Below are 57,671 nucleotides of genomic sequence, written 5' to 3'. Positions count from 1 at the left end.
TCGGGGTGTTCGGCGGCGGCGGGCTGACCAACGAGAAGGCGTACCTGCTGGGCAAGTTCGCGCGGGTGGTGCTCGGCACCTCGGCGATCGACTACAACGGCCGGTTCTGCATGTCCTCCGCGGCGGCCGGCGGCATCCGGGCGTTCGGGCTGGACCGGGGGCTGCCGTTCCCGGTCGGGGACATCCCGCGGGCGGGCTGCGTGATCCTGGTCGGCGGCAACCCGGCGGAGACCATGCCGCCGTTCGTCCGCCACCTGCGCGAGCTGCAGGAGAACGGCGGCAAGCTGGTCGTCGTCGACCCGCGGCGCACCCGGACGGCCGAACTCGCCGACCTGCACCTCGCCCCGCGGCCCGGCACCGACCTGGCGCTGGCGCTCGGCATGCTGCACCTGGTGGTCGCCGAGGGCCGCACCGACGAGGCGTTCATCGCCGGGCGGACCACCGGCTGGGCGGAGACCCGCGCGGCCGCGATGGCGCACTGGCCGGAGCACGTCGAGTCGGTGACGGGGGTGCCGCTGCCGCACCTGCGCGAGGCGGTGCGGCTGTTCTGCGAGGCGGGGACGGGCATGGTGCTGACCGCCCGCGGCCCCGAGCAGCAGGCCAAGGGCACCGACACGGTGAGCGCCTGGATCAACCTCTGCCTGGCCACCGGCAACGCCGGCCGGCTCCACGCCGGGTACGGCTGCCTCACCGGCCAGGGCAACGGCCAGGGCGGCCGCGAGCACGGCCAGAAGGCCGACCAGCTGCCCGGCTACCGCAAGCTGGACGACCCGGCGGCACGCGCCCACGTCGCCGCGGTGTGGGGCGTCGACCCGGACGCGCTGCCGGCGCCGGGGCGCAGCGCCTACGAGCTGCTGGACTCGCTCGGCACGGACGTGCGGACGCTGCTGCTGGCGGGCTCCAACCCGGTGGTGTCGGCGCCGCGTTCGACGCACGTGACGGAGCGGCTGCGGTCGCTGGACTTCCTGGCCGTCAGCGACGTGGTGCTCTCCGAGACGGCGGCGCTCGCGGACGTGGTGCTGCCGGTCACCCAATGGGCGGAGGAGACCGGCACCATGACCAACCTGGAGGGCCGGGTGATCCTGCGCCGCAAGGCGGCCGAGGCCCCCGCGGGGGTGCGCAGCGACCTGGAGGTGCTGCACGCGCTGGCCGGGCGGCTCGGCCACGGCGAGGGCTTCCCGACCGAGCCGGAGAAGGCGTTCGACGAGCTGCGCCGGGCGTCGGCCGGCGGCGCCGCGGACTACGCGGGGATCAGCTACGAGCGGATCGAGGCCGAGGAGGGGGTGTTCTGGCCGTGCCCGTCGGCGGACCACCCGGGCACCCCGCGGTTGTTCCTCGACCGGTTCGCGACGCCGGACGGGCGGGCCAGGTTCACCGCGGTGCACCACCGTCCGGCGGGTGAGGAGCCGGACGAGGAGTACCCGGTGCGCCTGACCACCGGCCGGGTGCTGGCGCAGTACCAGTCCGGTGCGCAGACCCGCCGGGTGGCCGAGCTGAACGCGGCCGCGCCCGGTGCGTTCGTCGAACTGCACCCGAGGCTCGCCGAGCGGCTCGGGGTGCGCGACGGCGAGCAGGTGGCCGTGGTGAGCCGGCGCGGACGGACCGTCACCCCCGCGCGGCTCACCACGGCGATCCGGCCGGACACGGTGTTCATGCCGTTCCACTGGCCGGGCGCGGCCAACGCGAACGTGCACACCAACCCGGCGCTCGACCCGGTGTCCCGGATGCCGGAGTTCAAGGCGTGCGCGGTGCGGCTGGAGCGGTGCGAGGGCGGCGGCTGACCGCCGGCTGACCGGTTCCGGCCAGTCGCAGTGCGGCACCGGGCTGCCAGGATGGTGCCGCCCCCGCACCGAACCCCTCCCCCAGGAACCGTCCATGGCGCTGCCCCAGGGACCGCTCAGCCACCGCTACCGGGGCGAGCACCCCGTCCGCACCCTCCTCTACCTCTTCCGGCCCGACCGGGGGCGCGTCGCCCTGGCCGTCGCCGTGTTCCTCGCCAAGCACGCCCCGGTCTGGCTGCTGCCGCTGATCACCGCGAACATCGTGGACGTGGTGGTCCGGCACCGGCCGGTCTCCGTGCTGTGGTGGAACTCCGCGGTGCTGCTGGTGATCCTGCTGCTCAACCTGCCGCTGCACCTGCTGTACGTGCACTGGATGCACGGCTCGATCCGGCGGATGGGCACCCGGCTGCGCTCGGCGCTCTGCCACCGGATGCAGCAGCTGTCCATCGGCTACCACTCGCGGGTCAGCGCCGGCGTGCTGCAGGCCAAGGTGATCCGCGACGTCGAGGGCATCGAGAACGCCTCGCAGCAGACCGCCGACAACGGCCTCGCCGCGATCGCCACCCTCAGCGGCGGCCTGGTCGTCATCGGGGTGCAGACCCCGGCCTTCCTGCCGGTGTTCGTGGTGGTCGTGCCGGCCGCCGCACTGCTGGTCGTCCGGCTGCGGGAGCGGCTGCGCAGCCAGAACGAGTCCTTCCGGCAGGAGGTCGAGCAACTGTCGTCGCGGGTCGGCGAGATGACCACGCTGATCCCGATCACCCGGGCGCACGGCCTGGAGCGGACGGCGCTGCGCCGGATGGACCGCACCCTCGGCCGGGTGCTGGACGCGGGGCTGCGCCTCGACCTGCTCAACGGCCGGTTCGGCTCGCTCGCCTGGATCCTGCTCAACGCGATCGGGGTGGGCTGTCTGGCCGGCTCCGCGCTGGTCGCCTACTACGGCTGGCTGGACGTCACCCCGGGCGCGGTGGTGATGCTCAGCGCGTACTTCTCCAGCCTGACCGGCTCGGTCACCACCCTGCTGACGCTGACCCCGCAACTCGGCAAGGGGCTGGAGTCCGTCCGCTCGGTCGGCGAGGTGCTGCAGGCCCCGGACCTGGAGGAGAACTCCGGCAAGGCGGAGGTCGCGCAGGTCACCGGTCGGATCGAGTTCCGCGGCGTCGGGCACACCTACCCGGGCGGCGAGGAGCCCTCGGTGAGCGGCTTCGACCTGACCGTGCGGCCGGGCGAGACGATCGCGCTGGTCGGCGGCTCCGGCGCGGGCAAGTCGACGGTGCTCAACCTGCTGATCGGCTTCCTGCGGCCGGGCGAGGGCCGGATCCTGCTCGACGGCACCGACATGGAGCAGCTCGACCTGCGCAGCTACCGCAAGTTCCTGTCCGTGGTGCCGCAGGAGTCCATCCTGTTCGAGGGCAGCGTCCGGGAGAACGTCACCTACGGCCTGAAGGACGTGCCGGAGGAGACCGTGCGGGCCGCGCTGCGGGACGCCAACGCACTGGAGTTCATCGACCGGCTGCCGCAGGGCCTGGACACCGTCGTCGGCGACCGCGGCGCCCGGCTGTCCGGCGGGCAGAAGCAGCGCCTGGCGATCGCCCGGGCGCTGATCCGCGACCCTCGGGTGCTGATCCTCGACGAGGCGACCTCCGCCCTGGACTCCCGCTCCGAGGCGCTGGTGCAACAGGCGCTCGCCCGGCTGGTCGAGGGCCGGACGGTGTTCGTGGTCGCCCACCGGCTCTCCACGATCAGGAACGCCGACCGGATCGTGGTGATGGACCGCGGCCGGATCGCCGAGATCGGCTCGCACGCCGAACTCCTGCGCAGCGGCGGGGCGTACGCCGGACTGCAGGCCGCCCAGCTCGCCTGACCCGGGGCTCACAGCGCGCCCCGCGCGCCGCTGAGGTCGACTTTCCGCTCGCGAAACAGAGCGGCCCCGACCGGGAAACGTCCGCCAACCATGCTCAAGGGCATGACAGCGACGGACAGCACAGCGGAGCCGCGGATCGTGGTGATCGGCGGCGGCATGGCCGGCCACCGGCTCGCCCAGCAGCTCACCGCCCACGGCGCCGGCCGGGTGACGCTGCTCGCCGAGGAGGAGCACGCCCCCTACAACCGGGTCCTGCTCGCCGACGTGCTGGCCGGCCGCTACGCGCCGGACACCGCGGCCCTGGCGGCACTCCCCCCGCAGGTGGAGTGCCGCCGGGCCCGGGCCGTCCGGATCGACCGCGAGCACCGCCTGGTGCAGTGCGACGACGGCGCCGCCGTCGCGTACGACCACCTGGTCCTCGCCACCGGCTCCAACCCCGTCCTGCCGCCGCTGCGCGGCCTGTTCGACGACGCGCTGACCGGCCGCGAGCGATGGGGGCACCTCCCAGCCGCCAGGGCTGGGGGAGAGCTGCCCACCGGGGTGTTCGCCTTCCGCACCATGGCCGACTGCGAGCTGATCGACCGACACCTGCCGGGCGTCCGGCAGGCCGTGGTGGTCGGCGGGGGACTCCTCGGGGTGAGCGCCGCCCGGGCGCTCGCCGCCCGCGGCGTCCAGGTGGTGCTGGCCCACCAGGGCGAGCACCTGATGGAGCGCCACCTCGACGAGGAGGCCGCCGGGCTGCTCCGCGCCCACCTCGCCGAACTCGGCGTCGAGGTGCACACCGAGTGCCGGGTGCGCTCCGCGCTCACCGAGGACCGCCGGATCACCGGCGTCGAACTCGCCGACGGCTTCCGGCTGGACGCCGAACTCCTCGTCATCGCCGCCGGCGTCCGGCCGCGCACCGGCCTCGCCGCCGCGGCCGGACTGGAGGTGCGGCGCGGCATCGTCGTCGACGACCGGCTGCGCACCTCCGACCCGGCGGTCCACGCCGTCGGCGACTGCGCCGAACACCGCGGCACCGTCTACGGCCTGGCCGGACCCGCCCTCGCGCAGGCCGACCGGCTGGCCCGGCTGCTGTGCGGCCAGGACGCCCCGTACCGGGGCAGCCGGCTGCTCACCCGGCTCACCCTGGCCGGCCCCGACTCGGCTCCGCTGGACCTCGCCGCCTTCGGCGAGACCTCGCCCGCCGGCCCCGGCGACCAGGTCGTCCGGCTCGCCGACGCCAGCCGCGGCACCTACCGCAAGGTCATCGTCCGCCGCGACGACCTGGGCGGCGACCGCCTGGTCGGCGGCGTCCTGCTCGGCGACCTCGGCACCGTCGGCGACCTCGCCGGCACCTGGGAGGGCGACGAGGCCCTGTCAGCACACCCGCTGCACCTGCTCACCACCCAGAGCACGACCCCCGGAGGGCCCTCGCGATGACCACCAGCCCGATGACCACCAGCAAGCCGACCGTCGTCCTGGTCGGGTACGGCATGGTCGGCCACCGCTTCCTGGAAGCCCTGGTCGACACCGGCGCCGCCGACCGCCACCGGGTCGTCGTCCTCGCCGAGGAGCCCCGGCACGCCTACGACCGCGTCGCCCTCACCTCGTACTTCTCCGGCAAGACCGCCGACGACCTGCTGCTCGCCGAGGAGGGCTTCGCCGACCAGCACGGCTTCGAGGTGCACCTCTCCTCCCCCGTCGCCTCGATCGACCGGACGGCGAAGACCGTCACCACCGCGGCCGGGAACACCATCGGCTACGACACCCTGGTGCTGGCCACCGGCTCCTACCCGTTCGTCCCGCCGGTCGACGGCAAGGACGCCGAGGGCTGCTTCGTCTACCGGACCATCGAGGACCTGGAGGCCATCGAGGCGTACGCGGCGACCGCCAACGTGGGTGCGGTGGTCGGCGGCGGCCTGCTCGGCCTGGAGGCGGCCGGCGCGCTCAAGGGCCTCGGCCTGGAGACCCACGTGGTCGAGTTCGCGCCGCGGCTGATGCCCGTCCAGGTGGACGAGGGCGGCGGCGAGGCGCTGCGCCGCACCATCGAGGAGATGGGCGTCGTCGTGCACACCGGGGTCGGCACCAAGACCGTGGTGGTCGAGGACGGCAGGGCCCGCGGCATGACCTTCACCGACGGCTCCGACCTGGAGACCGACCTGGTGATCTTCTCGGCCGGCGTCCGCCCCCGCGACCAGCTGGCCCGCGACTGCGGCCTGGACGTCGGCGAGCGCGGCGGCATCGCCGTCGACGAGTACTGCCGGACCTCCGACGAGCACGTCTTCGCCATCGGCGAGTGCGCGCTCGCCGTCGACGGCCGGGTCTACGGCCTGGTCGCCCCCGGCTATGAGATGGCCCAGGCCGTCGCCCAGCAGCTCGCCGACGAGGCGTGCAAGCCGTTCACCGGCGCCGACCTCTCCACCAAGCTCAAGCTCCTCGGCGTCGACGTCGCCAGCTTCGGCGACGCCTTCGGCGCCACCGAGGGTTCCCTGGACGTCGTCTACTCCGACTCCCGCTCCGGCATCTACAAGAAGCTGGTCGTCACCGCCGACGGCGCGCTGCTCGGCGGCATCCTGGTCGGCGACGCCGAGGCGTACTCCTCGCTGCGGCCGCTGGCCGGGACGGGCAACCCGCTGCCGGTGCCCGCCGAGTCCCTCGTCCTCCCGGCCGGCTCCGGCGCCCCCGTCCCGCTCGGCAGCTCCGCACTGCCGGACGACGCGGTGGTCTGCAACTGCCACAACGTCACCAAGGGCCAGGTCCGCTCGGCCGTCACCGAGCACTCCTGCACCACCGTGCCCGAGGTCAAGAAGTGCACCAAGGCCGGCACCGGCTGCGGCTCCTGCATCAAGCTGCTCTCCACCATCGTCACCGACGAGCTGGAGGCCTCCGGCGTCGAGGTCGACAAGGGCCTGTGCCCCTGCTTCGCGCACACCCGCGCCGAGCTGTACGAGATCGTCCGGGTCAAGCGGATCGACACCCACCGGCAGCTGCTCGCCGAGCACGGCCGCGCCCCCGAGGGCGCCGAGGGCTGCGAGGTCTGCAAGCCGACCGTCGGCTCGATCATCGCCTCGCTCGCCCCCGAGCTGGAGGCCTCCGGGCACATCCTGGACGGCGAGCAGGCCGCCCTGCAGGACACCAACGACCACTTCCTGGCCAACCTGCAGAAGAACGGCTCCTACTCGGTCGTGCCGCGGATCCCCGGCGGCGAGATCACCCCGGACAAGCTCATCGTGATCGGCGAGGTCGCCCGCGACTTCGGCCTCTACACCAAGATCACCGGCGGTCAGCGGATCGACCTCTTCGGCGCCAGCGTCGACCAGCTCCCGCAGATCTGGTCCCGCCTGGTCGCGGCCGGCTTCGAGTCCGGCCACGCGTACGGCAAGTCGCTGCGCACCGTGAAGTCCTGCGTCGGCTCGACCTGGTGCCGCTACGGCGTCCAGGACTCGGTCGGCATGGCGATCCAGCTGGAGCTGCGCTACCGCGGCCTGCGCAGCCCGCACAAGCTCAAGTCGGCGGTCTCCGGCTGCGCCCGCGAGTGCGCCGAGGCCCGCGGCAAGGACTTCGGCATCATCGCCACCTCCAACGGCTGGAACCTCTACGTCGGCGGCAACGGCGGCGCGACCCCGCGCCACGCGGACCTGCTCGCCCAGGACCTCGACGACGAGCAGCTGATCCGGCTGATCGACCGGTTCCTGATGTTCTACATCCGCACCGCCGACCGGCTGGAGCGCACCTCCACCTGGCTGGAGCGCATCGAGGGCGGCCTCGACCACGTCCGCGACGTGGTGGTGGACGACTCGCTCGGCATCTGCGCCGACCTGGAGGTCATGATGGCCAACCACGTCGCCGACTACCAGGACGAGTGGGCCGCCACCCTGGCCGACCCGGACCGGATGCGCCGCTTCGTCTCCTTCGTCAACGCCCCGGGCGTGCCGGACCCGAGCATCCGGTTCACCCCCGAGCGCGACCAGATCAAGCCCGACCTGGTGCTCCTCGCCACCGAGGAGGAGCTGCTCGCCGCCCTCGACCCCGACAACGCGCTCCTGGAGACCCGATGACCACCGTCGCCACCACCACCCGCGTCGAGCTGCTGACCGGCCGGTCCTGGACCTCCGTCTGCGACTGGGAGCAGCTCACCCCCGGCCGCGGCGTCGCCGTCCTGCTGCCGGACGGCACCCAGGCCGCCGTCTTCCGCGACCACGCCGACCGCCTCTACGCGGTGGCCAACCGCGACCCGTTCACCGGGGCGTACGTGCTCTCCCGCGGACTGGTCGGCTCCAGCGCGGACGGCCGGGTGTACGTCGCCTCGCCGCTCCTCAAGCAGCGCTTCGACCTGGCGACCGGCGAGTGCCTGGACGACGAGACCGTCCGGATCCCGGTGCACGCCGCCCGGCTCGGCGAGGTCTGACGCCTTCGGCGGGCCCCGTCGGCCCTGCCGTCCGCCACCGCCCCTGATCGGCCCGGCCGTCCGCAGTCCCTGCCCTGACCCGCGGACGGCCGGTGCTCCTTCGGGGGCGTCCTGCGTTGCGGAACGGGCCTGCTGCGTGGCGGCCCGGGTGTCCTGCGCTGCGGAACCGGCGGAACGGCGGCCGGCTCAGCCGCGGACGGCCGCCAGGACGGCCTCGGCCATGCCGCGCTCGCCCCGGGCGTTCGGGTGCAGCGGCGCGCCGCCCGCGGCCGGCAGCGCCGGCTCGATCCAGCGCTCGCCCTCCCCCGCGCACATGTCGTGGCCCGCCGACGCGGCGGCGGTGTCCACGAAGACCGCCCCGGCCGCGGCGGCCCGCTCCCGCAGCATCCCGTTCAGCTGCTGCTGCTTCTCGGTGAGGAAGGCCAGGTCGGCGGCGGCGAAGCCGTCCCCGAGGGTCACCCGGCAGGCCGCCGGATCGGCCGGCAGCAGCGCCGGGTACCCGACCACGTACACCCGTGCCGAGGGCGCCCGGCGGTGGATCTCCGCGAGGACGGCACCGACCTTCCCGCCCGCCGCGGCGACCTTCTGCTGCACTTCGTCCGGCCCGCCGCCGGCCGCGGCGTAGACCGCCCGGCAGGCCGAGGCCGCGCCGCCGGTGCCACCGCCGGCCGCGGTGCCGGCGCCGCCCGCGGCCAGGGTGGAGCGCAGGCTCTCCTGCGCGCACCGGGTGACGACGTCCATGAAGCCGGCGTCGTTGCCGCCGATCCCGACCGTCACCAGCCGGGTGGCGCCGGCGAGGGCGTCCAGCTGGGGCGGGTTGGTGCCGTCCGCGGTCCGCTGCGGGGCCGTCAGGTCGCCGGTGCGGGCGCCGCTGCAGCTGACGTCCCGGAACCCGGTGCCGCTCAGCCCGAGGCCCGCGGCGACCAGCGCCGGGTAGTTCGCCCCGGAACGGGCGCACCCCGCCGGGGTTCCGGTCTGCGGCGGCACCTTCAGGCCGGAGGTGTAGGAGTCGCCGAGGGCGACGTACGGGCCGGCCGGCGACGGGGAGGCCTGCGCGGCCGACCGCCCCGGGGACTGCTGCTGCGCCCCGCCCGACGGCGGGGCGGGCGGCGCCGCCCGCGAACCCCCGTCCGCGCCGCAGCCGGCCGCGGCCAGCAGCACCGGCAGCAGGACCGCCGCCAGCGCCGTCCCCCCGCCGTCGCGCCGTCGTGCCATGAGTCCCCCCGGGTCCGTTCCTGGTCGTCCCAACGTACGGGACGCCCGCGGAAGCTCCCGGACCCCGGGGTGGCCGTGTCGCGCGGGCCGTCCGGTGCGCCGCGGTCGTACGGGCCCGGCACGGCCGGTCAGGGCCGCGGTGGCGGGGGCGCCGCGGCGCGCCCGGGCGTCACTCCGTGTCGCGCTCGTGCTCCGCGAGGAACTCCTCGAAGCGGCGGCCCAGCTCGTCCGCGGAGGGGAGGTCGGTCGCCTGGGCGAGCAGGCTCTCGCGGCCGTCCGCGCCGGCGACCGCGTCGTACTGGCCCTCCATGCCCCGGATGGCGGAGCGCAGCTCGCCGTCGCCCTGCTCCAACTGCTCCTCGATCTCGGCGTACACCTCGTCCACCCGCAGCTTCAGCTCCGTACCGGGCAGCACCAGGCCCGTCGCGGACTGCACCGCCTCCAGGATCTGCACCGCGGCGGCCGGGTAGGCGGAGCGCGCGATGTAGTGCGGGACGTGGACGGCGAACCCCAGCACGTCGTGGCCGGCCTCGGCGAGCCGGAACTCCAGCAGCGCCTGGGCACTGCCCGGCACCTGCGCCTGGTCGAACCAGCGCGGGTAGCCGGGCGCCAGGTCCATCCGGGTGCCGTGCGGCGTGAGACCGACCGGACGGGTGTGCGGGACGCCCATCGGGATGCCGTGGAAGTCCACCGCGAGGCGGACGTCGAACCGCTCGATCAGGCCGCGCACCGCGGCAGCGAACAGCTCCCACTCGGTGTCCGGCTCCGGGCCGGAGAGCACCAGGAAGGGCGCGCCGACCGAGTCGTGCACCAGCTGGAGGAGGATCTCCGGCGGGTCGTAGTCCGTCCAGCGCTCGCGGTCGAACACCATCGCGGGGCGCCGGGCCCGGTAGTCCACCAGGCGGTCGTGGTCGAAGCGGGCGACGACCTGCGGCGCACCGTGCTCCAGCAGGTGCGAGACGACCTGGGTGCCGGCCTCGCCGGCGTCCATGAACCCCTCGAAGTGGTACAGCAGCACCAGCCCGCCGTCGGCCTCGGCCGCGGCCTCCTGCGCCGCGGCGACCGCCCCGACACCGGCCGGCTCCAGCGCGTACAGCTCCTTGGGATCACGCACGGCGCACCCAACCCCGTTCCGTCTCGTCACGTCGATCGTTCGGGGCCGCCCGTTCGTCGGCACCGCCCCGGCAGGCGTCACGCGGACACCCGTCGATCACTCCAGCGTGCCCGGGGCCGCGGGAATTCCCGCAGCCGCCGCGTGTCTCCACCCCGCTTGCAGAATATTCTCACTTCGGGCCGAAACGGCTGGTCGAAGGCGTCCGGGCGGCTTTTCGGGGGCCGCCGAACCCCTTCCACGGCGTACCTCCGACACGCGCACGCCCCCGATCTCGCGCCGCGAAGTGACGCACCGCCTTCTTGCGGGTATCGTCCTCTCGCTGCCTCGCACCGTCGCGTCGTCGCCGCGCCGTCCGTGACGTCGCCGGCCACGCCCCGAACAGGTGTGTTGCCAGCCACCTTCTGCGCACCTTGCCTTCACTTGGCCGCCTGCTTCCCTTCGTGCTCTCGTCTCTCTCTCGGCCATCTCGCGGACGCACACTGTCCCCTCGCCCATCCCGCCGGTCCGGGTCGTCGATCCGTACCCGTTCCGGCACCGCGCTGCCCGTTTCCGGGCCGTCGCTCCCCGCCGCCCGACCGGCCCTGCCGGCGTGCGCCGACGGTGCGGCGGAGGCCCCGGAGCGGGGCGAAGACCAGACCCTCGACGCCGTGACCCCGGACCGAGGGACCCTCCGACCGCCGAAGGACCGAAGGATTCCGTGCCCGTTCCCGTCACCCTCATCGGCCGCACCGTGCGGCTGGAGCCTCTCGCAGAGCACCACGCGGAGGCACTGGCCGAGGCAGGTGCAGCGGACCGTACGACCTACGCCTTCACCCCCGTCCCGCACGGCCTCGAAGCGGCCAGGGAGTACATCGGGCGTGCCCTCGCCGACCAGGCCGCAGGCCGGTCGCTGCCGTTCGCGACCGTGAGCACCGCCGACAACCGGGTGGTCGGCTCCACCCGGTTCCTGGAGCTCGACTACTGGCAGGGCCCGCTGGTGTGGCCGCCGGTTCCGGGCGTGCCGTTCGGCGATCCCCGCGAGGCGGTGCCGGACGCCGCCGAGATCGGCAACACCTGGCTCGCCCCCTGGGCCCAGGGCACCGGCATCAACACCGAGGCGAAGCTGCTGATGCTGCGCCACGCCTTCGAGGCGTGGCGGGTGCAGCGGATCTCGCTCCGCGCCGACGCCCGCAACCTTCGCTCGCGCGCCGCCATCGAGCGGCTCGGCGCCACCTGCGAAGGGGTCCGCCGGGCCCACTCGCGCGGCCTGGACGGGGTGGTCCGCTCGACCGCCTTCTACTCGATCCTCGACGAGGAGTGGCCGGCCGTCCGCGACATCATCGAGCTGCGGATCGCCGCCGCCACCTCGCCGAGCGCCCCGGACCCTGCCATCAACCAGGAGTGCCTTAGACACGGCGGTCCGCTGATCCCCGCCTGACGGTCCGGTCGGCCGGACGACCCGTCCGAACGACCCCGTCCGACGGCCCGGTCCGGGCGCCGCGTGCGCCGGGGCCGGGCCGGCCGGATCCGACGGGTCGGGTCCGGTGGGTCCGGCGGTTCGGGTGTGTACGGCTGCGGCGTGGGTGCGGCTGCGGTGTGCGTACGACTGCGCGTGCGTACGGCTGCGGGGCGACGGGCTACGGCGCGTCCGGCCCCGGGGCGTAGGGCGGGCGGTCGGTGCGGCGGCGGGCCAGCTCCCGGACGTCCTCCGGCAGCTCGGCGACGTCCACCAGCAACGACAGCAGCGAGGCGTCGCCGGTGAGGGCGCGGAAGCAGTCCGCGACCGTGACGCCGTGCCCCGGCCGGTGCTCCACCGTGACCGGATCGCCGGCCCCGATCAGGCCCGGCTCGACCACCCGCAGGTAGGCGCCCGGCAACGCCGCCTCGGTGAACCGGCGCAACCAGCGGCGCTCGTCCAGCCAGTACGCGAAGGTCGTACAGGGGATCCGCGGCACGGCGACCTCCAGCAGCACCTGCGGACCGATCCGCCAGCGCTCCCCGATCAGCGCGCCGTCGACGTCCAGCCCGGCGGTGGTGAGGTTCTCGCCGAAACTGCCGTTCGGCAGCTCCTTGCCGAGCTCCGCCGCCCACCGGTCGAGGACCTCCCGGGCGTAGGCGTACACCGCCTGGTCGTCGCCGCCGTGGTTGCGGGTGTCGAAGATCCGGTCGCCGACCAGGCCGCTGTGCAGCCCGGTGTGCTTGGGCCCCGGGGCGCGCACCTCCACCGGGTGGTCGACCGGGCGCTTGTCGATCCCGGTGCCCCCGGTCCCCGGCTTGGCCGGGTTGGGACGCGGACGGGCCAGATTGACGGTGAGCAGTGTCGGCATGCCGGGCAGCGTAGGCGCGGCCGCCCGCACCCGCAGCCCGATTACCGGCCGTCTCCCTGCTGACGGGGCGACACGAGCCGCTGGATCGACCGCTCCTCACGGCCCGTCGGACCGGGCCCGGTGCGGGAGCCTCCCGGCCGGACCCCTTACCCTCGTGGGTCGGGTGGAACGGACGAGGGGGACCGGATGGGCTACCACCGCAACAACTGGCGCCAGGTGGCGGGGGCCGCCGCGCCGTTCGTCCCGGGCGGCCGGGCGATCCTGGGCACGGTCGACGCGGCCAACCGGCTGATCGACACGGCGGACCGGCGCACCATCCCGTACGTGCGCGGCGGCCGCCCGCTGGTGGAGCTGCCCTGGCAGCCGCCCGGACCGCCGCCGGACCCGCACCGCGCCGACGCCGTCGGCCGCCAGGTCTGGGACCTGCTCTTCTCCGGCGAACAGCACTACGGTGCCCGTGCCCTGCTCGACCACATCGGCAACCTGCTGATGCCGCTGCCGCCCGCCGAACTCGACCTGGTCGTGCGCCGCTTCGGCCAGCAGGGCCTGGACCGCTGGGACGCCCTCACCCACGTCAAGGACGCCGACGGCCGCTCCGCCTACGACTGGCGCCGCCAGCAGGAGCTGTTCGGCTGGCTGCTGCGCTCGGTCAGCCCGTACGCCGCGATGCTGATCGGCACCGCGATGCCGTGCAGCCAGCCCGACTACGAGCCCGACTGCACCTGCGGGGAGCACGGCTGGGTCCTGCCGCAGGGGCCGTTCGCGCAGGTGGACGGCGCGTACTTCACCGAGCGGTGGCAGCGGGTCTCCGGCTCGACCGAGGCGATGAGCTGGCAGGACGTGGACCAGGGCAGGTTCGGTACCTGCTGGCTGCTGACCAGCGTCCAGGCGGTGATCCAGGCCAACCCGCACCACGCCCCGCGCCACCTCCGCCAGGAGGCCAACGGCACCGTCACCTGCACCCTCTACGACCGGGGCCGGCCGGTCGACATCACCGTGGTGCCCGACCTGCCCTACGGGCACGGCGTGCTGTGGGGCGCCAAGGGCCACAGCGACGACTCCCGGTACGCCGAGACCTGGCCCGGCTACTACGAGAAGGCCGCCGCCCGGTTCTACGGCGGCTATTCGGGCATCGCCGACGGCGGACACCCCAGCGACGCGCTGAGCCTGCTCACCGGCCGCCCTTCCCGCGAGGGCGAGATCGACCTCGCCAACCCCTGGCTCTGCCACGAACTCGCCGACCGGCGGGCCCGCGGCCAGGCCCTCACCGCCAGCACCCACGGCCGCGGCGACGACCGCGAGCGGCTGCACGGCGGCCGGCTGGCCGCGAGCCACGCGTACTTCATCAAGGACGTGGACGTGGCCGGCGGCCGGATCTGCCTCGGCAATCCCTGGGGCGACGGCGCCGACCGCCGGATGTGGGAGTGCTGGCTGTCGCTCCAGGAGGTCCCGTCCTGCCTGCGGCGGATGAACGCCGTCGACACCTGGTAGCCGCGGTCGGCCGACGACCGGGACGCGGCCGGCGGTCGGCGATCGGCGGTCAGAGGAGTGCGAGTGCCGCCAGCAGGTCGGCCGGGTCGTGCGGCGAGCGGGCCGGGTGGGCCTCGGCCCGGGCCGACGCCGGGCGCCAGCCGGTCCGCGGCAGCGCCGCCACGTCGACGTCCAGCACCCCGTGGCCGGTACGGCCGTCCCGCAGGTGGAGCACGCCCTCGGCGGTGTGCATCAGCAGCGCACCCGTCCGGTCGTGGCGGGAGGTCCTGATGCGCTGCCAGTCCTGGTCCGTCCACCGCAGCTCGGGGAGCTCGACCGGTCGCGGCAGCACGATCCGGGTGCCGTCGGCCGGCCCCCGCCCGCCGTCCACCGCACTGCCGGCCGGGCCGCTCCTCGTGCCGTCGCCCACGCTGCCCGCCTCCGGGGTCGCCCATCCCGGCAACGCTTCCCTGGCCGCCAGCCAGGCCGCCGGGATGCCCGCCGTGCCGGTGTGCGCCGCGACCACCCCGCCGACCACGGCGGCCGTGGTGTCGACGTCGCCGCCGGCGGTGACGGTGTCCCAGATCGCGGCCGGATAGTCGTCCAGGTGCCGCGCGGCCGCCCAGAGCGCGAACGGCACGGTGTCCGCCGCACTGACCCGGCTGCCGTTGCCCAGCACCCGGGCGGCGGTGTGCGGGTCCGCGACCCCGGCCAGTCCGATCGCCTCGCCCAGCCCGTCACGGACCGCGCCCCGCGGGGTGAGCCGCCGGACCTCGGCCAGGAAGTCCTCCGCCGCCGGCCGCTCGGCCCGCAGCCGGGCCCGGACGGCCAGCGCCGCGGCCACCGCGACGGCGATCGCACCGTCCACCGCCTGGGGATGGGTGTGGGTGATCACGGCGGTGTCCGCCGCCGGGCGGACCACCCCGGCGGGATCGTCGGCGTGCGCGGCACCGAGCGGCGCGACCCGCATGGCCGCACCGTTCCCGTACGAGCCCTGCCCGTCGAAGAGCTCGGCGGCCAGTCGGCGGGCGTCGCCGCCCTCGCGGACCAGCCGGAGCATCCGGTTCGCGGCCGGCCCGTAGCCGCGGTCGAAGTCGTGCCGGCGGGCGAAGGCGTGGGTGAGGTCGAAACCGTCGATCCGGCCGCGCTCGGCGAACCCGGCATGCACCGAGCAGGCCATCTCGGTGTCGTCCGTCCACGGCCACCTACCCGGCGGGGCCTGCCGCCGGTCCAGGTACGGCCGGTTGGCGGGGACGAAGAACTGGGCACCGAGCGCGTCGCCGACGGAGAGGCCCTGCAACGCGTCGAGCGCTGCGGCGAGCCGGGGGTCGCCGGCCGGTCCGGAGGCCGGAGGGGCGGTGCGGCCCGGGGCCGGGGTGCGCTCCGTGGTCGGCTTGTGGTGGGTGGTCGGCTTGCGGTCGTCGGGCTCGCTCGGGCGGATGGGCTCGGTCATCACGGCCATGGTGGCAGACGGGTCGGACGGCCGACCAGGGCGTTTCCGGTCGTGCCGGTCCTTCGCCGCCGTCGGCTGCGGGCCGGGGCCGGGCGGGGGTCGGCAGTGGGCTCGGCGACGGGGCCGGGCAACGCGGCTGGGCAACAGGGCTGGGCAACGGGCCTCAGCAGCGGGGATCGATCTCGCGGAAGCTCGCGTAGTGGTCGGACGTCCAGTACTGCTCGCCGGCCGTCCCGGTGACGATGCGCCGGGTGCCGCGGTCGTCGGAGTTCGGGGTGACGACGGTGTACTCGTGGTAGTAGCCGTCGGTGTGCCGCGGCAGCAGGCCCTCCCGGTTCTCGAACACGACCCCGTCCGAGCGGTAGGGGTACGGGCCTCCCCGGGAGATCAGGACGAGGGTGTCGTCGGCCTGGGCCGGGAGCCGGGTGCGGCAGACGTCGGCGATCGCCGGATCGCTCGGCAGCCAGACCGGGCTCGCGCCGCCCGTCGTGGGCCGGGGCGTGGACGTGCGGGGGACGGTGCCGGAGACCGGAGCGGACGGTGTCCGGCCGGTCGGCGACGAGCCGGCGGCGGTGCCGCCCGGCGTGGGACCGGTGGTGGGATTCCTCGTCGAGCCGGTGCGGTCGCCCAGGGCGTAGGCGGCCGCCGCAACGATCGCGAACACCAGCAGGACGGCGACGACGATCACGTGGTTTCGGCTGGTCATGGCCGACAGCTTGCCCGGTCGGCCGAGCGTGCCGGGCCGCGCTTCGCGCCGTTCTCACCCGTTCGGCCGCAGACGGAGTACCGGCCGCTACGAAGTCCTCCGGCTGCCGACCGCCGCCGGAGACCCGGCTACGGGCACCCGGGCCGTGCGTGGCCCGCCGTGGGTTGCAGCGGCATGCCGTGGGGTTGTGGTGGACTGCCGTGGGGTTGCGGTGGACTGCCGTGGCCCGCAGTGGCTCGCCATGGGCTGCCGTGGGCTGCCGTGGGCCTATGCGGGCGGATGCGGGCGGATGCGGGCGGCGCCGGTCGTGGGGACGCCCGGCTCGGAAAGGCCGCCGGGGCGGGAACGGACCCCATTGTCCGTTCCCGCCCCGGTTGCTACGTCCGACGGCTCTCCTGCGCCGAGCTCCGTCGAACGCCCCTCCCCTGCGGAGGGGGTGTGCGGTCAGCGATGGGACCGCGCTGCTTCGTGTCAGCGCGAATCGCTGCCCGCCGTCTCGATGGCGGCGCGGCCGGCCTCCAGGCGCGCCACCGGGATGCGGAAGGGAGAGCAGGACACGTAGTCCAGCCCCACCTCGTGGAAGAAGTGCACCGAGTCCGGGTCACCGCCGTGCTCGCCGCAGACGCCGAGCTTGAGGTCGGGCCGGGTGGCCCGGCCGGCCTCGGCGGCGTGCTTGACCAGCGAGCCCACGCCGTCCCGGTCGATGGTCTCGAACGGGCTGACGCCGAAGATGCCCTTCTCCAGGTAGGCGGTGAAGAAGCTGGCCTCGACGTCGTCGCGCGAGAAGCCCCACACCGTCTGGGTCAGGTCATTGGTGCCGAAGGAGAAGAACTCAGCGGCCTCGGCGATCTGACCGGCGGTCACCGCGGCGCGCGGCAGCTCGATCATGGTACCGAGCTTGATGTCCAGCTTCACGCCGGTGGACTGCGCGACCTCGGCGAGCACCCGCTCGCACTCGTCGCGTACCAGCTCCAGCTCCTGGACGGTGCCGACCAGCGGGATCATCACCTCGGGACGCGGGTCGCCGCCGGCCAGCTTGCGCTCGGCCGCGGCCTCCGCGATCGCCCGGACCTGCATGCCGAACAGGCCGGGGATGACCAGGCCGAGGCGGACGCCGCGCAGGCCGAGCATCGGGTTCTGCTCGTGCAGCTTGTGCACCGCCTGCAGCAGGCGCAGGTCGTTCTCGTTCGGGTCCTTGCGGGCCTCGGCGAGGGCGACGCGCACCGACAGCTCGGTGATGTCGGGCAGGAACTCGTGCAGCGGCGGGTCGAGCAGCCGGACGGTGACGGGGAGCCCGTCCATCGACTGGAAGAGCTCCAGGAAGTCGCCCTTCTGCAGCGGCAGCAGGGAGGACAGGGCGAGCTCGCGGTCCTTGTCGTTGTCCGCCAGGATCAGGTGCTCGACCTCCTTGCGGCGCTCCTCACCGAGGAACATGTGCTCGGTGCGGCACAGGCCGATGCCCTGGGCGCCGTACCGGCGGGCGCGGTTCGCGTCCTCGGCGTTGTCGGCGTTGGCGCGGACGGCGAGCCGGCGGCGGACGTCGGCGTGCGCCATCAGCCGGTGCACGGCCTGGACGAGCCCGCCCTGGACGTCGGCGCCGGCGTGCAGGGTGCCCTCGAAGTACTCGACGACCGGGGACGGCAGCACCGGGACCTCGCCCAGGTACACCTTGCCGTTGGCACCGTCGATGGAGACGACGTCGCCCTCGTGGACGACCTGGCCGCCGGAGGTGGTGAACTTGCGGTTCTTGGTGTCGACCTCCAGCTCCTCGGCGCCGCAGACACAGGTCTTGCCCATGCCTCGGGCGACGACGGCCGCGTGGGAGGTCTTGCCGCCGCGCGAGGTCAGGATGCCCTCGGCCGCGATCATGCCCTCGAGGTCGTCCGGGTTGGTCTCGCGGCGGACGAGGATGACCTTCTCGCCGGAGCGGGACCACTTGACGGCGGTGTAGGAGTCGAAGACCACCCGGCCGACCGCGGCGCCGGGCGAGGCCGCGATGCCGAAGGCGACCGGCTTGGTCTCGGAGGTCGGGGCGAAGCGCGGGAACATCAGCTGGGCCAGCTGGCCGCCGGTGACCCGGTGCAGCGCCTCGTCCAGGTCGATCAGGCCCTGGTCGACGAGCTGGACGGCGATGCGGAAGGCGGCGGCCGCGGTGCGCTTGCCGACGCGGGTCTGCAGCATCCAGAGCTTGCCGCGCTCGATGGTGAACTCGATGTCGCAGAGGTCGCGGTAGTGCGTCTCGAGCGTCTGCATGATGGTCATCAGCTCGTCGTACGACTTCTTGTCGAGCTGCTCGAGGTCGGCCAGCTGCAGGGTGTTGCGGATGCCGGCGACGACGTCCTCGCCCTGCGCGTTCTGCAGGTAGTCGCCGTAGACGCCCTGGGTGCCCGTGGAGGGGTCACGGGTGAAGGCGACGCCGGTGCCGGAGTCCTCGCCGAGGTTGCCGAAGACCATGGTGCAGACGTTGACCGCGGTGCCGAGGTCGTTCGGGATGCGCTCCTGGCGGCGGTACAGCCGGGCGCGGTCGCCGTTCCAGGAGTGGAAGACGGCGTAGATGGCGAGGTCGAGCTGCTCGCGCGGCTCCTGCGGGAATTCCCGGCCGGTCTCGCGCTTGACGATGCCCTTGAAGGTCTCGACCAGGCCCTTGAGGTCCTCGGCGGTCAGGTCGAGGTCGTTCTCGGTGCCCTTGGCCTGCTTGGCCTCGTCCAGGGCCTCCTCGAACAGCTCGCCGTCCACGCCCAGCACGGTCTTGCCGAACATCTGGACCAGGCGGCGGTAGGAGTCCCAGGCGAAACGCTCGTTGCCGGACTGGGCGGCGAGGCCGGCCACCGAAGCGTCGGACAGACCGATGTTCAGAACGGTGTCCATCATGCCGGGCATGGAGAACTTGGCACCCGAACGGACCGACACCAGCAGCGGGTTGTCGTGCTGCCCGAGCGTCTTGCCCATCTCGGCCTCGAGGGCCGTCAGGTGCTTGCTGATCTCCTCGTGCAGGGAGGCGGGCTCACTGCCGGTCTCCAGGAAGACCTTGCAGGCCTCGGTCGTGATGGTGAACCCCGGAGGGACGGGGAGACCCAGGTTGGTCATCTCGGCCAGGTTCGCACCCTTGCCGCCAAGAAGATCCTTGAGGTCCTTGTTTCCTTCGGTGAAGGAGTAAACAAACTTCTGCTTCGCCGCCACGGGTCGGTCTCCTCGCACACGGTTGCCCTGACGCCGGAGAACATACCCATTTCAAAGGCGCTTTCGTGCCGCCAATAGGCCGTACGTGCTTGAGAACCACTCAGCACCCAGCAGATCGAATGCCCGAGTAGGCATTCACCTGTGTTGATGAAATCGTCCGGTTGACGCTAGCTACCGTTCAAGTAGTGAAGACATCGAAACCTGAAGATCATACGAACCGGACAGAGAGTGATGGCCGAACGTCGAGTCTGTTGCCCCGGTTTGATTTCCTGCAGCCAGCCGCACCGATCGGACCGACAACCCCTTCGGGAAGCGATTCACGTTGTCGAGGCCTTCCGGCAACCTGACCGGCCGTCAACCACTCAGACTATGTGGCAAGCGTCACGAGCGCATCTCAGCCTTCGAGCGCCCATGATCGCGCGCATCGTGACTACGAGTGGCGGGATTGGCTACTCTGCGTAGTGAAAATCTGCCAGAAAGGAGCCCTCTTGGCCAGATCGGACAAGAGGGCTGGTCCGGAGCGGCAGATGGCCGGTCGAGGCCGATTTCGACCAGCCGTACAGATCATCCGCCGGATGTGTCCGATTCGGCGTCAACGGAGGGCACCGCGCAGTCGTACGGATCGTCCAACCAGCCCTCCGGCAGTACCACCCGGTTGTTGCCGCTGGTCCGACCGCGCGGACCGTCCGCCCCGGCCGGCCACACCTGGGCCTGGTCGATCTGCTGCAGCAGCTCGGCCATCTCGGTGAGGGAGGACGCGTTCGCCAGTCGGACCCGGAGTTCGGACCCGACCGAGAAACCCTTCGTGTACCAGGCCACGTGCTTACGGAAATCGATCACGCCGCGGGCCTCGTCACCGAGCCACTCGCCGAGCAACTGGGCGTGGCGCACCATGGCACGGGCGACCTCGCCGAAGGTCGGGCGGGCGTAGTCGACATCGCCCTCGAAGACCGACACCAGGTCCTTGAAGAGCCAGGGCCGGCCGAGGCAGCCGCGACCGACCACCACGCCGTCGCACCCCGTCTCGCGCATCATCCGCAGCGCGTCGTCGGCCGACCAGATGTCGCCGTTGCCGAGCACCGGGATGTGAGCCGGGACCGACTCCCGCAGCCGGGCGATCGCCGACCAGTCGGCGGTGCCGCCGTAGTGCTGGGCCGCCGTGCGCCCGTGCAGGGCGATGGCCGCGACGCCCTCCTCGGCGCCGATCCGGCCCGCGTCCAGGAAGGTGATGTGGTCGTCGTCGATGCCCTTGCGCATCTTCATCGTCACCGGGAGGTCGCCCGCATTGGCGACGGCCTCGCGGAGGATGTCCCGCAGCAGGTTGCGCTTGTACGGCAGCGCCGAGCCGCCGCCCTTGCGGGTGACCTTCGGGACGGGGCAGCCGAAGTTCAGGTCGATGTGGTCGGCGAGCCCCTCGTCCGCGATCATGCGGGCCGCCTTGCCGACGGTGACCGGGTCGACGCCGTACAGCTGGATCGACCTGGGCTTCTCGCTCGGGTCGAACTTGATCAACTGCATGGTCTTCGCGTTGCGCTCGACCAGCGCCCGCGTGGTGATCATCTCGGAGACGTACAGCCCCTTGCCGCCGCTCTGCTCCCGGCACAGCGTCCGGAAGGGAGCGTTGGTGATCCCTGCCATGGGTGCCAGCACGACCGGCGGCCACACCTGCATCGGGCCGATGTTCAGCGGGGCGAACTCGGCGCCTGCGGCGGACGCGGGCTGGGTGGGCTCACCGGTGGCTTCGGCGGACCTGACGGTGTCGGCTGTGCTGGGCGTGGTGGTCATGCGCGGCAGAGTCCTCGGCTGATGGGATTCGGGACTCTCCATTGTCCCCCACCCGAGTGGCGGCCCGGCCGAGGTAGGGAGGGTGGGGTGGGGTGGGGTGGGGTGGGTTCGTGCGGGTGGGGTCGGTGGGCTTGTACGGGTGGGGTGGCAGGGCAGGGTGAGGTGGCTGGGCTGATGGGGCCACCGGGCTCTGGCTGGCGGTGGCTGGGAGGTGGGGGCTGGGCAGGTGGGGGCTGGGCGGGTGGGCTGGCCTGGCTGCGGCGGTCACGGGGTGGCTTTCGCCACGCTGATCTGGCCGGAGCTGGTGGCTATGTCGAGGTGGCGGGTGGAGGTGTCGGATCTCAGGGCCGGGTTGATGTCCACCGCACCTGAACTGGTGCTGTGGTCGATGCGGTACCCGGCAGGGTCGGCCGGGAGTTCGAGGTCGACCTGGCCGGAGGTGGCTGTGACGGTGACCTCCTCGGGTGGGCGGGCGAACATGAGCAGCAGTTGCCCGGAGGTCAGGACGGCCCGGACGCGGGTGGAGGTCAAGGTCTCGCCGGTGATCTGTCCCGAGGACGCCTTCGCCCAGACCGGGCCGCTCACCGCATCGAGCCGGATCGCCCCCGAGGTCGTCTCGATCCGGAGCTCCCCAAACAGCCCTCGCGCGGTGAATCCACCGGACGTGGTCCGGGCATGGACCGGCACCCCGGCCGGAATCCGGATGTCGAGCAGGAGCCCGCACCCGAAGGGCTCGGCGTCCAGCGGCCCGATGACGGTGCCGCAGCGGACGGTTATTCGGAGAGTTCCGTTCTCCAGGCTCTCCTCGACCGCGGGTGGCCGCAGCGCCCAGTCAGTCCGCTGGTCCACCGTGACGCGGTCGGGCGCCCCGGCCTCGACCCGCACCTGAGTGGCCTCGGCATTGAGTTCCACTGCGGTGACCGGACCGAGGAAGGTCCGCGTGGTCGCGGTCGACCGGTACGCCATGACGCCCCAGGCCATACCGGCTCCGGCGAGGACGCCGAGGGTCAGGACGATGATCGCGACGGCACGCCAGGATTTGCGCTCACGCTCTCCTACTGAGGTGTCTGCTGTGCCCGCGGTGCCGCTCATGCCGTCTGCCATGTCTGCGGTGTCTGCGGTGTCTACGCTGCCTCGCCGGCTGTGGCGGGCTGCGGCGACGTCGTTGACCGGGCGGGTCGCCACCTCAGCCCACCTCGAGGAACCGGAGGACTGCGAGGACCCTGCGGTGGTCTGCGTCCGTCTGGGGGAGGTCGAGCTTCATCAGGATGGCGTTGATGTGCTTCGCGACGGCGCTGTCGCTCACCACCAGGATGGCGGCGATGCCGGCGTTGGACCGGCCTTCCGCCATGAGGGCGAGGACGTCGCGCTCGCGTGGAGTCAGTTTGCGGAGCGGATCGCGATCCTTGCGGACGAGGAGTTGGGCGACCACCTCGGGGTCGAGCGCCGTACCGCCGCCGGCTACTCGCTGGAGCGCCTCCAGGAAGTCGTCGACGTTGGCGACGCGCTGCTTGAGTAGGTACCCGACGCCACTGGTGTTCGCCGAGAGCAGGTCGGCGGCGTAGCGCTCCTCCACATACTGCGAGAGCAGCAAGACGGCCACATCGGGCCACTGCCTGCGGATCAGCAGCGCTGCCTTGACGCCCTCGTCCGCGAAGTCCGGTGGCATTCGCACATCGATGATCGCAATATCCGGTTTGTGCTCCTCGACTGCGGCCAGCAGGGACTCTGCGTCTCCGACCGCAGCCGGGATCTCGTAACCGACGGATTCCAGCACCTTGATCAGGCCGACCCGTAGGAGGACGGAGTCTTCGGCAATCACAGCTCGCACGGCAACTCCACGGTGAGAGTGGTGGGGCCCCCGAGGGGGCTGATGACAGTGAGCGTGCCGTCGACCGAGGCCGCTCGTTTCCGCAGGCCCGTCAGGCCGCTTCCCCTGGACGGGTCGGCCCCGCCGATGCCGTCGTCGCCGATGACTATCCGGAGCCGGTCTCCGGATCGACGGACGGAGAGGTCGACGCGGGACGCCCGGGCATGCTTGGCCGCGTTCGCCAGTGCTTCGGAGATCGTGAAGTAGGCGACCGCTTCGACCGCTGGTGCCACACGTCCGTCGAGGTCGACGTCCATGCGCACCGGCACCGGACTCCGAGCGGCGATGCCGGACAGTGCCGCGTCCAACCCGCGGTCCTCCAGGACGACCGGGTGCAGGCCGCGAACGAGGTCGCGCAGCTCCTCGATGGCTGCCTGGGCCTCCTCGTGCGCCTCGACGATGACCTGCATGGCCTCCGTCGGGATGTCGGTCAGCGTCCGGCGGGCCAGTCCGAGGTTCATGGCGAGGGAGACGAGTCGCTGCTGGGCACCGTCGTGGAGGTCCCGCTCGATCCGGCGCCGCTCGGCGTCTGCGGCGTCCACCACCCCGGCCCGGCTGACCGCGAGTCGCTCCACCCGTTCTTCCAGCACCTCGGCCCGGTTACGACCGATCAGTGCGCGGGTGGTCCGCTCGTCGGTGCGGGCGATCCAGGCGAACGCCCAGGGTCCGAGGAGGAGCAGCGCCACACCGGCGGCAGTGACCAATCCGCCGTTGGTCGTCCACCCGGATCCGGGCCGCATCGGGCCGTCTGGCGGCAGCGCCCAGATCCAGACGAAGAACGTCCCCATGACGAGACCGGCTCCCCAGACCGCCATGACCAGGAGGCTTGCGGTCGCGAACAGTGGGGCCATGACGACGTGATGGAGCGTCTGGCGCCAGGTCATACCGGCGCGCAGTCTCCTCGCCCACCCTGCATCGGGCGGCAGCCGGCTCGGCACGTCCACGCCGCGCAGGGCGCGGAGGCGACTTCGCTGTGCCGTCGTCAGGAGGTCGAAGCAGAAGGGAAGCACGAACACCAGGACGGCGGCGGACTTGGCGTCGAGGAGGAGGACGACGGCCGGCAGCCCCAGGGGGACACCTGCCGCGACGAAGAGGGTGTCCCGCCTGGCAGCCGCCGCCCACGGAGCACGCCGGAGAAGTGGCGCGAACGGGTTGCGGCGAGCGGAATCGGACATGGCGGAAAGAGTAGTTGGCGCGCGATCAGCTCCACCATGAAGTGCTCTTCACTGTTGATGGTGTAGCTGGCTTCACCATGAAAAGTGAAGAGTGCGCCAACGACAGGGGCATCCGCAGGTCGCGAATGTTGTCGGCATGACGAACAGCCTGACGAACAGCACGGGAAACAGCACAGCGAACGGCCGGGCGAACGGCGCGGCCGACGGCACGGCGAACGACCGGACGAGCAACACGGTGTACGGCCGGGCGAACCCGACGGTGCACGAGACGGACGGCGCTGCCCGGAACACCGGAGCGGGCGGTGTCGGCCCGTCGACCGCTGCGGGACCGCTGACGGGTGCCCGTGCCCGAGGCCCCGCTGCGGACCGCGTCGGCGAGACGGTCCGCGGTCGCGGTGCAGTGCCTCCGAGGCGGAGCCGGGTGCCACCGCCCGGCGTCCGCCGTACTTTGGCCCTGCCCGTGCTGGGGCCGTGGTCCGTCCGGGGTTCGGCGGGGCGCGGGCGCCGGGCCGCGTTGGAGGTCTACGAGCACGGCGAGTTGCTCGATGTGGTGGTGACGTCGTCGTTGGCGGGTGGCGTGCTCCGCGGCGTACGGCGACGGCCGGGCGCCGGCCATCCCGGGGCCTTCGCCTGGGGGCGGCTGTGCGCGGACGGCTCACCGCCCGCGGTGGTGTTCACCCGTGGCCGACGGGCCAGTCAGCGGGTTCCCGCCGGGTTGACCACGGTGATGGGTGCGTTCTGGCTGGCTTGGTGCGCCACATCCGCAACAGGTGTCCTGGTGAGCGGGCCGGGCTGCCCACCGGTCCGGCTGCGGGCGGGAGTTGCTGCGTGAGCCACCACCGGTTGCTGGCCGTCTGCGGACTCGCGCTGATCCCCTGGGCGGTGGCCCTGGCCTGGGCGCATCTCGTCGGCTGGGCCCTGCTGGACGCGGCCGAGGCCGCAGCGCTGCTCACTGCAGGCTTGCGGCCGGACGGCCGCGGCGCGGCACCCCGCTCGGCCGCGTACCTCGCCGGTCTGCTGCTCGGGCTGGACGCACTGGTCGATGTCTCGACAGCTGCCACCGGGCCCGAGCTGGCGACCGCACTCACCATGGCGCTTGCCGCCGAGGTGCCGATCGCGCTGGTGTGCCTGCTGCTCGCGGCCGACCGCGCTGCCTTCGACCACGCGGCGAGCCGTGCGTGCCGGACGCCCCGGGTACCGCGCTTCACCATCGGTGCCCCGCTCCCGCGACGCACGGGATCGCCGGTCCGCCGCGGCGCACCGGCGATCCCCGCCCTGCTCCGTGCGTCGACGCACTCAGGAACGGGCCGCGAGAGCCTCCAACTTGCTGCGCGTCTCCTCGTCCTGGGGCGTGTAGGCGACAAGTCTCGGGCCGGGCCGCGGGCCGAGCCAGAGATTGGTGTACTCGAAGCGCATCAAGCCGACGTCCGGCACCAGGAAGCGCTTCAGGCCGTTGCCGAGGCCGGCGACCTCGTGCTGCTGCCACATCCCCTCGAACTCGGGCGAGGCCTTGCGCAGCCGGTTCAGCAACGTTTTCCACGCAGGTTCGGCCCCGTGATCGGCCATGGCGGTACGGAACTTGGCCACCATGGCGGGGCGCGCCTCCCCGATGTCGAGGAGGCTCCTCTGGAACTCGGAGTCGGTGAAGGCCAACCACATCAGGTTGCGGTCCTCGAACGGGAGGGCGTCGAGGTCGCCTGCGATCCAGGTGTAGGCCCGGTTGTAGGCGAGAACGTCGTAGCGGCTGTTCAGCACGGCGGCCGGCATCGGCTCCAGCTGGGCGAGGAGCATCCGCGCGGCCGGCGTGACGGTGGCGCATTCGACGATCGGGGCAGGGTCCTCGGCACCGGCCAGGACGAACAGGTGGGCACGCTCCGTCGGGTCGAGCATGAGCGCCCGTGCCACCGACTGCAGCACCTGGGCGGAGACCTGGATGTCCCGCCCCTGCTCCAGCCAGGTGTACCAGGTGACTCCCACCGTGGCGAGGTGCGCCACTTCTTCCCGGCGAAGGCCCGGTGTGCGGCGGCGCCCGGTCTCGGGCAACCCCACCTGCTCGGGCGAGATGCGCTCCCGGCGGCTACGGAGGAAGGCGGCGAGCTCCTGTCGCCGGGCAGCGGCCGGAGCGAGTTTGGCCCCGGCGCCGGCTCCCGGCCTGGCAGCCGTGGACCCCGTGGCCGTGGACCCCGTAGCCGTGGAGCCCGCCGCCGTGGAGCCCGCCGCCGTCGGGCTTGTGGCCGTCGGGCTTGTGGCCGTGGACCCGCCGGCCCTGGTGGCAGGGCCGGGCCCGGAGGCAGACTCCGTCGGGCGGCCTGTGGAGGCGATGCGTGTAGCCATGCCTACCAGGATGCTCCCGCGCGCATCCTGTTGCCAGGTACTCGTTATACCTGGATAAACGATGTCTGGTACCAGGGTGCGGCAAGGCGGATCGTAGGTGCCGTGACTCAGCAACTGACGCTTCCACGGACCACCTCCCCCGCCGGTCGTGCCACGGACGCCCCCACCCTGGGTGCCGCGGGCCTCGTCACCGTCCTGCTCGGCGCCTTCCTGCCGATGCTCGACTTCTTCATCGTCAACGTCGCGCTGCCCACCATCGACCACGACCTCGCGGCGGGCCCCGCGGTTCTGGAGCTCGTCGCCGCCGGTTACGGCATCGCCTTCGCGGTCCTGCTGGTCCTGGGCGGCCGGCTCGGCGACGCACTCGGTCGGCGCCGTCTGTTCGTCGCCGGTGCCGCGCTCTTCGCGGTGACGTCCCTGGCCTGCGGTCTCGCGCCGACGGCCTGGACGCTGGTGGCGGCACGCGTGGCGCAGGGCGCCTCCGCGGCGCTGCTGCTGCCCCAGGTCCTGGCGACCATCACCGCTGCCAGCAGCGGGTCCCAGCGTGCCCGGGCGCTCGGCATCTACGGCGCGGTCGGCGGCATCTCCGTCGTCATCGGCCAGGTCCTCGGCGGCATGATGGTCGCGGCGGACCTGTTCGGGAGCGGCTGGCGCGCCGTGTTCCTGCTCAACGTCCCGTTCGCCCTGCTGACCGCGGTGCTCGCCGTCCGGTTCGTGCCCGAGACGCGGGCCAGCCGTGCCGCGGGAGTGGACGTGCCCGGCACGGTGCTGCTGACCGCCGCGCTGCTCTCCCTCTTCGTCCCGCTGATGGAGGGCCGGGCCGTCGGTTGGCCGCTGTGGACCTGGCTGCTGCTCGGCCTGTTCCCGCTGCTCGCCGCCGCCTTCCTGACCGTGGAGCGCAGGGCCGAGCGGATGGGCCGGACACCGCTGGTGCCGCTCTCACTGCTGCACATACCCGAGATGCGCCGAGGACTCGGCATCGCGCTGCCGTACTTCACCGGCTTCGGCGGCTTCATGTTCGTGGTGGCGATCCTGCTCCAGCACGGTCTCCGGCTCGGGCCGGTCGCCGCCGGCTGGGCGCTGGTTCCGATGGCCGCAGGGTACTTCGCGGCCTCGCTCTCCGGCCCGCGTCTGGTGGGACGGTTCGGCAGCCGGGTGATCACGGCAGGCGCGGTGGTCCAGGGGATCGGCCTGGTCACCCTGCTGGCCACCGTCCTGGCGGACTGGACCCACTTCTCGCCGCTGCGGATGCTGCCCGGCGTCGCCCTGGCGGGCATCGGCCAGGGCCTGGTGGGCACTCCGCTGTTCCGCGTGGTGCTGTCCAAGGTCCCTGCCGAGCGGGCGGGCGTCGGGAGCGGCGTCCTGGCGACCACCCAGCAGTCCAGCCTCGCGCTCGGAGTCGCCACCCTCGGCACGCTCTTCCTCGCGGTGTCCCCCACCATGGGCTTCGCGCATGCACTGGCACTCGTACTGGCCCTCCAGTTCGGCGGCTCGGTGATCATCGCCTTCCTCAGCCTGCGGCTCCCGCGCTCGGTCGTCTGACCTGCGGGGCAGCGTACGAGGTGGTGTTTCCAAGGGTGCGAAAAACCGGAAGCAGAGTGTCGGCGACGGATGGGAGCATGACGTCATGACGACCACTGAACCCACCGCACCGGCCGACACCCGCACCCGTGAGCAGTTGGTCGCCCTGGTCGAGGCGGGCACTCGGCCCAAGTACCTGCTCTTCTGGGGCCACCGGCCGGAGCCCGACGGCCGGATCGGTCCGGGGTCGCTCAGCCAGTGGTGGCCCGGGGAGTTCACCGTGGAGGGTGTCACCTACCGCTCCGCGGAGCACTGGATGATGGCCGGGAAGGCCCGCCTGTTCCAGGACGAGCAGACGCTGGCCCGCATCCTGGCCGCACCCACCCCGGGCGAGGCCAAGAAGCTGGGTCGCCAGGTCCGGGGCTTCGACGAGGAGCGGTGGGTCGCCGAACGGTTCGAGCTCGTGGTCGCCGGCAACGTGGCCAAGTTCGGGCAGGACGACGCGCTGCGGAACTACCTGCTGGGCACCGCCCAGCGCGTCCTGGTGGAGGCCAGCCCGCTCGACCGGCTCTGGGGCATCGGCCTGGCGGCCGACAACGAGCGGGCCACCCGACCGCAGGAGTGGCGCGGCCTCAACCTGCTCGGCTTCGCCCTGATGGAGGCCCGGGCCCGGCTCATCGCCTGACCTTGGCCTCGGCCCTGAACCTGGCTCCGGACCCGGTCTCCGGCCGTGACCCCGGCCGTGGGTCCCTGACTGTCCCTGACGCCGATGCAGGGCTGCGCCCCGGGCAGCCGCCTGACACTCGCACCTTCGGAACGCCCCACTTCTTCCGGCGACTTCAACCCCCGCCACCTGCAACGTCATTCGCCGAAAATCGGCGGACTCACGCCTGTAACACCGACGCCGTATGGCTTGGTGAGGATGGCCCGAGGTAGGGCCAGGGGGCCGGCTGGGCGGCCCCGAGGTGGAGAGGCTGGTCGGACGAGGGATGACAGTGCAGGAGCTGGGGCCCACAGCAGCGGACATCCACATGCTGCGGACGGAGTTGGACGAACTACTCCGGGCGCGGCAGTACGCAGCACAGCGCGAACGACGGCTCGCCGAGGCGGTGCAGGCGGCGAGCCAACCGGATCGGGCGCACGGCTACGCCCAACCACACCAACAGCCGGACCCGGAACTCCTACGGCGCCTCGCACAGGCCCGGTCCTTGCGGGAAGGACTGGGCACTCGCTGCCTCGACTTGAGCGAACGCCTCTTGGCGCTGGAGGATCTCGCGCGGCAGAACGGCAGCTTCCTCCAACGCGGTTACCGCGAACCGTCCGGCCCCGGCGGCGCCGGGCAGCAGGACGCGGTACCGCGTCAGCAGACTGCGGGCACCCGACCGTCACCCTTGAGCGCAAGCCCTCACGCAGCTGGCCCCCACACCACCGGCGACCACACCACCGGACACCCCAACACCGGACACCCCAACACGGGCTCCCCGAAAGCCGGTTCACCGCCTCCGGGTCCGCCGTTCCAGGGAGCCGCTGCTACCACCCCCACTGCACCGGCCGCACCCACCGCCGGTGCAGCGGCCGCACCCCAGTACCGGTCGGTCCCCCAGCCCCCGGCACCACCAGTCCCACCGACTCACATCGCCGCGCGGACGCCCGAGCCGGCAACGAAACCGGTGGTCGGGCCTGCGGCCAGGGCTGCGGCCGAACCGAAGCCCGCGAAGCGCCGGCGTCCCACCGGGGCCCGGTTCGGCGGCGCGTTCGTGGAGGAACAGGAGCCGGAGCGGGTCTGGGCCTCCGCGGCTGAGCAGGCTGCGGCCGAAGCCGCAGGGATGGCCCCACCGTCCACTCCAACGGTGGCCCCGGTCCGCGGGGCCCGCTTCGGCGGTGTCCGGGGTGCAGCATCAGGCGAGACCGAATACCGGTCGGCGCCGGCCGACAGCGAACCGCCCGCACTCTCCACCTCCGCACCCGCCGCTCCCGTCACTCCCGCTCCTGCTCCCGCTCCGCCGCCGCGCAGTGCCGAGGAGCTGGCCGCCCTCGCCATCCGCGTCGGCGAGTTGCACGGCCGCGGTTCGGCGCACGAGTCGGCAGCCCTCGTGGCGCAGGCCGCGGTGACCCTCGCGCCGCAGGACGTGGCCCGTCTCGCCGCTCTGCTGCGATCTCAGGGGCCGTACGGTGCAGCGGGCTACCTCGTCCGCGCGACGGCGCACGGTTCGCCGGACCAAGCGGCCGGCACCTTGGCCGAGCTCCGCCGAGTGGGGCTGGCGGACGAGGCGAACGAACTGTTCCATGCCCTGTGGGGCGTACCGGGTTCGGCGCTGCCGGCGCTGATCGCGGCCCTGGAACGGGCGGGCCAGGCCGCCGACGGCCAGACCCTGCTGTGGGAGTGGGCGTCCGCCCCGCCGGCCGAACTGGCTGCACTGACCGCCGGTCTGGCCGCGGCCGGGCGCACCGGTGACGTCCGGCACCTGCTGCGGCAGGTCGCGGGCCGGCCGATCGCCGATGTGGCCGCCACCGTCGAGCAGTTGGCGTTCCCAGGTGCTTCGGCGGCACCGTCGGGCACGGGATCCGTCCTTCGTCCGGCCGCCCCACATTCGGCCGCACAGCAGGCCACCGCGCAACAGGCCGCCGCACAGCAGGCGGCGCAACAGGCGGCGCAGCGGTTCGCCGCCGCACTGGTGCGTGAGACCGCGGGGCTGCGCTCGCCCGGTGACCTCGCCGAGCTGGGGCGCGCTCTGCTTCCGCACCACGAGCTGTACCAGGTACTGCTGGGTGCGGCGGCCACGCTGGAGGAGAGCCGTTCGCGAGGGGTGCTGGCCGCCCTCCGGTCGGCGGGGCTCCCGACGACACCGTCCGCACCCCGCCCCCGCGGTCGCCGCTGACCTCTGCCGTCGATCCGGCACCGGGAACGACTCGGCCCCCTCTGCTGCAGAGCTCTGCAGCAGAGGGGGCCGGGTCGGCGGACCGAAGGGCGTCGTACCGAGGTCAGCAGCCGATCAGGCGGGCGGCCAGGTAGGACTTCACCTGGTCGAGGGAGACGCGCTCCTGCGCCATGGTGTCGCGCTCGCGCACGGTCACCGCGTTGTCCTCGAGGGTGTCGAAGTCGACGGTGACGCAGAACGGCGTGCCGATCTCGTCCTGGCGGCGGTAGCGCTTGCCGATGGCGCCGGCGTCGTCGAAGTCGACGTTCCACGCGGTGCGCAGGTCGGCGGCGAGGCCGCGGGCCTTCGGCGAGAGGTCGGCGTTGCGGGAGAGCGGGAGCACCGCGACCTTGACCGGGGCGAGGCGCGGGTCGAGCCGCATGCCGACGCGCTTCTCCATCTGGCCCTTGGCGTTGGGGGCCTCGTCCTCGAAGTAGGCGTCGATGAGGAAGGCGAGCATCGCACGGTTGAGGCCGGCTGCCGGCTCGATGACGTACGGGAAGTAGCGCTCGCCGGACTCCTGGTCGAAGTACTTGAGGTCCTGGCCGGAGTGCTCGCTGTGCACGGCGAGGTCGTAGTCCGTGCGGTTGGCGATGCCCTCGAGCTCGGAGAACTCGGTGCCGCCGAAGTTGAAGCGGTACTCGATGTCGACCGTGCGCTTGGCGTAGTGGGAGAGCTTCTCCTTCGGGTGCTCGAAGAAGCGCATGTTCTCCTCGCGCAGGCCGAGGTCGCGGTACCAGTTCCAGCGCTGCTCGAGCCAGTACTCGTGCCACTTCTCGTCCTCGCCCGGCTTGACGAAGAACTCCATCTCCATCTGCTCGAACTCGCGGGTGCGGAAGATGAAGTTGCCGGGCGTGATCTCGTTGCGGAAGCTCTTGCCGACCTGGGCGATGCCGAACGGCGGCTTCTTGCGCGAGGTGGTCTGGACGGCCTTGAAGTTGGTGAAGATGCCCTGCGCGGTCTCCGGGCGGAGGTACGCGAGGCCGGAGCCGTCCTCGACCGGGCCGAGGTGCGTCTTCAGCATGCCCGAGAACTCCTTGGGCTCCGTGAAGGAGCCCTTGTTCCCGCAGTTCGGGCAGTTGATGTCGGCGAGGCCGTTGGCGGGCAGCTTGCCGTGCTTGGCCTCGTACGCCTCTTCCAGGTGGTCGGCGCGGAAGCGCTTGTGACAGGAGAGGCACTCGGTGAGCGGGTCGTTGAAGGTGGCGACGTGGCCGGAGGCCTCCCAGACCTCCTTGGCGAGGATCACCGAGGAGTCGATTCCGACGACGTCCTCACGAGCGGTGACCATCGCCCGCCACCACAGGCGCTTGATGTTCTCCTTGAGCTCGACACCCAGCGGACCGTAGTCCCAGGCGGCGCGGGTACCGCCGTAGATCTCGCTGCAGGGGTAGACGAAGCCACGGCGCTTGCTCAGGCTGACGATCGTGTCGATCTTGTCGGCGGCCACAGTGCTCTCTTCAGTACGACGGCACGGTCTGGGCACGGCTGGTTGCACGCACCCGAATACCTCAGGTTACCGGGCTCGGGGGTGGTGCAGTCACATCAGTATCGGCCGCACCGCATGTTCCCGGGGTGTTCGGACGGCACTCTCCCGCCCGGTTCCAGGGCCTCCCACCCGCACACCACCTCCCCGACCCCCGCACGCCCACCCGACGCCGCCTCCCCGCCCCCCGCGCGCCCATCCGTTCGCCGCCCGCCTGAACCCACCCGCTCGCAGGCCTTCCCACACCCGTCCGGGTCGTCGGCCACCCCGCCGGCCCACCGCGGTTCACCCGCGCAGCGGACGCGGCTCACCCAATCGGGTGAGTTGACAATCATTTCCACATAAGATGAGAATGGTTGTCATGACGCTCCCCCGACCCTCCGGCGACACCCGCCGCCGCCCTGCCAAGGCCGTCGCCCTCACTGCCACCGCCCTCGCCGCCGCCCTCGCGCTGACGGCCTGCGGCGGCACCAGCAGTGCGCAGGACGCCGGCGGCAGACTGTCGGTGGTCGCGTCCTTCTACCCGATGGAGTTCCTCGCCTCGCAGATCGGCGGCGAGCACGTGAAGGTGACCGATCTGACGGCCGCCGGCGTGGAGCCGCACGACCTCGAACTCACCGCCAGGCAGGTCGGCGCCGTCCAGAAGGCTGGGGCGGTCCTCTACCTGAAGGGCCTTCAGCCGACGGTCGACAAGGCGGTCGAACAGTCCCACTCCAAGCACGTCGTCGACGCCACCGCGGCCTCCCCGCTGGTCGACCACCACCTCGACGAGGGCGGCGAGGAGGCCGACGGCCACGGTCACGAGCACGGCGGCCCGGCCGGCGACCCGCACATCTGGCTCGACCCGACCCGGTACGCGGCGGTCGCCGAGGCTGTCGGTGCGGCGTTCGCCGACGCCGATCCGGCGCACGCCGCCGACTACGAGAAGAACACCGCGGACCTGGTCACCCGCCTCACCGCGCTGGACACGGAGTTCCGGGACGGCCTGAAGGGCACGGGGACGAAGGCCTTCGTCACCAGCCACGCCGCCTTCGGCTACCTCGCCGACCACTACGGCCTGGAGCAGATCGCGATCAACGGGGTCGACCCGGAGGCCGAGCCCAGCCCGGCCCGGCTCGCCACGATCCAGCAGGCGGCGCGGGAGCACGGCGTCACCACCATCTTCTTCGAGAGCCTGGTGAGCCCCGCGCTCGCCACCAGCGTCGCCAAGGACCTGAAGCTGCGGACCGCCGTGCTCGACCCCATCGAGGGCATCAGGAACGGCAAGGGCGACTACTTCTCCGTGATGCGGCAGAACCTGACCAACCTCCGGGCGGCGCTCGGCGCCACCAGCTGACGGGACACCACGCCATGAGCCCAGTCCTCCCCGAGCGCACCACCGCGCCCGAAACCACCACCACGCCCGAAACCACCACCACGCCCGAAACCCCCGCCGCGCCCGAAACCACCACGCCCGACGCAACCCCTGAGGCGACACCCGAGGCGGCACCCGACACGGCCCCCAACGGCCTGCCGCCGGCCGTCCGTCTCCGCGAGGCGGTCGCCTCGGTCGGCGGCCGCCCCGTGCTGCGCGGCGTGGACCTCACCGTCCGCCCCGGCGAGGTGGTGGCCCTGCTCGGCGCCAACGGTTCGGGCAAGTCGACCACCGTCAAGGCGGTGGTCGGCGGCGTCCCGCTGGACCGCGGGCACCTGGAGCTCTTCGGCACCCCGTACCGCTCGTTCCGCGCCTGGCGCCGGATCGGGTACGTGCCGCAACGCACCACCGCCGCCGGCGGCGTCCCGGCGACCGTCCGCGAGGTGGTCTCCACCGGACGGCTGCCGCAGCACCGGCTGCTGCCGTTCCGCCGACGCGACCGGGCGGCGGTCGACCGGGCGCTGGCCGCGGTCGGCATGCTGGACCGCGCCGAGGACGGCGTGACCGGGCTCTCCGGCGGCCAGCACCAGCGGGTGCTGATCGCCCGCGCCCTGGTCGGCGAACCGGACCTGCTGATCATGGACGAGCCGATGGCCGGCGTCGACGTCGCCAGCCAGCAGGTGCTCGCCGACATCCTGGGCCGGGAGGCCGACCGCGGCTGCGCCGTCCTGCTCGTCCTGCACGAGCTCGGCCCGCTGGAGCCGCTCATCGACCGGGCCGTGGTGCTGCGGGACGGCTGCGTGGCGCACGACGGCCCGCCGCCCCAGGGGGTCGGACAGCACGCCCTGCCCGGCCACGACCACGTCCACCCGCACGCCGACGACCACACCCACCCCCGAGGACTGCTCGCATGATCGAGATGCTGCAATTCGACTTCATGCAGCGCGCGCTGGTCGCCGCCGTGCTGGTCGGGATCACCGCGCCGGCCGTCGGCGTCTACCTGGTGCAGCGGCGTCAGGCGCTGATGGGCGACGGCATCGGGCACGTCGCCCTCACCGGCGTCGGCCTCGGCTTCCTGTTCCAGACCAGCCCGGTCTGGATGGCCGTCCTGGTCTGCGTGCTGGGCGCGGTCGTGATGGAACTCGTCCGCTCGCGCGGCAACCAGCGCGGCGACATCGCCCTCGCGATGCTCTTCTACGGCGGCATGGCCTGCGGCAAGCTGCTGGTCAGCGTGAGCGCCCAGGCCGGCAGCGGCAACCTGGAGAGCTACCTGTGGGGGTCCATCCTCACCGTGGGCCCCGGGGACCTCGCCACCATCGCCGTACTGGCCGCAGTGGTCGTGGCCGTCACCTTCGGACTGCGCCGCCAGCTGTTCGCGATCTGCCAGGACGAGGAGTTCGCCCGGGTCACCGGGATCCCCGTCCGGGTGCTGAACCTGCTGCTGGCCGTGATGGCCGCGGTCACCGTGACGGTGGCGATGCGGGTCGTCGGACTGCTGCTGGTCAGTGCGCTGATGGTCGTCCCGGTGGCGGCCGCGCAGCAGGTGACGCGTTCCTTCCGGGCGACCCAGGCGGCGGCGGTCGGCCTCGGGATCACCGTGGCGGTGCTCGGGGTGGCCGGCTCGTACCAGGCCGACGTGCCGTCCGGCCCCGCGATCGTGCTGCTCGCGATCGCCGCCTTCGCCCTGCTGGGCGCGGTGGCGGGCCCGCTGGCCCGGCGGCGGCACCGGGCCGCGCCGGACTCCGGTCCGGAGGTCTGCGACGTGGTGCTGCCCGCCCAATCGGCGGGCCGGACGGCGGAGGCTCCCGATCGGGAGGGGGCGTCCACGGGGCGGAACGGACGGCGCGAGAGCGAGCCGTCCGCGGGCCGGGGGCTGGCACAATGAGGTGCGACAGCATCCCACCCCCTGGAGGACCCACGGTGACCACCGCAGGCCCGACGCCGCGAGCCCGATCCACTCGGCAGCGAGCCGCCGTCTCGGCGGTGCTGGACGAGATCGAGGACTTCCGCAGCGCGCAGGAACTGCACGACATGCTCAAGCACCGGGGCGACTCGGTGGGTCTGACCACGGTCTACCGCACGCTGCAGTCCCTCGCCGAGGCCGGTGAGGTGGACGTGCTGCGGACGTCCGAGGGCGAGGCGGTCTACCGGCGGTGCAGCAGCGGGCACCACCACCACCTGGTGTGCCGCACCTGCGGTGCGACGGTCGAGGTGGAGGGTCCGGCGGTGGAGCACTGGGCGAACGCGGTCGCCGCCGAGCACGGCTTCAGCGACATCGCGCACACCCTGGAGATCTTCGGCACCTGCGGGAACTGCGCGCAGAAGGCCTGACCGCGCGGGCAGCACCCGCACGCACGGCGCCGGAACACGCGGCACCCGAACATGCGGGGCCGGAACACACGGCGCCGGAACAGCACCGCACCTGAACACGAGAGAGGCCCGGGCCGGTCGGCCCGGGCCTCTCACGTGTTCGCGGAAGGCGGGTGCGGCCCGTCAGCGCTGGGCCGGGAGCTCCGCGGCGGCTGCCTCGGCGGCGGCCTCCACCTCGTTGGGGATCGCCCCGCCGAAGCGGCGGTCGCGCCGCGCGTACTGCTCGCAGGCGCGCCACAGGTCGCGGCGGTCGAAGTCCGGCCAGAGCACGTCCTGGAAGACGAACTCGGCGTAGGCGGACTGCCAGGCGAGGAAGTTGGAGGTGCGCTGCTCACCGCTGGGGCGCAGGAACAGGTCGACGTCCGGCATGTCGGGGTAGTACAGGTACTTGGCGAAGGTCTTCTCGTTGACCTTCTTGGGGTCGAGCCGGCCGGCGGCGACGTCGCGGGCGATGGCCTGGGCGGCGTCGGCGATCTCGGCGCGGCCGCCGTAGTTGACGCAGAAGTACAGCGTCATGGCGGTGTTGTCCTTGGTCTGCTCCTGGGCGACCTGGAGCTCCTGGACGACGCTCTTCCACATCTTCGGCATGCGGCCGGCCCAGCGGATGCGGATGCCCATGGCGTCCATCTCGTCGCGGCGTCGTCGGATGACGTCCCGGTTGAAGTTCATCAGGAACTTCACCTCCTCCGGGGACCGCTTCCAGTTCTCGGTGGAGAAGGCGTAGAGCGAGAGGTTCTTGACGCCGATCTCCAGGCAGCCGCGGAGCACGTCGAGGACGACGGCCTCGCCGACCTTGTGGCCCTCGGTGCGGGGCAGGCCGCGCTCCTTGGCCCAGCGGCCGTTGCCGTCCATCACGCAGGCCACGTGGTTGGGCACCAGCTCGCCGGGGATCTTCGGCGGACGGGCGCCGCTCGGGTGCGGCGCCGGGGTCTCGTACACCCGCTGCTTGCTGCCGAAGAGCCGTCGTGCTGCCATGCTCACTTCTCCACGTATCTCATCGAGCGGATGCCCCGCTCCAGGTGCCACTGCAGATAGGCGGCCACCAGCCCGCTGCCCTCACGCCAGTAGCGCGGCTCGCAGGCGTCGGCCGTCTGCCAGTCCCCCGACAGCAGTGCGCCGAGCAGGACCAGTGTCTCAGGGGAGGGTACGGCACTTCCAGGGACCCGACAGTCGGCGCAGAGCACGCCGCCCGCCTGGAGCGAGAAGAACCGGTTGGGTCCGGGCAGGCCGCACTTGGCGCACGCGCCGAAACTCGCGCCGTAGCCGTTGACCGCGAGCGAGCGCAGCAGGAAGGCGTCGAGCACCAGGTGCGACTCGTGCTCCCCCGCGGCGAGCGTGCGCAGGCCGCCGACCAGGAGCAGGTACTGCTGGACGGCGGGCTCGCCCTCGTTCTCGGCGAAGCGCTCGGCCGTCTCCAGCATGGCGGTGCCGGCGGTGTAGCGGGCGTAGTCGCCGACGATCCGGCCGCCGTACGGGGCGATGGTCTCGACCTGGGTGCACAGCGGCAGGGAGCGGCCGACCAGGTCGCTGCCCCGGCTGAAGAACTGCACGTCGACGTGGGAGAACGGCTCCAGCCGGGCGCCGAACTTCGACTTGGTGCGGCGCACGCCGCGGGCGACGGCCCGGACCCGGCCGTGCTGGCGGGTGAGCAGGGTGATGATCCGGTCGGCCTCGCCGAGCTTCTGGGTGCGCAGCACCACGCCGTCGTCGCGGAACAGGCTCATGCGGCGGCGCTCCGGGCGACGGCGGTGGGCAGTATCGGCATCCCCCCATTCTCGCGCACGCCGACCGGTCTCCGGGCGGACCCGCACGACCCGACCCGACGCTCATGGACCGCCCCGCGCGGCGGTCCGCACGGCCGTCCGCGGGCAGCCGTGGGCCCCGCACCGGGGCCGGGGGTTGCCCTGTCGGTGCGGGTCACGGCGGGCCCGGGAGGGGGAGTCGGGCCCGGTCGGGGGCACGGCCCGGGAAACGGGCAGCGCGGGGAGGGACGGCAGGACGTGGGAGGGGACGGCAGGACGTGGGAGGGCGCGGGCGAGCGGGAGCGGCGTCGTCAGCGCGGGGCGCGGGTCGCGTCCTCCAGGAGGTCCTCGACCCGCGGGGGTCCGATCCGCAGGCAGCGCCCGACGGCGGCGAGGGCGGCGCGCTCCTGCGGCAGGTAGCCGCCGTCGGCGAGGGCGATCCAGGCGCCCTGCAGGACGAGCCGTTCGCGGCCGGCCGGCGCCAGGTGCGGGGCGAGCGGTTCGAGGGCGGCGTGGAGTTCGATGGCGAGGCCGCCGGCGCCGCTCGCGGCGGTGTCGTCGACGTCCTGGGGTTCGCCGCCGCTGCGGCCGGTGAGGGCGGCGAGGGAGGCGAGGACCTGGGCCTCGCCGCAGTCGTCGAAGCCGGCCTCGCGGATCAGGGCGCAGGCGGCGTCACGGCCGGCCCGGCTGCCGGATCCGCCGGCGGCGAGGACGGCGAGGGCGACGGTGTACTGGGCGTCGCGGAGCATCGCGGCGAGCCGGACGGAGGTGAGCTGCTCCAGCGCCTCGACGCCGTAGCGGCCGTGGCAGCTGGTGCACTGCACGCTGCCGATGACCGGGCCGAGCGGCAGGACCGGGGTGCCGAGCAACCGCAGCCACCGCCGGCCGTGCTGTCGGCGGTAGTTGCGGTCGCCGCCGCAGCCCGGGCAGAAGAAGTCACCGAGGACGTCAGTCCGCCAGCGAGGACGGACACCCCACAACCCTGTCACGGCGCCACTCCCCAGACATGGCAGGCGGCCTGCACGTCTGCGGGCAGGTCACGCGACCGGACTCCGCTGGCCGTCCCACCGACCCCGGTTCCGGTGCGTCGATGTTGCCACGGTTACGGGCACGTGTCAGCACCCCGAACGGGTGCCGGGGCGAAAAAATGTGGCGCAGGACACACGGGGTTGCGGGAGGGGCCGGACGGCCCGGAAACGCGGCGAGGGGCCGCCCCCACGGGCGGCCCCTCGTGCACGTCGCTCCGGCGTGTCAGCTGCGCTGCGCGCGGTTGACGGCGCTCACCAGGGCCTTCAGCGAGGCCAGCACGGTGTTGCCGTCGATGCCGACGCCCCACAGCACCTTGCCGTCGACGGCGCACTCGACGTAGGCGGCGGCCTGGGCGTCGCCGCCCTCGCTCAGCGCGTGCTCGGCGTAGTCCAGGACGCGGACGTCCAGGCCGATGCCGGCCAGCGCGTCGACGAAGGCGGAGACCGGGCCGTTGCCGGAGCCGGTCAGCGCGGTGCGCTCGCCGTCCACCACGGCCTCGGCGTGCAGCACGTCCCGGCCGTTCTCGGTGGTCAGGCTGCGCGGGCCGTCCAGCGAGATGCGGCCCCACGCGTTGTCCGGGGTCGGCAGGTACTCGTCCTGGAAGACCGCCCAGATCTCGGCCGGGGTGACCTCGCCGCCCTCGGCGTCGGTCTTCGACTGGATGTTCTTCGAGAACTCGATCTGCATCCGGCGCGGCAGGTCCAGCTTGTGGTCGTTCTTCAGGACGTACGCGATGCCGCCCTTGCCGGACTGGCTGTTGACCCGGATCACGGCCTCGTACGAGCGGCCGACGTCCTTGGGGTCGATCGGCAGGTACGGGACGCCCCAGGTGAAGTCGGAGACCGGGACGCCGGCGGCGGCCGCGTCGGCCTCCAGGGCGTCGAAGCCCTTCTTGATGGCGTCCTGGTGGGAGCCGGAGAAGGAGGTGTAGACCAGGTCGCCGGCGTAGGGGTGGCGCTCGGCGACGCCCATCTGGTTGCAGTACTCGGCGGTGCGACGGATCTCGTCGATGTCCGAGAAGTCGATCATCGGGTCGACGCCCTGCGAGAACAGGTTCATGCCGACGTTGACCAGGTCCAGGTTGCCGGTGCGCTCACCCTGGCCGAACAGGCAGCCCTCGACGCGGTCGGCGCCGGCCATCACGGCCAGCTCGGCGGAGGCGACGCCGGTGCCGCGGTCGTTGTGCGGGTGGGTGGACAGGCAGACGAACTCGCGGCGGGACAGGTTCCGCGACATCCACTCGATCTTGTCGGCGTAGACGTTCGGGGTGGACCGCTCGACGGTGGTCGGCAGGTTCAGGATGATCTCGCGGCCCTCGCCCGGCTGCCAGACGTCCATGACCGCCTCGCAGACCTCCAGGGCGAAGTCCAGCTCGGTGTCGATGAAGATCTCCGGCGAGTACTCGTAGCCCAGGACGGTCTCGTCGCCCAGGATCTTCTCCGCGTACTCCATCACCAGACGGGTGCCGTCCACGGCGATCGCCTTGATGTCGTCCTTGCTGCCCTTGAAGACCACCCGGCGGAACAGCGGCGAGGTGGCGTTGTACAGGTGGACGGTGGCCCGGGCGGCGCCCTTCAGGGACTCCACGGTGCGCTCGATCAGGTCCTCGCGGGCCTGGGTCAGCACCGAGATCGTGACGTCCTCGGGGATCGCGTCCTCCTCGATCAGGGAGCGCACGAAGGCGAAGTCGGTGGCGCCGGAGGACGGGAAGCCGACCTCGATCTCCTTGTAGCCCATGCGCACCAGCAGGTCGAACATCTTGCGCTTGCGGGCCGGGGACATCGGGTCGATCAGGGCCTGGTTGCCGTCCCGCAGGTCGGTGGACAGCCAGCGCGGGGCCTGCGTGATCACCTTGCTCGGCCAGGTGCGGTCGGGCAGGTCGACGGTGCCGAAGGGTACGTAGCGGTGGAACGGCATGCCCGAGGGCTTCTGCTGGACCGTGTGTGCCGTGATCGGGGTGGGGCGGTCGATGAACGCGCGGGCGACGGACGACTGCTCGGTCATGGGGTGACTCTCGGCTTCCATGTCGATTGCGGGCTGATCGGGGCTTGGACACCCGAACTCGGCCGACTGGTGTGCCGCATCCAGAAAAGGGCGCAACACGACTCCCCGCGGCGAGGGAGCCGGCCTCCGATGGACTACAGGCCCTCGCCGCGGCAGCTAAGAAGAAGCAGCCCGTAACGCATGATGCCCCCCAGCGTAACCCAGCTCCCCGGGCACACGAAGTGAAGCCCACCACGATTCCACCCACTGAGACGGTTCGCTTCCTGCAGGGGTCGTGACATCTCGTCATGGATGCATCACCCTGGGCGACATGGCTGCGACTCCCGCGTACCCGTGCTGCGCCATCGTCCCGCCCCACATCCTCGACCGACTGGCCGGCCTGGGCCACGCGCCGGCCCGGCGCTCGGTGGCCGTCGACACCGCCCTGCGCGAGCAGCGGCTGCTCGCCGTCCCCTCCGCCGCGGCCGCGCCGCACCGGCTCACCCGCACCGTCGCCGACGCCGGCCACACCGAGACGCTGCCCGGCCGCACCGTGCGCACCGAGGGCGGCGGGCCGGTCGCCGACGACTCCGCCGACCGCGCCTACGACGGCCTCGGCGCCACCTTCGAGCTCTACCGCGAGGTGTACGGCCGGGCCTCGATCGACGACGTCTGGCTGCCGCTGGACGCCACCGTCCACTACGGCGACCGCTACGACAACGCCTTCTGGAACGGCAGCCGGATGGTCTTCGGCGACGGGGACGGCGAGATCTTCGTCGACTTCACCGCCTGCCTGGACGTCATCGGCCACGAACTCACGCACGGCGTCACGCAGTTCACCGCCGACCTGGAGTACCGGGACCAGCCGGGCGCGCTCAACGAGTCGCTCTCCGACGTCTTCGGCTCCCTGGTCAAGCAGTACGCGCTCGGCCAGCGGGCCGAGGAGGCGGACTGGCTGATCGGGGCCGGCCTGCTCGCCCCCGGGGTGCGCGGGGTCGCCCTGCGCTCGATGAAGGCCCCCGGCACCGCCTACGACGACGACCGGCTCGGCACCGACCCGCAGCCCGCGCACATGGACGGCTACGTCCGCACCCGGAGCGACTCCGGCGGGGTGCACATCAACTCCGGCATCCCCAACCGCGCCTTCTACCTCGCGGCGGTCGCGATCGGCGGCCACGCCTGGGAGGGCGCCGGCCGGATCTGGTACGACACCCTCACCAGCGGCCGGCTCTCCCCCACCACCGACTTCGCCGCCTTCGCCCGGGCGACGGTCGCCACCGCGAGCTCGCACAACCCCCGGGTGAGCGGCGTCGCGGACGCGGTGGCCGACGCGTGGTCACAGGTGGGAATCAGCACAACCTGAGGTACGGGTGGACTCTGTGAAAGACCTCGGCAAAGCCCAGCCCTGCGTAGCACACTGACAACCATGCGTATCCAGGTCACCAGGACCGGCGGCTTCGCCGGCCACGCCAAGCACGCCGAGCTGGACACCGCCTCGCGCCCCGACGCACCGCACGTGCACGCACTGGCCCGCGAGGCGATGGCCGGCGGGCTGCGCGCCCCCTCGTACGGCGTGCCGGACGGATTCCACTACGAGATCACGGTGGACGGCCGCACCGTCTACTGCGCCGACCCGAAGCTCACCGACTCCCAGCGCGAACTGGTCGGCCTGGTCATGCGCGAGGGCGCCTGAGGGCCGCGGGGCGTCCGGGGGTCGCGCCCGTCCGTCAGCGGCGACGCGCCTCGAAGCGGACGAAGTCCCGCCCGCGCGGCCCGGCCCGGTGGAACAGCGACTGTCCGACGGCGGTGTCCGGGGCGCCGACCACCTCGCACAGCCGGCGGAGCACCTCCTCGCCGCTCGGCCGACTGCCGTCCGGCGCCGGGTCGTTGCGGACGGCGGCCAGCGCGGCGGGGTCGGGCAGCCCGGCCTTCTCGGCGGTCCTCGCGCAGTACGCGTCCCACTCCGCGCGGTGCGCGGCAAGGGCCGCCGTGTCCGTGGGCGGCGTCCAGTCCGCGGCCCAGCTCAGTTCGCGGAAGCCGCCGCCGGCGAAGCAGGCCGTGGCGCCGGCGCACCGCCCGTCGTCCTCCAGCACCCAGACCGGGGCCTTGAGTTCGAACGCGAGGTCGAAGGCCGGGTCGAGCAGCCGGGAGCGGGAGATCCGGCCGAACCGCGGCTTCGGCGGGTCGAAGAGGACCGCCGTGCCGCCGGGCGCGCCCGGGTAGAGGTAGCCGCCGAGCCTGGACCGCCCGAGGGCGGCCCGGACCCGGTCGGTGTCGGCGGCGGTGACGGCGGCGAAGGTGGGCACGGCGGAACTCCGGTGGGCGGAACGGGCGCTGGGAACGCGACGGGAAGGCGGGGGCGGGGGCTCAGTCCGCGGGGCGGAAGGCCGAGGCGGCGTACCGCAGGTGCTCGGGCACGGCGGCGTCCACGGCGTCGACGGCCGCGCCGATGCCGGCCCACAGCTCCGGCACCACCGGGATCACGCAGGCGTCGCGGCCGAAGACGACCCGGCCGGGGCCGCGCATCTCGACGCCCACCACCTCGGCGAACGGCACGTGGTGCACCCCGCCGTCGGGTTCGCGCGCCCACAGGCCCCGGTCGTCGACCGCGAGACGGGCCCGGCGGGCCTCCGCGGAGCGCAACCGGGCACTGAGCGGCGGACGGAACACCGCGGCGCCGGAGGGCAGGTCGCGCACGGTGGCACAGGAGTAGGCGGGCAGCGGGCGGCCGTCCGGCAGCACCGCCTCGACCTCCGCGTCGCAGGGCACCACGAGCAGCACGGTCTCCAGCGCGCGGGCGAACGCCTCCCGGGCCTGGTCCGGGGTGACCTTCTCGAGGGCGGCGAGGCGGGTCTGCGCGTCCTGGCGAACATCGCCGAAGAGCAGGGCGCCGGCGGCCTCGCCGAGCTCGTGGGTGACCGAGCGCGGGTCCTCGAAGAGCTCGCGGAGCCCGGTGACCTCCTCGGCGAGTTCGGCATCGGTGGGGCCCTCGGCGGCGAGGCGGAGCGCTCCCGCCCAGAGGAGTTCGGCGACCCGCGCCTCCTGGCCCTCGCGGGCGTCCAGGCAGACGGTGCGCTCGCCCCGGCCGGGGCCGGCGTGGACGGCGTCGCCGCCGACGTCGTAGGAGAGGCCGTGCTCGTGGCGGACGGTGGCGCGCAGGCGCTCGGAGAGGACCTTGCAGGCGAGCAGCAAGGCCGGATCGTCGAGGTCGCCGTGCAGGGCGATGCCGGGGCCGGGCACGTCCTCGTGGCGCCAGGACGGGCCGGTGTGCAGGACGGGCCGGGGGGTGCTGCGGTCGGGCCGCTCGCCGTCGGGCAGCGGCAGGCGCAGGCCCGCCGGGGGCGGGCCGGTCAGCAGGAGGACGGCGTTGTTGCGGTGGAAGTACCGTTCCGCGGTCCCGCGGACGGCCTCGACGGGGATGCGGTCCGCGCCGGGGCCGCGGAAGGCGGCGAGGCCGGGGCCCTGGGCGCCGTAGCGGTGGGAGAGGAGCTCGCCGGTCATCGGGTCGGCGACCCTGCCGTCCTCGGCCGCGAGGACGCCGGCCTCCTGCTCGATGCGGTCCAGCGGCAGCGCGGTGAGCGCCTCGCAGACCGCGGCGAGGAAGGCGGTGACCTGCTCGGGGCGGCCGGTGCAGGTGAACTGGGTGGTCAGCAGGTCGACCGAGGCGTTGTGGTCGTGGTGCAGCCGCGGCAGGGTGCTCATCGCCAGGTGCTCGATCATGTGGGTGGTGCCCAGGGTGCGCAGCGTTTCGTCCTGCGCGCCGCACCCGAACATGAGGACCGCTTCGAGCGGTCCGGGCGCTTCCGCCCACAGGACGGGGATTCCGTCGACGACCTCGTGATTCACCGGGCGATCATAAGGGGAATCAGTCGACCCGATTGTGAAGATTTGATGACGAAGCACATGACCGCGGCCGCGCCGCGCACGCCCCTCGTCCGCGGCTGACATCGGCACGGTTCCCGCAACGGCGACGGCCCGCCGGCGGGGTGCCGGCGGGCCGTGCGGTGCTGCGGGGTGGCTGCTCAGAAGCCCAGCTTGCGCAGCTGCTTCGGGTCGCGCTGCCAGTCCTTGGCGACCTTGACGTGCAGGTCGAGGTAGACGGGCGTGCCGAGCAGCGCCTCGATGTGCTTGCGGGCGGTGGTGCCGACGTGCTTGAGCCGGGAGCCCTTGGCGCCGATGACGATCGCCTTCTGGCTCTGCCGCTCGATGTACACGTTGGCGTGGATGTCGAGCAGCGGGCGGTCGGCCGGCCGGCCCTCGCGCGGGAGCATCTCCTCGACCACCACGGCGAGCGAGTGCGGCAGCTCGTCGCGGACGCCCTCCAGGGCGGCCTCGCGGATCAGCTCGGCGACCATGATCTGCTCGGGCTCGTCGGTCAGGTCGCCGTCCGGGTAGAGCGGCTGGCCCTCGGGGAGCAGCTTGGTGATCAGGTCGCCCACCAGCGAGACCTGCTTGTCGCCGACGGCGGAGACCGGGATGATCTCGGCCCACTCGATGCCGAGCTCCGCACCGAGCTGCTGGATGGCGATCAGCTGCTCGGCCAGCCGCTTGGAGTCGACCAGGTCGGTCTTGGTGACGATCGCGACCTTGGGGGTCTTGCGGACCTCGGCGAGCTCCTTGGCGATGAACCGGTCACCGGGGCCGAGCTTCTGGTCGGCGGGCAGGCAGAAGCCGATCACGTCGACCTCCGCCCAGGTGGTGCGGACGAGGTCGTTGAGCCGCTCGCCGAGCAGGGTGCGCGGCTTGTGCAGGCCCGGGGTGTCGACCAGGACGAGCTGCGCGTCCGGGCGGTGCACGATGCCGCGCACGGTGTGCCGGGTGGTCTGCGGTCGGTCGGAGGTGATCGCGACCTTCGTCCCGACCAGGGCGTTGGTCAGGGTCGACTTGCCCGCGTTGGGACGGCCGACGAAGCACGCGAACCCGGAGCGGTACGGGGAGGAAGGGGCATTCATGGGCACCATTCTCCCTGATCACCGGCGGCCGGACGGACGCGTGCCGCGGCGGGCGGCTCAGCCGGTCTTCTTGCCTCCGGTCAGTGCGCCGACCAGGACGAGGACCAGCAGGACGAGCGAGCCGATCAGCCAGTACGGCGAGCCGGTCTCCCGCCAGCGGCCGAAGCCCATGACGGTGAGCAGCAGCCCCGCGAAGAACGCCAGTACGCCCATGTCCCCTCCCCTGCGCCGTTCCCCGGCACCGCTCCCGTGCGCCGCTCCCGTGCACCGGGACGGGGCCGTCCGCACGGCCCCGCCCCCGCCGGGCCGGTCATCAGACTATCGGGCGGGACCGGCCCGGCGGGCGGGTCTCAGCGCGCCTCGGTACGGCTCCGCAGGGCGCCGTCGGGGCCCGCCAGCAGCAGCGGGGTGCCGGCGCCGCCGAGGTCGCGCACGGCCGCGAGGTCGGCCTCGGCCGGGGTCTCGGCCTCGGTGACCACGGCGGCGGCCTCCAGGCCCTTGGCGCCGCTGGCGACGGCCATGGCCACCGCGGTCTGCAGTGCGCTGAGCCGCAGCGACTCCAGCGAGACGCTGCCGGCCGTGTAGGTGCGGCCGGTCTCGTCGCGCACCGCGGCCCCCTCCGCCACGCCGTTGCGGGCGCGGACGGACCGGGCCAGGGTGATGATCTTCTTGTCCTCGGGATCCAGTTCGGTGATCTCGCTCATGAGCCCTGAGCATAGGCGGGCACCGCCGCGCCGTCCGCGCCGGACCGCGGGGCGGACACCCGCCGGCCCGGTCAGCCGTCGCCCTCCGCCAGCAGGGCGCCCCGGCCGGCCGGGGCGAACAGGGCGAGGGCCTCGTCGATGCGGTGCAGCACGGCGGCGTCGAGGACCACTCCGGCCGCGGCGGTGTTCTCGGCGATGTGGGCGGGGGTCCGGCTGCCGGGGATCGGCACCACGTGCTCGTCCTGGTGCAGCAGCCAGGCCAGCGCCAGCTGCCCGGGGGTCAGGCCGAGGTCGGCGGCGATGCCGCGCAGCGGCGCGTAGCGGTCGTTGTTGGTCTGCAGGTTGGCCCCGTCGAAGCGGGGGATGTGCCGGCGGAAGTCGTCCTCGCCGAGCTGCTGGACGGTGCCGGTGAGGAAGCCGCCGCCGAGCGGGCTCCAGGCGACCAGGCCGACGCCGAGTTCGCGGGCGGCGGCGAGCAGCTCCGGGTCGACGGGCTGCCACATCGACCACTGGGTCTGGACGGCGGCCACCGGGTGGACGGCGTGCGCGGCGCGCAGCTGCCCGGCGGTCACGTTGGAGAGGCCGAGGTGGCGGACCAGGCCGGCGGCGACGAGGTCGGCGACGGCGCCGACGGTGTCCTCGAAGGGCACCTGCGGGTCGGGGAAGTGCGGGTAGTACAGGTCGATGACGTCGGTGCCGAGGTTGCGCAGCGACTGCTCGGCGTAGCCGCGCACGTACTTCGGCTCGGCGTTGACGGCCAGCTCGCCGAAGGAGTAGCCGACCGGGAAGCTGTGCGCTTCGGCGCCTTCCGGGATGCGGAAGCCGAACTTGGTGGCGATCACCACCTCGTCGCGGCGGCCGGCGACCGCCCGGCCGACGAGGGTCTCGTTGTGGCCGTCGGCGCCGTAGCCGTCGGCGGTGTCGATCATCGTGGCGCCGGCGTCCAGCGCGGCGTGCAGGGCGGCGACGCCCCGGTCGTCGTCGGTCCGCCCGTACATGCCGGGCGAGAGCACCATGGCTCCGAAGCCGACGGGTGCGGCCTGCAGTCCTCCGAGCGAGCGCTCGCTCATCCGTCCCCCTCCGTGGGTGGTGTGCGGTCGGCGCCCACCCTCCCCCGGAATCCGACGGTCCGTCAAAGGACTTCGCCGGGCGCACCGGAGGCCGGGACGGCGGGTCTCCCGGCCTCCTGGTTCCCGCGGCCGTCGGGGTGCGGCTCAGTGGCCGATCGGGTTGGGCGGGCCCGGCTTGAGCACCTTGACGAGGGTCGGCGGGCCGTTGGGCACGGTCTCCGGGCCGCTGTGGCGCTCGCGCCAGTACGGGTTGTCGTGCGGCAGGTGGCCGCTCACCCTGCCGTACATGCCGCAGGTGAGCACCGCGAAGCCGAAGGCGAAGCTGAACACCACGTTGGGGATCTGGAAGGCCAGCCGGTTGGCGCTGCTGTCGAGCACCATGAGGCCGACGAAGCCGGCGAGGATGAACACCACGCCGACGACCATGTTCAGGGTGGACGCGAAGTTGCCGCCGATCACCGCGCCGACGATGAGGATCGCGCCGACCACCAGGGACAGCACGCTGAGCGCGCCGTTGCTGGACAGGCCCAGGGTCTCCTTGCCGTCGGTGTCGAAGAAGCCGACCTGGTCGACGAGCCCGAGGATGCCGAAGACCACCAGGAACACGCCGCCGAGGCCCGCGGTCCAGCGGTAGATCCGGGCGAGCCGGTGGTCCACGGGAAGTTCGTCTTGCAGTTTCATCTGCTGCCTCCGCCGTACGTCAGCCGTGGCCGTGGTAGTCGCGGTGGAAGGGGATCTCGTGGAGGTAGAGCGAACCGCACTGCTGGCAGGTCCGCAGCCCCGTCCCCCAGTCCGTCTCGGGCCTGGTCTCGGCATCGGGTTCGATCGTGGCGCCGCACATGCCCTCGGCGGGGTTGGCGGTCCGGACGATGTGCCACCTGCTCACCTCGCCGGACCGGCCCGCCGGGCCGTACTCCGCGCGCAGTTGGTGCGTCATACCCTCCATGGTGCAAACGCCCGGGCCCCGGCGGCAAACGCGGGCGGGTCCGTCGCCACACGAACGGCCGGCCCCCCCGGGTGCGGGGGACCGGCCGTGGCGCGGTGGCGGGGTCAGCTCTGCTGGTCGGCGAGCTCGTCCTCCGGGTCCTCGACGGCCCGGACGGGCGCGGCGACGACGGTGTCGATGCGGTTGCGGCGGCCGGCCGAGCTCTCGGCGCTCAGCCGGATCGCCACCAGGTCGGTGGCCGTCTCGTCCGGGACGGGGATGTCGCAGGACGAGCCGGGGATCGGCACCCGGCCGAGGTGCTTGGCGAGCAGGCCGCCGACGGTCTCGACGTCCTCGTCCTCCAGCTCCAGGCCGAACAGCTCGCCGAGGTCCTCGACCAGCAGCCGCGCGGTGATCCGGTACGAGCCGTCGCCGAGGTCCTCGACCGGGGCGATCTCCCGGTCGTACTCGTCGGTGATCTCGCCGACGATCTCCTCCAGGATGTCCTCGATGGTGACCAGGCCGGCCGTGCCGCCGTACTCGTCGATCACGATCGCCACGTGCGAGCGCATCTGCTGCATCTCGCGCAGCAGGTCGGCGGCCGGCTTGGAGTCCGGGACGAAGACGGCGGGCCGCATGACCGTGCCGACCTGCTCGGACTCGGCGTCCCGGTTGACGTGGGTGCGCCGGATCAGGTCCTTGAGGTAGACGATGCCGACCACGTCGTCCTCGTTGTCGCCGACCACCGGGATCCGCGAGAAGCCGGAGCGCAGCGCCAGGGTCAGCGCCTGCCGGATGCTCTTGTGCCGCTCGATCATCACCAGGTCGGTGCGCGGCACCATCACCTCGCGGACGATGGTGTCGCCGAGCTCGAAGACGGAGTGCACCATGCGGCGCTCCTCGTCCTCGATCAGGTCGTCCTTCTCGGCGAGGTCGACCAGGGCCCGCAGCTCGGCCTCGGAGGCGAACGGACCCTCCTTGTAGCCCTTGCCCGGGGTCAGCGCGTTGCCGACCAGGATCAGCAGCCGCGGGATCGGCCCGAGGATGCGGGCCAGCGGCAGCAGCACGAAGGAGGCGGCGGTCGAGGTGGTCAGCGGGTGCTGGCGGCCGATGGTGCGCGGCGAGACGCCCACCGCGACGAAGGAGACCAGCACCATCACCGCGATCGCGGAGAGCACCGCCTGCCAGGTCTTGTCGACGTTCCGCACGAAGACCACGGTGACCAGGACGGCCGCCGCCATCTCGCAGGCCACCCTGATCAGGGTGGCCAGGTTGAGGTAGCGGATCGGGTCGGTGGCCACCGTCAGCAGCCGGGCCGATCCCTTGCGGCCCGCCCGGACGGCCTCCTCGGCACGGAACCGGGAGACCCGGGAGATGCCGGCCTCGGCGCACGCGGCGAGCCAGCCGACCACGACCAGCAGCAGAGCCCCGACGAGGAAGCTCGTACTATCACCACTCACAAGCGGCCGGCCCTCAGTGGACGGTCGGCGCCGGGGAGATCCCGGACAGGCCGCGGCCGGAGCGCCAGTCGTCCAGGATGCGCTTCTGCAGCCCGAACATCTCCTTCTCCTCGTCCGGCTCCTCGTGGTCGTAGCCGAGCACGTGGAGCACCCCGTGGACGGTGAGCAGCTGCAGCTCCTCGTCCATCGAGTGCTGCGAGGGGGCGGCCTTGCCCTGCTGCTGGGCCACCTCGGGGCAGAGCACGATGTCGCCCAGCAGGCCCTGCGGCAGCTCCTGGCCCTCCTTGCCGGGACGCAGCTCGTCCATCGGGAAGGACATCACGTCGGTGGGCCCGGGCAGGTCCATCCACTGGACGTGCAGCTCCGCCATCGCGTCGCTGTCGACCAGGATCACGGAGAGCTCGGACTGCGGGTGGATCCGCATCTTGTCGAGGGCGAAGCGGGCGACGTCGAGGATGGCTTCCTCGTCGACGTCCCACCCGGACTCGTTGGCGATGTCGATCGACATGGAGGGCTTGTGACTCAGCTTTCGGTGCGGTGGGACTGGCGTTGGGACTGACGCGGGGCGCGGGCGCCCCGGCGCTGGACGGGCTTGCGGTCGGTGGCGGCCTGGTCGGCCTCCTGCTGGGCGTCCCAGCGCTCGTAGGCGTCCACGATCCGGCCGACCAGCTTGTGCCGCACCACGTCGGTGCTGGTCAGCACCGAGAAGTGGATGTCCGGCACGTCGGCGAGGATCTCCTGGACGACCTTGAGGCCGCTGCGGGTGCCGCCCGGCAGGTCGATCTGGCTGGTGTCGCCGGTGACCACCACGCGCGAGTTGAAGCCGAGCCGGGTCAGGAACATCTTCATCTGCTCGGGCGAGGTGTTCTGGGCCTCGTCCAGGATGATGAAGGCGTCGTTGAGGGTGCGGCCTCGCATGTAGGCGAGCGGGGCGACCTCGATGGTGCCCGCGGCCATCAGCCGGGGGATCGAGTCCGGGTCCATCATGTCGTGCAGCGCGTCGTAGAGCGGGCGCAGGTACGGGTCGATCTTCTCGTAGAGGGTGCCGGGCAGGAAGCCCAGCCGCTCCCCCGCCTCGACGGCCGGCCGGGTCAGGATGATCCGGTTGACCTCCTTGGCCTGGAGGGCCTGCACGGCCTTGGCCATGGCCAGGTAGGTCTTGCCGGTGCCGGCGGGGCCGAGGCCGAAGACGATCGTGTGCTTGTCGATCGCGTCGACGTAGCGCTGCTGGTTGAGCGTCTTGGGGCGGATCGTACGGCCCCGGTTGGACAGGATGTTCGCCGTGAACACCTCGGAGGGCGCCGGGTGGTCCGGGTTGTCGGCGGCACTCCTGAGCATCGCGATGGAACGCTCCACGGCGTCCTCCGTCAGGGGTTGGCCGGTGCGGAGCACCAGCATCATCTCGTTGAAGAGCTGCTCGACCAACCTGATCTCGGAGCGGTCGCCGGTGGCTGTCACCTCGTTGCCGCGCACGTGGATGTCGGTCTGCGGGAACCCCTGCTCGATCACTCGCAGGAGCGAGTCGGCCGCACCCAGCAGCGTCACCATGGGGTGCTTCTCGGGGATCACGATCCGGGTGCTGGCCTGCGCCTCACGGCGCGGCTGTCCGTTGGTACGGGTCTGCGGTGTGTCACTCATGGGTCGGCGCTGCGGCCTGCCTCATCCCAATCCGTCGTCTCGGGGTGCAGCTCGGGGTGTCCGAGGTCACCAGGGTACGCCGCACGGGCCCTCTCCCGGAGGGCAGGGGCGGCGCGGCTCCGCCCGCGGAGGCCGGATTCGATGGTGGGCCACCCGCCCGGACCGCGCGAGTGGTTTTCCGTCCCGGCCGCATCAGGGGCGCGCGGAGGCATCCGCACGCCCTTTCGGTGCGTGCACGTCCTAGCCCCGGCGGCGGGGCATCGGGACGCGGGCGAGGTCCTCGGCGATCACGATCTCGCCGTCGAAGTGCTTGCGGGCCTCGGCGAGGTGCTGGTCGAGGACGGGGTAGCGCTGCGAGAAGTGCGTGAGGACGAGGGTCCGCACCCCGGCCGCGGCCGCGACCCGGGCGGCCTGCGCCGCGGTGAGGTGGCCGTGCTCGGACGCCAGGTGCTCGTCGGCGTCCACGAAGGTGGCCTCGATGACCAGCATGTCGGCGCCCGCGGCGAGCTCGTCGACGCCGTCGCACAGCCGGGTGTCCATCACGAAGGCGAAGCGCTGGCCGGGCCGCACCTCGCTGACCTCGTCCAGGGTGACGGTGCGGCCGTCCACCTCGACCCGGCCGTGCTGCTGGAGGGCGCCGACCGCGGGCCCGCGAAGGCCCAGGGCGGCGAGCCGCTCGGGCAGCATCCGGCGGCTGTCCGGCTCGGTGAGCCGGTAGCCGAAGGACTCCACCGGGTGCGACAGCCGGGCCGCGGACAGCTCGAACGGCGCGCCGGGGGCCTCCAGCGGGCCGGGGTCGAGGATCGGCCGCTGCCGCAGCTCGGCGGTCTCGTGGAAGGCGGAGGCGTACCGCAGCCGGTCGAAGAAGACCTGGCCGGAGGCCGGGTAGTAGGCGTCCACCGGGTGCGGGACCCGGTCCAGGTTGATCCGCTGGACGACGCCGGCCAGCCCCAGGCAGTGGTCGCCGTGGAAGTGGGTGACGGCGATCCGGGTGATCTGGGTGGCGGAGACGCCGGCGTGCAGCATCTGCCGCTGGGTGCCCTCGCCGGGGTCGAAGAGCAGGCCCTCGCCGTCCCAGCGCAGGAGGTAGCCGTTGTGGTTGCGGTGCCGGGTGGGCACCTGGCTGGCGGTGCCGAGGACGACGAGTTCGCGCTGGGACACCTCAGACCAGGCCCTCGCGCAGCTGCACCCCGCCGAGCACGTGGAGGTGGGCGTGGAAGACGGTCTGGCCGGCGCCGGCACCGGTGTTGAAGATCATCCGGTAGCCGTGGCCGTCGATCTCCTCGTCCTCGGCGACCCGGGCGGCCTCGGTGAGCAGCTGGGCGGTGATCTCCGGCTCGGCGGCGGCGAGCGCGGCCGCGTTCGGGTAGTGCACCTTGGGGATCACCAGGACGTGCGTCGGCGCCTGCGGGTTGATGTCCCGGAAGGCGACGGTGCGCTCGGTCTCCCGGACGACGGTCGCCGGGATCTCCCCCGCCACGATCTTGCAGAACAGGCAGTCGGGCTGGGCCTCGCCGGCCATGGCGGTCTCCTTGCGGGTGCACGTTCCTGACGGTCCGCAGCCTAGCCGAGCTGCGCACTCCCCCGCGGCGGGCACGGGACCGGCGCGGAGGCGGACGGCCGCTGCCGCCCGCCCCCGGGCCCGTTCGCGCCCGGACGGGCCCTACAGCTCGGGCAGCGGCGGCGGGGTCTTCGCCGGCCGCTCGGCGAGCGCCTCCAGCGCGAGGCGGACGCCCTCGGCGAGCTGGGGGTCGCGGCCGGCCGCCCAGTCCTGCGGCGGGCAGTCGACGACCACGTCCGGGTCGACGCCGTGGTTCTCCACGCCCCAGCCGTAGCCCTCCAGCCAGAACGCGTACTTGGGCTGGGTGATCGAGGTGCCGTCGACCAGCGCGTACTTGCTGTCGATGCCGATCACGCCGCCCCAGGTGCGGGTGCCGACCACCGGGCCGATGCCGAGCGCCTGGATCGCGGCGTTGACGATGTCGCCGTCGGAGCCGGAGAACTCGTTGGCGAGCGCCACCACCGGGCCGCGCGGGGCGTCCCCGGGGTACGGCTCGGGGTTGGCGAGGTCGCGGCCGCGGTCCCAGCCGACGATCCGCCGGTTCAGCTTCTCGACGATCAGCTGGGAGGTGTGGCCGCCGCGGTTCTCCCGGAGGTCGACGACCACGCCCTCGCGGGCGAGCTCGACCCGCAGGTCGCGGTGGAGCTGCGCCCAGCCGGAGCTGACCATGTCGGGCACGTGCAGGTAGCCGAGCCGACCGCCGGAGCGCTCGCGGACCTCGGCACGGCGGCCGGCCACCCAGTCGTGGTAGCGCAGCGCCTCCTCGTCGGCGAGCGGCACGACCACCGGGTGCCGAGGGACGCCGTCCTTGCCGGCCACGGTCAGTTCGACCGGCTGGCCGGCGGTGCCCGCCAGCAGCGGGGCCGGGCCGGCGACCGGGTCGACCGGGCGGCCGTCGACGGCGAGCACGGCGTCGCCGGGCCGGACGGCGACGCCGGGGGCGGCCAGCGGCGACCGGGCCCGCGGGTCGGAGGACTCGCCGGGCAGGATCCGCTCGACCCGCCAGACGTCGCCGTCGCGGACGAGGTCGGCGCCGAGCAGGCCCTGCCTGCGGGCGGCCTCGGTGCCGCGGCCGGGCGGGGTGACGTAGGCGTGCGAGGTGCCGAGCTCACCGACCGTCTCCCACAGCAGGTCGACCAGGTCGTCGTGGCTGCCGAGGCGGTCGACCAGCGGGCGGTAGCGGTCGAGGACGCCCGCCCAGTCGACGCCGTTCATGTCCGCGCGCCAGAAGTTGTCGCGCATGATGCGGCCGTTCTCGTCGAACATCTGCCGCCACTCGGCGGACGGTTCGACGGTGACCCGCAGCCGCGCGAGGTCGACGTCCACCTCGTCGTCCTCGCCGGCCTTCTGGTCCGCGGGGACGATCCGCAGCCGGGCGTCGTCCAGCACCGCGAGGCGGCTGCCGTCGCCGCTGACCGCGAACGCGTCCAGGGCGTGCACGAGTTCCTCGGCGCGCCGCCGCTTGAAGTCGAACCGCTCCAGCACCGGCCGCGGGTGGTCGTCCTCCAGCGAGGCGGCGGTGTCGCCGAGCTCGCCGAGCAGCGGCATCCGCGTCCAGACCACGCCCTCCTTGGTGGCCCGCAGGGTGCCGAAGGAGCCGCCCTCCACCGGGAAGGCCAGGATCCGGTCGGCGATGCCCTCCAGGTCGACCCGGGTCCGGGCGGCCGCCTCCTCGCCCTCGGCGCCGTCCTTCGCGTCCTTCGCGGCCTTGCCGGCCGCGCCGTCGTCGTCCTCGGCGCCGACCGGGCGGCCGGCCCGCTGCGGGCCGAACGGCGACGGGGTGTCGGCGGCCAGCGTGATCAGGTACGGGCGGCAGCCGGTCGGGAAGGACAGGTCGAAGGAGTGCGAGTCGTACACCGGGTCGAAGTTGCGCACCGACAGGAAGGCCAGGTGCTTGCCGTCCGCGGTGAACGCCGGCGCGTAGTCGACGAAGCGCTGCGGGGTGGCCTCGCTGACGGTGCGGCTGGTCAGGTCGGCCAGCATGATCTGGCGCAGCGACCAGGCGCCGAGCGCCGGGCTCGACCAGGCCAGCCAGCTGGAGTCCGGGCTGAACGCCAGCCCGGTGACCTCGCCGTCCTCGCTGCGGGCGAGCTCGTGCACGGTGCCGTCGGAGAGCGCCACCAGCAGCACCCGGCCGTCGTGCGAGGCCACCGCGAGCTGCTTGCCGTCGGGCGAGACGGCGAGGTCGAGGACGCGGCCGAGCCGGCCGGCGGCGAGCCGGCGGCGCTCGGCGCCGAGCACCACGGGGGCGAACTCGATCGCGTCGTCGCCCTCCGCGTCGGTGACCCAGACGACGCCCTGGCCGCCGTCGGCACCGGGCACCACCCGGGCCAGCCGGGCGCGCACCCCGGGGGTGGCGTCCAGCACCCGGGCCGGGCCCTCACGGTGCGTCAGCCAGTGCACGGTGCCGCGGACGACGACCGCGCCGGCCCGTCCGGTGCGGTCCGGGGCGACCGACTCCAGCTGGCCCGCCGCGGAGACCGGGTGCGGCTGGCGGCGGGTGCGCGGGCCGGCCGGACGGACGTCCAGCCGGCGGGGCTCGGCACCGTCCAGGTCGTCGAGCAGCCACAGGTCTCCGCCGCTGTGCCAGACCACCCGGGTGCCGTCGGTGGTGGCGTTGCGGGCGTAGAACCCGCCGTCGGTGTGCCGTCGCAGGTCGGAGCCGTCGGGGAGGCTGGAGTACAGCTGCCCGGTGCCCTCGTGGTCCGACAGGAAGGCGATCCTGGAGCCCTGCGGCCCGCCGACCCACAGCGGCGAGTCGATGTTGCCGTCGAGACCGGTGTGCAGCCGTTCGAAGTCCCGGCCGCCGATCCACAGCTTGCCCGCGGTGCCGCCGCGGTAGCGCTTCCAGTGGGCGGGCTCCCGGCTGAACGCCGACAGCAGCAGGAGGCGCTCGCCGTCCGGCTCGAACGCGAGCCCGCCGACCGGCCCGTACGGCAGTCTGGCCGGCTCGCCGCCCTCCAGCGGCAGCGCGAAGGCCCAGGTGCGGCGCAGGGTGGCCTGGCCCGCGGTGGTCACGGCGACCGGCCGGCCGTCGGGCGTCCAGCCGCGCAGCGCGGTACGGGCGCTGCCCCAGTGGGTGAGGCGCCGGGACGGGCCGCCGTCGGTGGGGGCGACGTGGATCTCGGGCGCGCCGTCCCGGGTGGAGGTCCAGGCGACGTGCCGGCCGTCCGGGGAGAAGCGCGGGTGGCTGACCGGGGTCTGGTCCGCCGTCAGCCGCCACGCCCGGCCGCCGTCCAGCGGTGCGAGCCAGACGTCGTCCTCGGCGACGAAGGCGACGAGGTCGCCGTGCAGGTGGGGGTGGCGCAGGTAGGCGCCCTCGAAGGTGCTCTGCGGTTCGGTCACACCAGCACCCTAGGCACCGCCCGCCCGCGTCGCAGGGGGTTTCTTCTTGAGCGTACGAGCCGGTCGGCCGCCGGTGTCCGGACGGGCCCGCGGGCCGGCGTCAGGACCAGCGGCCGGTACGGCCCAGCAGCAGGGCTCCGGCCGCGACCCCGGCCGTGGAGGTGCGCAGCACCGACGGGCCGAGCCGGTACGGCGCGGCGCCGGCCTCGGCGAACGCGGCCAGTTCGTCCGGCGAGACGCCGCCCTCCGGGCCGACCACCAGCACGATGTCGCCCTCCGCGGGCAGCCCCGCGGTGGCCAGCGGTTCGGCGCCGTCCTCGTGCAGCACGGCGGCGAAGGCCGCGGCGGCCAGCACCGGGGCGAGCTGGCGGGTGGTCATGAGGTCCCGCACCTCGGGGAAGCGGAGCCGACGGGACTGCTTGCCGGCCTCCCGGGCGGTGGCCCGCCACTTGGCGAGCGCCTTGGCCCCGCGGTCGCCCTTCCACTGCGTGATGCAGCGGGAGGCCGCCCAGGGGATCACCGCGTCGACGCCGACCTCGGTCATCGTCTCGACCGCGAGCTCCCCGCGGTCGCCCTTGGGCAGGGCCTGGACGACGACGATCCGCGGGCCGGGCTCGGGCTCCGTGCGGACGGTGCCGACGGTGACGTCCAGCGCGTCCTTGCCGTGCACGGCGGCCACCGTGCCGTCGACCCCGAGACCGCACCCGTCGGCCAGCGTGATCGCCTCTCCGGCCTCCAGCCGCTTCACCGCCGCGGCGTGCCGCCCCTCCGGCCCGTCCAGCCGCACCACCGCACCCGGCACCACCCCGGCCAGCACCGCACTCTCGACGACGAACACCGGCGCAGTCATGAAGGGCCTTCCTTACGGGAGTGAGTACCGAAGGGGCGCGTGGGGGCACCCCCGGCCGAATGGGGGGGGGGCCCCCCCGCGCCCCGTGGGGGCGGCGGTGGTGGGCGACCCGGTTAGGCGGGCAGT

At 73.2% G+C, this 57,671-nt stretch carries 45 protein-coding genes and 2 pseudogenes (1 of these 47 running past the window's edge); 16 read left to right on the top strand and 31 right to left on the bottom strand.

The features are described 5' to 3' along the window. The 5 genes from AB0442_RS01780 to nirD all read left to right on the top strand — a co-directional run. Window positions 1-1,781: the 3' portion of a molybdopterin oxidoreductase family protein gene (locus tag AB0442_RS01780; protein ID WP_366159948.1), read on the top strand. Its footprint begins 301 nt before the window's first position; 1,781 of the gene's 2,082 nt are visible here — the last part of the coding sequence; its start codon lies off the left edge, out of view; the stop codon is at window positions 1,779-1,781. Window positions 1,782-1,875: 94 nt separating this feature from the next. Continuing rightward, window positions 1,876-3,642, top strand: a complete 1,767-nt coding sequence (locus tag AB0442_RS01775; RefSeq protein ID WP_366159947.1) for an ABC transporter ATP-binding protein — start codon at window positions 1,876-1,878, stop codon at window positions 3,640-3,642. Between the two features lie 102 nt (window positions 3,643-3,744). Next, window positions 3,745-5,064, top strand: a complete 1,320-nt coding sequence (locus tag AB0442_RS01770) for an FAD-dependent oxidoreductase (RefSeq protein WP_366159946.1) — start codon at window positions 3,745-3,747, stop codon at window positions 5,062-5,064. Further along, the gene (nirB, locus tag AB0442_RS01765) at window positions 5,061-7,682 is read left to right on the top strand and encodes a nitrite reductase large subunit NirB (RefSeq protein ID WP_366159945.1); all 2,622 of its coding nucleotides are present in this window, start codon (window positions 5,061-5,063) and stop codon (window positions 7,680-7,682) included. Before AB0442_RS01770 ends, nirB begins: the two co-directional genes overlap by 4 nt. Beyond that, on the top strand, window positions 7,679-8,032 hold the full coding sequence (gene nirD, locus AB0442_RS01760) for a nitrite reductase small subunit NirD (protein ID WP_366159944.1): 354 nt from the start codon (window positions 7,679-7,681) through the stop codon (window positions 8,030-8,032). The genes nirB and nirD overlap by 4 nt, the downstream gene beginning before the upstream one ends. Before the next feature lie 186 nt (window positions 8,033-8,218). Here nirD and AB0442_RS01755 read toward each other — a convergent pair whose 3' ends face one another. Beyond that, entirely contained in the window at window positions 8,219-9,247 is a 1,029-nt protein-coding gene (locus AB0442_RS01755) for an SGNH/GDSL hydrolase family protein (protein ID WP_366159943.1), read from the bottom strand. Window positions 9,248-9,416: 169 nt separating this feature from the next. Then, window positions 9,417-10,361: a PAC2 family protein gene (locus AB0442_RS01750; protein WP_366159942.1), complete on the bottom strand. Its 945-nt coding sequence runs from the start codon at window positions 10,359-10,361 to the stop codon at window positions 9,417-9,419. A gap of 697 nt (window positions 10,362-11,058) precedes the next feature. Between AB0442_RS01750 and AB0442_RS01745 the strand changes: the two genes are divergently transcribed. Continuing rightward, window positions 11,059-11,778, top strand: coding sequence for a GNAT family protein (locus tag AB0442_RS01745; RefSeq protein ID WP_344622650.1), 720 nt, complete (start codon window positions 11,059-11,061; stop codon window positions 11,776-11,778). Between the two features lie 199 nt (window positions 11,779-11,977). Here the strand turns inward: AB0442_RS01745 and AB0442_RS01740 are convergent, their stop codons facing one another. Next, on the bottom strand, window positions 11,978-12,667 hold the full coding sequence (locus AB0442_RS01740) for an MOSC domain-containing protein (protein ID WP_366159941.1): 690 nt from the start codon (window positions 12,665-12,667) through the stop codon (window positions 11,978-11,980). A 186-nt stretch (window positions 12,668-12,853) separates the two neighbouring features. Between AB0442_RS01740 and AB0442_RS01735 the strand changes: the two genes are divergently transcribed. Then, window positions 12,854-14,158 carry a C2 family cysteine protease gene (locus AB0442_RS01735; protein WP_366159940.1) on the top strand — a complete coding sequence of 435 codons (1,305 nt, stop codon included), beginning with the start codon at window positions 12,854-12,856 and terminating at the stop codon, window positions 14,156-14,158. 430 nt (window positions 14,159-14,588) lie between these two features. On the opposite strand, the pseudogene AB0442_RS01730 reads toward AB0442_RS01735, so the two are convergent. From AB0442_RS01730 to AB0442_RS01695, 8 genes and pseudogenes are all read right to left on the bottom strand, one after another. Then, window positions 14,589-15,437, bottom strand: a pseudogene (locus AB0442_RS01730) (ADP-ribosylglycohydrolase family protein); the annotation flags it as partial. A gap of 316 nt (window positions 15,438-15,753) precedes the next feature. Continuing rightward, window positions 15,754-16,221 carry a ribonuclease domain-containing protein gene (locus AB0442_RS01725; protein WP_366160109.1) on the bottom strand — a complete coding sequence of 156 codons (468 nt, stop codon included), beginning with the start codon at window positions 16,219-16,221 and terminating at the stop codon, window positions 15,754-15,756. A gap of 546 nt (window positions 16,222-16,767) precedes the next feature. Then, window positions 16,768-19,476, bottom strand: a complete 2,709-nt coding sequence (gene ppdK, locus AB0442_RS01720) for a pyruvate, phosphate dikinase (protein WP_366159939.1) — start codon at window positions 19,474-19,476, stop codon at window positions 16,768-16,770. A gap of 564 nt (window positions 19,477-20,040) precedes the next feature. Beyond that, window positions 20,041-21,147, bottom strand: coding sequence for a tRNA dihydrouridine synthase DusB (gene dusB, locus AB0442_RS01715; RefSeq protein WP_363540196.1), 1,107 nt, complete (start codon window positions 21,145-21,147; stop codon window positions 20,041-20,043). 378 nt (window positions 21,148-21,525) lie between these two features. Then, window positions 21,526-22,365: a DUF4097 family beta strand repeat-containing protein gene (locus AB0442_RS01710; RefSeq protein ID WP_366159938.1), complete on the bottom strand. Its 840-nt coding sequence runs from the start codon at window positions 22,363-22,365 to the stop codon at window positions 21,526-21,528. Between the two features lie 82 nt (window positions 22,366-22,447). Beyond that, window positions 22,448-23,092 carry a response regulator transcription factor gene (locus tag AB0442_RS01705; protein WP_366159937.1) on the bottom strand — a complete coding sequence of 215 codons (645 nt, stop codon included), beginning with the start codon at window positions 23,090-23,092 and terminating at the stop codon, window positions 22,448-22,450. After that, window positions 23,080-24,306: a sensor histidine kinase gene (locus tag AB0442_RS01700; protein WP_366159936.1), complete on the bottom strand. Its 1,227-nt coding sequence runs from the start codon at window positions 24,304-24,306 to the stop codon at window positions 23,080-23,082. The genes AB0442_RS01705 and AB0442_RS01700 overlap by 13 nt, the downstream gene beginning before the upstream one ends. A gap of 1,296 nt (window positions 24,307-25,602) precedes the next feature. Beyond that, window positions 25,603-26,415 (bottom strand): annotated as a pseudogene (locus AB0442_RS01695) (helix-turn-helix transcriptional regulator); the annotation flags it as partial. 441 nt (window positions 26,416-26,856) lie between these two features. Between AB0442_RS01695 and AB0442_RS01690 the strand changes: the two are divergent. The 3 genes from AB0442_RS01690 (at window position 26,857) to AB0442_RS01680 (ending at window position 31,040) form a co-directional block, all read left to right on the top strand. Continuing rightward, entirely contained in the window at window positions 26,857-28,182 is a 1,326-nt protein-coding gene (locus AB0442_RS01690) for an MFS transporter (protein ID WP_366160108.1), read from the top strand. A gap of 85 nt (window positions 28,183-28,267) precedes the next feature. Further along, entirely contained in the window at window positions 28,268-28,846 is a 579-nt protein-coding gene (locus tag AB0442_RS01685; protein ID WP_366159935.1) for an NADAR family protein, read from the top strand. Between the two features lie 1,165 nt (window positions 28,847-30,011). Beyond that, the gene (locus AB0442_RS01680; protein WP_366159934.1) at window positions 30,012-31,040 is read left to right on the top strand and encodes a hypothetical protein; all 1,029 of its coding nucleotides are present in this window, start codon (window positions 30,012-30,014) and stop codon (window positions 31,038-31,040) included. A 103-nt stretch (window positions 31,041-31,143) separates the two neighbouring features. Here the strand turns inward: AB0442_RS01680 and AB0442_RS01675 are convergent, their stop codons facing one another. Next, window positions 31,144-32,526, bottom strand: a complete 1,383-nt coding sequence (locus tag AB0442_RS01675) for a glycine--tRNA ligase (protein WP_363540014.1) — start codon at window positions 32,524-32,526, stop codon at window positions 31,144-31,146. A gap of 397 nt (window positions 32,527-32,923) precedes the next feature. On the opposite strand from AB0442_RS01675, the gene AB0442_RS01670 reads away from it, so the two are divergent. From AB0442_RS01670 to AB0442_RS01655, 4 genes are read left to right on the top strand one after another with little or no spacing between them, the layout of a single operon-like run. Further along, window positions 32,924-33,898, top strand: coding sequence for a metal ABC transporter substrate-binding protein (locus tag AB0442_RS01670; RefSeq protein ID WP_366159933.1), 975 nt, complete (start codon window positions 32,924-32,926; stop codon window positions 33,896-33,898). 14 nt (window positions 33,899-33,912) lie between these two features. Then, window positions 33,913-34,830 carry a metal ABC transporter ATP-binding protein gene (locus tag AB0442_RS01665; RefSeq protein ID WP_366159932.1) on the top strand — a complete coding sequence of 306 codons (918 nt, stop codon included), beginning with the start codon at window positions 33,913-33,915 and terminating at the stop codon, window positions 34,828-34,830. Then, on the top strand, window positions 34,830-35,801 hold the full coding sequence (locus AB0442_RS01660; protein WP_366160106.1) for a metal ABC transporter permease: 972 nt from the start codon (window positions 34,830-34,832) through the stop codon (window positions 35,799-35,801). Before AB0442_RS01665 ends, AB0442_RS01660 begins: the two co-directional genes overlap by 1 nt. A gap of 35 nt (window positions 35,802-35,836) precedes the next feature. Then, window positions 35,837-36,247, top strand: a complete 411-nt coding sequence (locus tag AB0442_RS01655; protein ID WP_344622637.1) for a Fur family transcriptional regulator — start codon at window positions 35,837-35,839, stop codon at window positions 36,245-36,247. A gap of 162 nt (window positions 36,248-36,409) precedes the next feature. On the opposite strand, the gene AB0442_RS01650 is transcribed toward AB0442_RS01655, so the two are convergent. The 4 genes from AB0442_RS01650 to leuA all read right to left on the bottom strand — a co-directional run bounded on the left by AB0442_RS01650 (window position 36,410) and on the right by leuA (window position 41,061). Then, a complete protein-coding gene (locus AB0442_RS01650; RefSeq protein ID WP_344622636.1) occupies window positions 36,410-37,261 on the bottom strand; it encodes an isoprenyl transferase in 852 nt (283 codons plus the stop codon). A gap of 2 nt (window positions 37,262-37,263) precedes the next feature. Continuing rightward, window positions 37,264-38,010 carry a DNA repair protein RecO gene (gene recO / locus AB0442_RS01645; protein WP_359978291.1) on the bottom strand — a complete coding sequence of 249 codons (747 nt, stop codon included), beginning with the start codon at window positions 38,008-38,010 and terminating at the stop codon, window positions 37,264-37,266. A 329-nt stretch (window positions 38,011-38,339) separates the two neighbouring features. Then, a complete protein-coding gene (locus AB0442_RS01640) occupies window positions 38,340-39,017 on the bottom strand; it encodes a TerB family tellurite resistance protein (protein WP_344622634.1) in 678 nt (225 codons plus the stop codon). A 262-nt stretch (window positions 39,018-39,279) separates the two neighbouring features. Next, window positions 39,280-41,061 carry a 2-isopropylmalate synthase gene (gene leuA, locus AB0442_RS01635; RefSeq protein ID WP_363540023.1) on the bottom strand — a complete coding sequence of 594 codons (1,782 nt, stop codon included), beginning with the start codon at window positions 41,059-41,061 and terminating at the stop codon, window positions 39,280-39,282. Between the two features lie 310 nt (window positions 41,062-41,371). Here leuA and AB0442_RS01630 point away from each other — a divergent pair, with 310 nt between their 5' ends. Then, window positions 41,372-42,403, top strand: a complete 1,032-nt coding sequence (locus AB0442_RS01630) for a M4 family metallopeptidase (RefSeq protein WP_366159931.1) — start codon at window positions 41,372-41,374, stop codon at window positions 42,401-42,403. Window positions 42,404-42,466: 63 nt separating this feature from the next. Further along, window positions 42,467-42,733, top strand: coding sequence for a protealysin inhibitor emfourin (locus tag AB0442_RS01625; protein WP_363540025.1), 267 nt, complete (start codon window positions 42,467-42,469; stop codon window positions 42,731-42,733). Window positions 42,734-42,767: 34 nt separating this feature from the next. Here the strand turns inward: AB0442_RS01625 and AB0442_RS01620 are convergent, their stop codons facing one another. The 15 genes from AB0442_RS01620 to AB0442_RS01550 form a co-directional block, all read right to left on the bottom strand. Then, window positions 42,768-43,346 (bottom strand): hypothetical protein, encoded by a 579-nt coding sequence (locus tag AB0442_RS01620; protein ID WP_366159930.1) that lies wholly within the window; start codon window positions 43,344-43,346, stop codon window positions 42,768-42,770. A 61-nt stretch (window positions 43,347-43,407) separates the two neighbouring features. Continuing rightward, window positions 43,408-44,886, bottom strand: a complete 1,479-nt coding sequence (locus tag AB0442_RS01615; protein WP_366159929.1) for an insulinase family protein — start codon at window positions 44,884-44,886, stop codon at window positions 43,408-43,410. Between the two features lie 176 nt (window positions 44,887-45,062). Beyond that, on the bottom strand, window positions 45,063-45,992 hold the full coding sequence (era, locus tag AB0442_RS01610; RefSeq protein WP_363540031.1) for a GTPase Era: 930 nt from the start codon (window positions 45,990-45,992) through the stop codon (window positions 45,063-45,065). Between the two features lie 57 nt (window positions 45,993-46,049). Continuing rightward, a complete protein-coding gene (locus tag AB0442_RS01605) occupies window positions 46,050-46,205 on the bottom strand; it encodes a hypothetical protein (protein ID WP_159400980.1) in 156 nt (51 codons plus the stop codon). Between the two features lie 137 nt (window positions 46,206-46,342). Beyond that, complete coding sequence (locus AB0442_RS01600; protein WP_344622627.1) at window positions 46,343-46,696, bottom strand: cytidine deaminase; 354 nt, start codon at window positions 46,694-46,696, stop codon at window positions 46,343-46,345. 71 nt (window positions 46,697-46,767) lie between these two features. Then, window positions 46,768-47,766, bottom strand: a complete 999-nt coding sequence (locus tag AB0442_RS01595; RefSeq protein ID WP_366159928.1) for an aldo/keto reductase — start codon at window positions 47,764-47,766, stop codon at window positions 46,768-46,770. A gap of 144 nt (window positions 47,767-47,910) precedes the next feature. Continuing rightward, window positions 47,911-48,447, bottom strand: coding sequence for a DUF4383 domain-containing protein (locus AB0442_RS01590; RefSeq protein WP_366159927.1), 537 nt, complete (start codon window positions 48,445-48,447; stop codon window positions 47,911-47,913). Window positions 48,448-48,466: 19 nt separating this feature from the next. After that, the gene (locus AB0442_RS01585) at window positions 48,467-48,703 is read right to left on the bottom strand and encodes a hypothetical protein (protein ID WP_363540039.1); all 237 of its coding nucleotides are present in this window, start codon (window positions 48,701-48,703) and stop codon (window positions 48,467-48,469) included. A gap of 113 nt (window positions 48,704-48,816) precedes the next feature. Beyond that, entirely contained in the window at window positions 48,817-50,151 is a 1,335-nt protein-coding gene (locus AB0442_RS01580) for a hemolysin family protein (protein ID WP_344622623.1), read from the bottom strand. 13 nt (window positions 50,152-50,164) lie between these two features. Further along, a complete protein-coding gene (gene ybeY / locus AB0442_RS01575) occupies window positions 50,165-50,659 on the bottom strand; it encodes an rRNA maturation RNase YbeY (RefSeq protein ID WP_263105453.1) in 495 nt (164 codons plus the stop codon). A 14-nt stretch (window positions 50,660-50,673) separates the two neighbouring features. Next, window positions 50,674-51,699 (bottom strand): PhoH family protein, encoded by a 1,026-nt coding sequence (locus tag AB0442_RS01570; RefSeq protein WP_344622746.1) that lies wholly within the window; start codon window positions 51,697-51,699, stop codon window positions 50,674-50,676. 330 nt (window positions 51,700-52,029) lie between these two features. Beyond that, window positions 52,030-52,950 carry a ribonuclease Z gene (locus tag AB0442_RS01565; protein ID WP_366159926.1) on the bottom strand — a complete coding sequence of 307 codons (921 nt, stop codon included), beginning with the start codon at window positions 52,948-52,950 and terminating at the stop codon, window positions 52,030-52,032. A gap of 1 nt (window position 52,951) precedes the next feature. Further along, window positions 52,952-53,311, bottom strand: coding sequence for a histidine triad nucleotide-binding protein (locus AB0442_RS01560; protein WP_030270608.1), 360 nt, complete (start codon window positions 53,309-53,311; stop codon window positions 52,952-52,954). Between the two features lie 141 nt (window positions 53,312-53,452). Continuing rightward, the gene (locus AB0442_RS01555) at window positions 53,453-56,695 is read right to left on the bottom strand and encodes a PDZ domain-containing protein (protein ID WP_366159925.1); all 3,243 of its coding nucleotides are present in this window, start codon (window positions 56,693-56,695) and stop codon (window positions 53,453-53,455) included. Between the two features lie 100 nt (window positions 56,696-56,795). Then, the gene (locus AB0442_RS01550; RefSeq protein WP_366159924.1) at window positions 56,796-57,545 is read right to left on the bottom strand and encodes a 16S rRNA (uracil(1498)-N(3))-methyltransferase; all 750 of its coding nucleotides are present in this window, start codon (window positions 57,543-57,545) and stop codon (window positions 56,796-56,798) included. Between the last annotated feature and the right edge of the window lie 126 nt (window positions 57,546-57,671).

The sequence above is a fragment of the Kitasatospora sp. NPDC085895 genome (assembly GCF_040702125.1).
GTDB classification, from domain to species: Bacteria; Actinomycetota; Actinomycetes; order Streptomycetales; family Streptomycetaceae; genus Kitasatospora; species Kitasatospora arboriphila.
The sequence above is the reverse complement of the archived record's forward strand: the minus strand, read 5'-3'. Positions and strand labels throughout refer to the sequence as shown.

Bases quoted from the DNA above. Each gene is read 5' to 3' on its own strand.
- AB0442_RS01710 (WP_366159938.1), bottom strand. From the start codon at position 22,365: ATGGCAGACGGCATGAGCGGCACCGCGGGCACAGCAGACACCTCAGTA.
- AB0442_RS01665 (WP_366159932.1), top strand. From the start codon at position 33,913: ATGAGCCCAGTCCTCCCCGAGCGCACCACCGCGCCCGAAACCACCACC.
- nirB (WP_366159945.1), top strand. From the start codon at position 5,061: ATGACCACCAGCCCGATGACCACCAGCAAGCCGACCGTCGTCCTGGTC.
- AB0442_RS01735 (WP_366159940.1), top strand. From the start codon at position 12,854: ATGGGCTACCACCGCAACAACTGGCGCCAGGTGGCGGGGGCCGCCGCG.
- recO (WP_359978291.1), bottom strand. From the start codon at position 38,010: ATGAGCCTGTTCCGCGACGACGGCGTGGTGCTGCGCACCCAGAAGCTC.
- AB0442_RS01630 (WP_366159931.1), top strand. From the start codon at position 41,372: ATGGCTGCGACTCCCGCGTACCCGTGCTGCGCCATCGTCCCGCCCCAC.
- AB0442_RS01595 (WP_366159928.1), bottom strand. From the start codon at position 47,766: ATGAGCGAGCGCTCGCTCGGAGGACTGCAGGCCGCACCCGTCGGCTTC.
- nirD (WP_366159944.1), top strand. From the start codon at position 7,679: ATGACCACCGTCGCCACCACCACCCGCGTCGAGCTGCTGACCGGCCGG.
- AB0442_RS01700 (WP_366159936.1), bottom strand. From the start codon at position 24,306: ATGTCCGATTCCGCTCGCCGCAACCCGTTCGCGCCACTTCTCCGGCGT.
- AB0442_RS01770 (WP_366159946.1), top strand. From the start codon at position 3,745: ATGACAGCGACGGACAGCACAGCGGAGCCGCGGATCGTGGTGATCGGC.
- AB0442_RS01775 (WP_366159947.1), top strand. From the start codon at position 1,876: ATGGCGCTGCCCCAGGGACCGCTCAGCCACCGCTACCGGGGCGAGCAC.
- ybeY (WP_263105453.1), bottom strand. From the start codon at position 50,659: ATGTCGATCGACATCGCCAACGAGTCCGGGTGGGACGTCGACGAGGAA.
- AB0442_RS01590 (WP_366159927.1), bottom strand. From the start codon at position 48,447: ATGAAACTGCAAGACGAACTTCCCGTGGACCACCGGCTCGCCCGGATC.
- era (WP_363540031.1), bottom strand. From the start codon at position 45,992: ATGAATGCCCCTTCCTCCCCGTACCGCTCCGGGTTCGCGTGCTTCGTC.
- AB0442_RS01755 (WP_366159943.1), bottom strand. From the start codon at position 9,247: ATGGCACGACGGCGCGACGGCGGGGGGACGGCGCTGGCGGCGGTCCTG.
- AB0442_RS01740 (WP_366159941.1), bottom strand. From the start codon at position 12,667: ATGCCGACACTGCTCACCGTCAATCTGGCCCGTCCGCGTCCCAACCCG.
- AB0442_RS01625 (WP_363540025.1), top strand. From the start codon at position 42,467: ATGCGTATCCAGGTCACCAGGACCGGCGGCTTCGCCGGCCACGCCAAG.
- dusB (WP_363540196.1), bottom strand. From the start codon at position 21,147: ATGCAGGTGTGGCCGCCGGTCGTGCTGGCACCCATGGCAGGGATCACC.
- AB0442_RS01650 (WP_344622636.1), bottom strand. From the start codon at position 37,261: ATGGCAGCACGACGGCTCTTCGGCAGCAAGCAGCGGGTGTACGAGACC.
- AB0442_RS01600 (WP_344622627.1), bottom strand. From the start codon at position 46,696: ATGAGCGAGATCACCGAACTGGATCCCGAGGACAAGAAGATCATCACC.
- AB0442_RS01670 (WP_366159933.1), top strand. From the start codon at position 32,924: ATGACGCTCCCCCGACCCTCCGGCGACACCCGCCGCCGCCCTGCCAAG.
- AB0442_RS01690 (WP_366160108.1), top strand. From the start codon at position 26,857: ATGCTCGACTTCTTCATCGTCAACGTCGCGCTGCCCACCATCGACCAC.
- AB0442_RS01550 (WP_366159924.1), bottom strand. From the start codon at position 57,545: ATGACTGCGCCGGTGTTCGTCGTCGAGAGTGCGGTGCTGGCCGGGGTG.
- AB0442_RS01685 (WP_366159935.1), top strand. From the start codon at position 28,268: ATGACGACCACTGAACCCACCGCACCGGCCGACACCCGCACCCGTGAG.
- AB0442_RS01585 (WP_363540039.1), bottom strand. From the start codon at position 48,703: ATGACGCACCAACTGCGCGCGGAGTACGGCCCGGCGGGCCGGTCCGGC.
- leuA (WP_363540023.1), bottom strand. From the start codon at position 41,061: ATGACCGAGCAGTCGTCCGTCGCCCGCGCGTTCATCGACCGCCCCACC.
- AB0442_RS01605 (WP_159400980.1), bottom strand. From the start codon at position 46,205: ATGGGCGTACTGGCGTTCTTCGCGGGGCTGCTGCTCACCGTCATGGGC.
- AB0442_RS01570 (WP_344622746.1), bottom strand. From the start codon at position 51,699: ATGGTGACGCTGCTGGGTGCGGCCGACTCGCTCCTGCGAGTGATCGAG.
- AB0442_RS01560 (WP_030270608.1), bottom strand. From the start codon at position 53,311: ATGGCCGGCGAGGCCCAGCCCGACTGCCTGTTCTGCAAGATCGTGGCG.